The following is a 41,445-nucleotide window of genomic DNA, read 5'->3' as shown; positions in this document are numbered from 1 at the left end:
GGTCGGTGCCGTGCCGGTCCTCCATCTCGCGCAGGTCCTGGGCCTGCCGGTGCACGATCGCCTGCACCCGGCGGGCGATGTTCACGAACGCCCGCTGGGCCGACTCGCGCAGCCCCTCCTCGGCGTCGACCGCTTCCAGCACCGTCCGCAGCACGGCCTGCCGGGCGGCCTGGAACTCCGGGCCGACCACGCCGTCGTGGGACTCGTGCGCCTTCAGCACGTCCTCGGTGAACTCGCCGCGCTGGAGCCGGGAGACCGTCTCGGGCAGGGTGACCTCGGCCAGCCGGACCGTCTCGGTCTGCTGCCGGGCGAGCCGGTACCGCAGCTCGGTCTCCTGCCGGGCGTGCTGCTCCCGCAGGGTCGCCAACGCACGCCCTCGGCGCGCCGCCTCGGTGGCCACCATGCCCACCGCCGCGGTACCCACCACCCCGCACCAGACGACTCCCGCACGGGCGCCGGTGGAGGTCAGCGACACGGCGACGACCGCGGCGGCCACCGTCACGACCGTGGGCAGGAGCCACACGAGAACGGGCGCGGAGCGCCGACCTCCGAGTGACGATCCAGCACGAAGCATCAGCATCCTCAAACGATCGAAAGAGTAGGGACGGGCTCTCGCGCCGCCGCCCGGGTCGGTGTGTGGCCCCACCTTTTCGCTGCCCCGGGCTCGCGGTGCCCCCGTCCCGGCCCGGTTCGCCCATGAGAGGGATCCCGTCGAAAAACCGCCACCCACTACGGAGAGTTCGTGCTAAGGCGGGATCCGTGACCGGACTCCCGCAGTCCACCGCCCTGGAACGCCGCTCCCCCTGGGTCGTGTCCATTTCCACCACGACTGTTGTCGATCGGTGGTATGTGAACGCAGCTGGAGCCAAGGGAACAGCAGCACCAACAGCGGGCGCAGCGGAAGCGAATCTTTCGGTCCGCAGAATTTTCCTGCAAAGGACACGCTTACGAGATCCGACAGTTCGTTCGAGATTTCCGACGGAATCGGAGTCGTCTCTTCCGTGAAAAGGCAGAGAATATATCGCATCCGCCGCCCGCGTACGCCGGGGCACCCTTGCGCATTCAGCGATCCGCACTCTGCCGCCGGCAGCTGAAGATTTTCATATCCCCAGGTCAACCACCCTCTCCGATGATTGGCCGAGGCCGGGAAACGGCGTCCTCGCGCGATCTTGCACGGCGCCACGGCCGACGGCGTACGGTCGGCCTCCGGCTCGCGCACCAGCACCCCTGCGCAAGCCGGGGAGTGGAACCGATGGGCCGGGTGAAAACTTGCGCCGTTGCGGAAAATTCACCGTGGACCCACTATCGGATGGTCGTACGGGATGCAGGATTTCGCCCCCCGAAAATGGGGCTCGAAATCTCCGTGACACCCGGGGGAGTTCGGCTTCTTTTCACCGTCCCACCTGCGTAATTCCCGCTACGAGGAGGGTTTCCGTTGGACAACCGGTACGAGGCGTACGCCTACGCCGACCCGATCTTCTACGACTCGCCCCGACGTTGGGGAGCGCAGGAGGAGTTCGCCGCCGTCACCCGGCCGCTGCCCGACGGCTGGGAGCGCGGGGACCTGGAGATGTGGGCCGTCGTGCGCCCCTCCGGCGTCCGGATACCCGACCAGGGCTGGAAGATCCACGTCTCCTCGTGCACCGAGACGGCAGAGGAGGTGCTGGAGACCGTCCACTCCTTCTGTCTGGACGAACGCGTGACCTTCAAGTTCCTGCGCGGGCTGCCCATCCTCCAGGTGCAGAACTCCAAGTACGCTCCGCGCGGCTCCAGCGGCAAGTTCTGCACGCTGTACCCGGTGGACGACTCGGAGCTCGAGCGATGTCTCGACGGTCTCGGCGCCCTGTTGGCCGGCCGCAAGGGCCCGTACATCCTCAGCGACCTGCGGTGGAAGGACGGACCGCTCTACCTCAGGTACGGCGGGTTCGCCGAACGCCACTGCCGCAACGCGGCGGGCGACCGGGTGCTCGCCCTCGTGGGACCGGACGGCCGCCTCGTCCCCGACGTCCGCGGAGCGGGTTTCTCCGTCCCCTCCTGGGCCCCCGTCCCGGCCTGCATCGCCCCGGCCGTGGCCGAACGTGCGGCCCAGCAGGACACCGGCCTGCCCTACACGGTCGAGCGCGTCCTGCACTTCTCCAACGCCGGCGGCGTCTACCTGGCCCGCGACGGGGCGGAGCGGCCGCCCGTGGTGCTGAAGGAGGCGCGCCCGTTCGCCGGCCTCGACCAGCGCGGCGTCGATGCGGTGACCCGGCTGCACAACGAGCACGCCATCCTCGCCCGGCTGGCCGGAGCCCCCGGGGTCCCCGCCGAGCACGGACTGCTCAAAGCCTGGGAGCACGAGTTCCTGGTCCAGGAGTACGTGGCCGGGCAGTCCCTCAGCGAATGGCTGACGGCCCGTTACCCGCTGATCCACCCCGGCACCGACGAGGACGCCGTCACGGAGTACACCCGCGAGGCCCTCGCGATCGTGAACCAGGCGGAACGCGCCCTGGCGGAGATCCACGCCCGCGGTGTCGTCTTCGGAGACCTCCACCCGCGGAACATCATCATCCGGCCGGACGGTGAGCTCTGCTTCATCGACTTCGAACTCGCCAGCACCGTCGACGACTTCCTGCGGCCGGCACTGGGAGCGGCGGGGTTCACCGCCCCGCGCGGCTACACCGGGACGGACATCGACCGGTACGGGCTGGCGGCGGTCCGGCTCTGGCTCTTCTATCCCCTGGTCCAGCTCACCGCCCTGGACCCGGGCAAGGCCGGCCAGCTCGCGGACGCCGTCGAGCACCGCTTCCCGGTGCCCCCCGGCTACACCGACGACATCCGCCGCTACCTCGGCTCCGCGCCGGGCGACGGCCGCACGCCCCGTCCCGAACTGGACCGGGGCCGCGCCGAGACCCGCGCACTGCTGACGGCGCCGGTCGCCGACTGGCCCGCCATCAGGGACTCGCTGGCCGCCGGTATCGCGGCGATGGCCACCCCCGGGCGCACCGACCGGCTGTTCCCCGGCGACGTGGCCCAGTTCACGCTGGGCGGGCTCGGACTGGCGCACGGCGCGGCCGGCGTGCTCTACGCCCTGCACGCGGTCGGGGCCACCGTCGACCCCGGACACGTCCGCTGGCTGGCGGACGCCGTCCGGGTCCGCAGTCTGCTGCCCGGCCTCTACCACGGCGGTCACGGCGTGGCCTACGTCCTGGACCTGCTGGGCGAGCACGAACAGGCGCTGGATCTGCTGCGCCGCCTCACCGAAGCCGGGGCCGGGGCCGGAGACGGCGAGCCGGCACCGGGACTCGTCGGCGGCGGCCCCGGGATCGCGCTCACCCTGCTGCACTTCGCACTCGCCACCGGCGATGACCGGCTGCTGGCGGAGGCGCTCGGTGTGGCCAGGTCCGCAGCCGGGAGCTGGGAGAAGGCCGGGTCCGGTGACCCCACGCGCCGGGCCGGGCTGCTGGCCGGGGCCTCGGGTGCCGCACTCGCCCTCGTCCGGCTCCATGAGCACACCGGCGACCACACCCTGCTCGACCAGGCCGAAACCCTGCTGGAGCTGGACCTCGAACGGTGCGTCAGCATGACCGACGGGACGCTCCAGGTGGTCGACGGCCGCCGGGCCCTGCCCTACATCGAGACCGGCAGCGCCGGGATCGGCCTCGTACTCGAGGCGCTGCTCGCCCACCGGCCGGACTCCGCCCTGGCGGATCGGCGGGCACCGATCCAGTGGGCGGCCGAACCGGAATTCGTCATCCAGCCCGGCCTGTTCAACGGACGGGCGGGACTGCTCGGCTACCTCGCGCTCACCACCGAGCGAAACGCCGAAGCCGAGTTGACGGACCGTCAGCGATCCCTGCTGGCCCTGCACCAGATCCCCTACCAGGGGCATCTCGCCTTCCCCGGCGACCAGCTGCTGCGCCTGTCCGCGGACCTCGCGACCGGCTCGGCCGGAGTGCTGCTGGCCCTGGGCACCGCCTTGGCGGGCACCCCGTTCCTCCCGTTCACCGGGCCTCTGGGCTGACGGGCCGTCGGTCCGTCAGCCCCGCGTGCGACCCGCACGCCCACAGACCCCCGGCCGTCCGGCCGGGTCGTGCACAGCAGAGTGAAGGAGAAAATCATGGCGATCCTCGACCTCCAGACCATGGAGCTGCCCCAGACCGAGGCGGCCCCGATCGACGACACCCTCGCCAGCACCAGCTCGCTGAGCGTCCTGAACTGCGGCACCAGCACGGTCAGCACGCTCCTCTGCCTCTGAGCCGCACGCCGCCCGCCAGGGCGATCCGTACGGTGCCACCGGCCGGGTGATCCAGGGACGCCCGGCTCACCCGGCCGGTAACCGGGCCGCAGCGGTTCACCGCTGCGGCCCGGCCCGTCTCCGTGTGCGGACCGCCCGCACCGGCCCCAGCAGAGAGGTAGTCAGGTGGCAGCCCAGCCCACCAACGCCGCCGAACCAGCGCCGCCAGCGGTCCGACTGCGCCGCGAACTCGCCGTCCAGCCCGCCCGGTTGGCCGGCGCCCTGCTGCTCGCCGTGATCGCCACCGCGGCCGGACTCGCCCTCCCGCTGCTCGTCCAGAAGATCATCGGAGACTTCGCCACCCACCGCTCCCTCGCTCCCGGACTGCTGATGATGGGTGCGGCCGCCCTCGGCGGGGCACTGGCCCAGGCCATCGCCGGTTTCCAGCTCGCACAGATCGGCGAGCGGATGACCTACCGCCTCCGGACCGCCCTGATGGCGCACGCACTGCGGCTGCCCCTTCCCGTGGTACGGGCCCAGGGCATCGGCGACCTCACCGCCCGGGTCACCTCCGACGCCCAACTGCTGCGCCAGGTGGTCGAAGTGGCGACCCAGCTGCCGCTGGCCGCGCTCAGCGTCGCCGCGACCCTGGCCGTGATGGCGTGGATCGACTGGGTGCTCACGGTGGTCACCGTGGCCGCCCTCGCTGTCCTGACCGTCCTGGTGCTGCTGATCCTGCGCCGGATGCGAGCCAACGTCACCGGGCAGCAGGACGCCGTGGGACAGATCGCGCAGCGCTTCACGGCCAACCTGGAGGCCCTCACCACCATCAAGGCGTACCAGGCCGAACCGATGGCCGACCGGAGCCTGGCCCAGGACGCCGAGCAACTGCTCGCGGTCTCGCTGACCGGAGCCAGGCTGGGCGCCCTGGTCCCCGCCGTACTGACCCTCGGCAACCAGTTCGCGATGATCGCGGTGATCCTCACCGGCGGCGCCAGGCTGGCGGCCGGCGAGCTCCAGGTGGCGGCGTTCGCCGCGTTCCTGCTCTACCTGCTCCAGACCGTCCCCTCCGTGAACACGCTCGCCACCGGCCTCGGACGGCTCCAGGCCGGGCTGGCCGCCAGGGACCGGTGCAACGCACTGCTCGCGCTGCCGCCCGAGGCAGACCTGGACGACGCCGACCGGCCCACCCCCACGCCGGCCCCCGACGCCCCGGCGGTGGTCTTCCGCTCGGTGTCCTACACCCACGCGGGGTCGGACCAACCCGCCCTGCGCGCCGTCTCCTTCAGCGTTCCGCGTACGGGGCTGACCGCCGTGGTGGGCCCGTCGGGCGCCGGAAAGAGCACGGCCATCTCGCTGGTCGGCCGCTTCGTCCGCCCCTCCGCCGGCTCGGTCAGCGTCCTGGGCCACGATGTCCGGAGCTGGCCGCTCGACGCACTGCGCTCCCAAATGGCCTACGTGGACCAGGCGTTCACCCTGGTCGAGGCCAGCGCCCGGGAGAACCTCCAGCTCGGCCGGGCGCACGCGGCCGACGACCGCGAACTGGCCGAAGCCCTGGCCGCCGTCGGCCTGACCGAGGACATCGCCCGGCTCCCCCAGGGCCTCGACACCGTCCTGGGCCGCGAGTCGGACCTCTCCGGCGGCCAGCGCCAGCGGATGGCCCTGGCCCGGGCGCTGCTCACCGATGCCGACCTCGTCCTGCTCGACGAGCCCACCAGCCAGCTGGACGGCATCAACGAACTGCGGCTCCGCGAGATCGTGGAGCGTCTCGCCTGTCACCGGGCCGTCGTGGTGATCGCCCACCGGCTCTCCACGGTCCAGCACGCCGACCACGTGATCATGATGAACCGCGGCACCATCGTCGACGCCGCGGACCACCCCACCCTGCTCACCCGCTGCGTTCCGTACCGCGAACTCGTGGCCAGCCAAGCCGGTTCGGCCCGCCTCGGGGCCGGCACCGAAATATGAGCCGCCGAGCTCAGCCGGCCCCCTGCGGCGGCAGCGCCGCCACGACCGGGTGGTCCCGTCCGATCGGGCCGAGCTTCGAGCTGCTGCCGGGAGTGCCGAGGTCGGCGAAGAACTCGGCGTTCACGGTGGTGAAGTGCTGCCATTCTTCCGGGGTGTCGTCCTCGAAGTAGATCGCTTCGACCGGGCACACCGGCTCGCAGGCGCCGCACTCGGTGCACTCGTCGGGGTGGATGTAGAGCACCCGCTCCCCCTCGTAGATGCAGTCGACTGGGCACTCCTCGATGCATGCCTTGTCCTTGACGTCCACACAGGGCATGGCGATCACAAACGTCATCGAACTGCCGTCCTCTCCGGTCCTGTTGCCGTTCCGACGCAGCCGACCGTATGACCTCAAGTAATCTTGAGGTCAACAAGGGGGAACTGCATGACGAGCTACCGTTCCGACGACGATGTCCGGGCCGCCCCGGACGACTGGCTGAGCATCGGCGAGGTGAGCGCGCGGACCGGAGCAGCCGTCTCCGCGCTGCGGTTCTACGAGGAACTCGGCCTGATCGCGTCCGAACGCGACGACCGCAACCAACGCCGCTACCCACGGCACATGCTGCGCCGCGTCGCACTGGTCTCGGTGGCAAAACGGATCGGCATCCCGTTGCAGGACCTCCGGGAGGCGTTCGCCGACGTTCCGCTCGACCGGCCGCCGAGTCACCAGGAGTGGCAGCGCGCCTCGCGTGGCTGGAAGCGTCGGCTGGAGGAGCGCCGGCAGACCATCGAGCGGCTCGAAGCCGAGCTCACCGGGTGCATCGGCTGCGGATGTCTCTCGATGAAGGCCTGCGCACTCCTGAACCCGGGTGACGCACTGGCTGGGGACGGTGTCGGGGCCCGACGGCTGTGAGAGACGGACCGCCGCCCGTCCGATGTGAGTACCGGTACTCAAGCCACCGGCGGCTGCGGTCCACCAGGATGGTGCCACCGCCTCGCCGGAGGCGACGAAGGGAACCATCCATGCTCAGCCGGATCGCCAGCACGCTGGTCCCCGTCCTCGGCCGACTGTCCGTCACTTCCGAGGTGGCAGGCCCGGTCGCTCCGGGCAGCATCGTGGTGGCCAACCACAGCTCGCTCGCCGACCCGGGGGTGGTGCTCGCCGCACTGCGCAGGCTGGGCACCGAGCCGGTGGTGATGGCGGCCGCCGGTCTGTGGCGGGTGCCCGGGCTCGGCGGGGTGCTGCGGGCCGGCGGGCACATTCCGGTCCACCGCGGTACGGCCCGGGCGGCCGAGGCCCTCGACGTGGCCGCCGCGGCGCTCGCGGCAGGCCGCGTCGTGCTGATCTACGGCGAGGGCGGCCTGCCCAAGCGCCGGGACTCCCGGGACACCGAGCCACGTGCCTTCCGGACCGGCCTCGCCCGGCTCGCGGCGGCGAGCGGCGCCCCGGTGGTACCGCTCGGCCAGTGCGGTGCCCGCCGCCTCAGCTCGGGCAGCACCACCAAGCAACTCGCAGGCTTCGCCACCGCCCCGCTCCGCCGACCCGCTCTGCATGTGCACCTCGGTGCCCCGATCCACCTGTCGGGCGACACCTCCGAGGCCACGGCCGCCGCCCACCGTGCGGTCACCTCGGCCTGGCGTGCCGCTGAACGACACCTGCCCTGACCTCGGTTACTGCTCCTGCGCTTTTCGGCGTGCGCCTTCATTTCGGAGGACGGACCATGAAGCCGACGAGCGGAGTAACTGTGAGCAACGAGGATCCCACCGCCGGCCCGGGCGATCTGGTAGTGCTGAGCAACGTCAACAAGCACTTCGGCGAGCTCCATGTCCTCCGGGACATCGAGTTGACCATCGCCCGCGGCGAGGTCGTCGTGGTGATCGGGCCTTCGGGGGGCGGGAAGTCCACCCTGTGCCGGGCCATCAACCGCCTGGAGACCATCGACTCCGGTGAGATCGTCATCGACGGCAGGCCGCTGCCCGCCGAAGGCCGTGAACTGGCCGCGCTGCGGGCCGATGTGGGCATGGTCTTCCAGTCCTTCAACCTCTTCGCGCACAAGACCGTGCTGCAGAACGTGACGCTCGGTCAGGTCAAGGTCCGCAAGAAGAACAAGAAGGAAGCCGACGAGCGGGCCCGCCACCTGCTCGACCGGGTCGGTGTCGCCTCCCAGGCGGACAAGTACCCCGCGCAGCTCTCCGGGGGACAGCAGCAGCGCGTCGCGATCGCCAGGGCGCTGGCCATGGACCCGAAGATCATGCTCTTCGACGAGCCGACCTCGGCGCTCGACCCCGAGATGATCAACGAGGTGCTCGAGGTGATGCAGCAGCTCGCCCGGGACGGAATGACCATGGTCGTCGTCACCCACGAGATGGGGTTCGCCCGTTCGGCTGCCAACCGCGTGGTGTTCATGGCGGATGGCCGGATCGTTGAGGAGACGACGCCCGATCAGTTCTTCAGCAATCCGCGCAGCGAGCGCGCCAAGGACTTCCTTTCGAAGATCCTTCACCACTGACCGGACCCCACCGCAGTAGGGATGAACACCATGAAGCTTCGCAAGACCACCGGCGCGACCGCCGCTGCGCTCGTACTGGCCCTGACCGCCGCCGGCTGCAGCTCCGACGGTGGCGGCGACAAGAGCGGCGAGAAGATCACCGTCGGTATCAAGTACGACCAGCCGGGCATCGGACTGAAGACCCCGGACGGCAAGTACACGGGGTTCGACGTCGACGTGGCCACCTACGTCGCCAAGCAGCTCGGCCACGATCCGGGCGACATCGTCTGGAAGGAAGCCAAGAGCGCCGACCGCGAGACGCTGCTCCAGCGCGGCGACGTCCAGTTCATCGCCGCCTCGTACTCGATCACCCCCGCGCGCTCGGAGAAGGTCGACTTCGCCGGACCGTACCTGCTGGCGCACCAGGACGTCCTGATCCGGGCGGACGACGACTCCATCAAGACGCCCGCGGACCTGAACAACAAGAAGCTCTGCTCGGTCACCGGCTCCACCTCGGCGCAGAACGTCAAGACGAAGATCGCGCCGAACGCCCAACTCCAGCAGTACGGCGGCTACTCGGAGTGCCTGACCGGCCTGGAGAACAAGGTCATCGACGCCCTGACCACCGATGACGTGATCCTCGCCGGCTATGCCTCGCAGCCCGAGTTCAAGGGCAAGTTCAAGCTCGGCGGCTTCAAGATGAGCAACGAGAACTACGGCATCGGTGTCCAGAAGGGCAGCGAACTCAAGGCGAAGATCAACACCGCCCTGGAGAAGATGGTCAGCGACGGCTCGTGGGACGCGGCCGTCAAGAAGAACTTCGGCTCGGCCAACTACCAGCCCGAGGCCGCCCCGAAGATCGGCGTCGTCGTCAGCTGAACCGGACGGCCCACGGCCCGCCGKGGGCCGTCACTGCTGCGGAAGGGCCGGGAGACCGTGTTCGACTTTCTTGAGGGTTACGACCTGCTCGGGGCGTTCTGGGTGACGGTGCAGCTCACCTTCTACTCCGCCATCGGCGCCCTGCTCTGGGGGACCGCCCTGGCGGCCATGCGCGTCAGCCCCGTGCCGCTGATGCGCGGCTTCGGTACCTCCTATGTCAACGTGGTCCGGAACATCCCGCTCACGGTGATCATCGTCTTCACCTCGCTGGGCCTGTTCCAGACGCTCGGCGTCACCCTCGGCGCCGACAACTTCACGACGATCAACTTCCGGCTCGCCGTACTCGGTCTGATCGTCTACACCGCGGCGTTCGTCTGCGAGGCGCTGCGGTCCGGCATCAACACGGTGCCTCTCGGTCAGACCGAGGCGGCGCGAGCCATCGGCCTGAGCTTCCCTCAGGTGCTGAGGCTGATCGTCCTTCCGCAGGCCTTCCGCTCCGTGGTGGGTCCGCTGGCGAACGTGCTGATCGCGCTGACCAAGAACACGACCGTGGCGGCCGCGATCGGTGTCGCCGAAGCGGCGTCCCTGATGCGGGAGATGATCGAGAACGAGGCTCAGCTCATCCTCATCTCCGCCATCTTCGCGTTCGGTTTCATCTGCCTCACCCTGCCGACCGGGCTTTTCCTCGGCTGGGTGAGCAAGAAGGTGTCGGTGAGGCGGTGAAGTCCGTGTCCACCCTGTACGACGTCCCCGGGCCCCGGGCCAAACGGCGCAACGTACTGCTCACGGTGCTGTTCCTGGTCGCCCTCGCCGCCGTGATCTGGTGGGTGGTGCAGAGCCTCTCCGACAAGAACCAGCTCGAATGGGTCAAGTGGCGGCCCTTCTTCACCAACTCCGGGGCCTGGGAGACGTACCTGCTGCCGGGGCTCAAGAACACGCTGATCGCCGCCGCGCTCTCGATGGTCATCGCCCTGCCGGCCGGCGCGCTGTTCGGCATCGCCCGGCTCTCCGAGCACCACTGGGTACGGGGTGCGGCCGGGACCGTGGTGGAGTTCTTCCGCGCCATCCCGGTGCTGATCCTGATGCTCTTCGCGAACGCGGCGTACGCCGAGTTCACCGACGTCAGCCCCGACAGCCGGCCGCTCTACGCCGTGGTCACCGGCCTGGTCCTGTACAACGCCTCCGTGCTCGCCGAGATCGTCCGGGCCGGCATCCTGTCCCTCCCCCGGGGTCAGAGCGACGCGGCCAAGGCGATCGGCATGCGCAAGAACCAGGTCATGCGCCACGTACTGCTGCCGCAGTCGGTCACCGCGATGCTGCCGGCGATCGTCAGCCAGCTGGTGGTCATCGTGAAGGACACCGCGCTGGGCGGCGCGCTGCTCGGCTTCTCCGAACTGCTGGCGTCGGTCCGCCCGATGAGCGCGAACTACGGCGCGAACACCATCGCCAGCTTCAGCATCGTTGCGGTGATCTTCGTCGTGGTGAACTTCTCGCTCACCTCCTTCGCGAGCTGGCTGGAAGGCCGGCTGCGGCGCGGCAAGAAGTCCACCGGCGCGGTGGTCCGGGCGGACGCGGTCGCGGAGCTGGCCACGCCGGGCGAGCACGTGGGCCGCGACGACCTCGGCGGACCGGGGAGCGCCTCCGGCAAGTGAGCGCGGTCCGCACGCCGCTGGTGCACCGTCAGCTCGCACCATCCGTCCCGGCTTGTTCGATGACCCGGTCGAGGTCGTCCTGCCAGGCCAGCTCGGCGTCGAGCTGCAACACCCGACGGCGGAACATCGCCGCGTCGAGCGGCCCGATCGCCCCGGCGCCGTACAGGGCCTCCCCCTCCGCCGCGATGCCGTCGCGGATCCCGCGGATCGCCTCGCGGCGGCGCTCGAGCAGGCCCAGCAGGGTCGGCAGATCGTCGGTCCGGGTGAAGAGCAGCGCGACACCGAACGGGTCGGTGCCGTGGTGGACCTCGGTGACGGCCTCCTCGCGCAGGGCGCGCAGCTCCGCCTCGCCCCGGGCGGTGATCCCGTAGACGGTTCTGGCCGGCCGGCGCCCCACCTGCTCGGTACGGACGGCCTCGACCTGACCGTTCTCGTCCATCGTCCGGAGCTCGCGGTAGAGGGCGCCGACGCTGACGCCGCCCCAGCTGCTGACGCTCGTCACCTCGGCGATGCGGCGGATTTCGTGGCCGTGCATCGGGCCACCGTTCTGCAGTGTCCCGAGGGCCATCAGGCGAGTGAGATTCACGAGATCAGTATCGTGAGAGTAATATCGTGGGTCAAGTTCACCGGACGGCAGCGGAGGAGCGGCAGTGAGCCACCCGGATCACGTCCCCGGCGGGGATGTCATCGAGATCGTCGGCGCCAGGACGCACAACCTCAAGGACGTCAGCGTCACCTTTCCGAAGAACAGGATCGTCGCCTTCACCGGCGTGAGCGGCAGCGGCAAGACCTCGCTGGCCATCGACACCGTCCACGCGGAGGCCCAACTGCGGTACCTGAACGGCATCTCACCGTTCTTCCGGCAGTTCATCTCCCCCAAGGACCGGCCCCAGGTGGACCGGATCAGCGGGCTCGGCGTCACCCTCGCGGTCGACCAGCGCCGGCTCAACCGCAGCCCCCGCTCCACCCTCGGCAGCATCAGCGGGCTCAACGACTACCTCGGGCTGCTGTTCGCCCGGCTGCCCGCGCTCGGGCCGCTCGCCGTCGACCACCCCGAGCTGCGCAACCTCACCAGCGCCTACTTCGACCGGTACAGCATGGAGGGCCGCTGCAAGCAGTGCGCGGGCATGGGCCACACCGACAGCGCCGAGCCGGACCGGATCATCACCAGCCCCGGCCTCCCGCTGTTCGGCGGCGCGGGCGAGTGGTTCCGGCGCACCAACTCCGGCGAACACCTGGCGCTCCCGGCGCTTGCCGCGCTGCACGGCGCCGACCTCGACCTGCCCTGGCGCGAACTCCCCGAGTCCTTCCGCTCCGCCGTCCTGCACGGGACGGACGGCGAACCGGTCAGCTTCAGGATCACCAGTCACCACCGGAAGTCCGGCACCGGGACCGTGACCGAGCGCAGCGTCCCGCTGATCGGCGCCGTCCGCGAGGTCGCCCGGCTCCACCAGGCCGCCGGCACCGACGCCGCGCGCGAGACGTACGCCCGCTTCATGGCCCGGGTGGCGTGCCCCGGCTGCCACGGCACCGGGTTCGGCGAGACCGCGCGCACCCTCGAACTCGGCGGCCTCAGCTACCCGGAGGTGATCGGGCTGCCGGTGGAGCAGCTGCGCACCTGGGTGGACGGCATCGACGCCACCCTCACCCCGATGCAGCGTCAGGTCGCCGTCAACGTGCTGCCGGACCTCGCCCGCCGGGTCCGGCTGATGGTCGAGCTCGGCCTCGGCCACCTCACGGTGACCCGGACGGCGCCGTCGCTGTCCGGCGGGGAGCTCCAACGGGCCCGGGTCACCGCACAGTTGAACCTGGACCTGAGCGGTGTGATCTTCGTCCTGGACGAGCCGGGCGCCGGCCTGCACCCCGCCGACAAACACCCGTTGCGCGAGATCCTGACCGGTCTGCGGGACGCCGGGAACACCGTGCTGCTGGTCGAGCACGACCCCGAACTCATCGCCCTCGCCGACTGGGTGGTGGATCTCGGCCCCGGCGGCGGCCGCCGGGGCGGCACGCTGGTCGCCTCGGTCCCGACCGCCGAGCTGAGCAGCCACCCGCACTCGGTCACCGGTGCCTACCTGGCCGGGCGCGGCCCCCGGGTGCACCGTCCGAAGCGGTTCGATCCGAGCGCGGCCGCGCGTCTGAGCCTGCTCGGCGTCGACGTGCACAACGTCCGACTCGACCGGGTGGACATCCCGTTGAACACCCTGACCTGCCTCACCGGCGTGAGCGGCAGCGGCAAGAGCAGCCTGCTGCACCAGGCGCTCGGCACCGGCCTGGGCGCCGTACTGCGCGGCGAGCGGCCGACCGCGCTGGCGGGCGTCGAGGGCGTCGGCGGCCTCGACTGGGTGACCGTCGTCGACCAGGACCCGATCGGCCGCACCCCCCGCTCCAATCCCGCCACGTACACCAAAGCCTTCGACGTCATCCGTAAGCTCTTCGCGGTCACCCTGCGCGCCAGGGCGCTCGGCCTGGGCGCCGGCGCGTTCTCCTTCAACTCCCCCGGCGGCCGCTGCGAGACCTGCGCCGGTTACGGCCGGCGGCAGGTGGACCTGCACTTCATGCCCGACCTGTGGGTGGAGTGCGACGTCTGCGAGGGCCGGCGGTTCACCCCCGAGGTGCTGGGCGTGACCTACCGGGGCAAGGCGGTGGACCAGATCCTCGCGATGACCGTGGACGAGGCCGCCGACCTCCTCACCGAACCGGCCGGCCTGGCGAGCACGCTGCGCGCGATCCAGCGGGCCGGTCTCGGCTACCTCCAACTCGGCCAGAGCGGGACCGAGTTGTCCGGCGGCGAGGCGCAGCGGCTGAAGCTGGCCAACGCGATCCTGCTCGGCACCGGCGGGCGCGGCCGCGGCCTGGTCCTGCTGGACGAACCGGTCACCGGGCTGCACCCCTCGGACGTCCAGCGGATGGTGGACGCCTTCGACACGCTGCTGGCGAGCGGCAACTCGGTCGTCATCGCCGAGCACGACCTGCACGTCGCCGCCTGTGCCGACTGGATCATCGACCTGGGCCCGGGCGCCGGGCACCGCGGCGGCCGGGTGGTCAACCAGGGCACACCGGCGGAGATCGCCGCCGGGCCGGGGGTGACCGGCGAGTACCTGCGCCGGGTACTCCCGGCCTGACCGGAACGCAGCCGGAGCCCCGGACCACTGCTCGGTCCGGGGCTCCAGGCGTTCGGCGGGTGGTTACTCGACGACGAGCTCGACCTCGATGTTGCCGCGGGTGGCCCTGGAGTAGGGGCAGACCTCGTGGGCCTGCTTGACCAGCAGCAGGCCGGACTCGCCCTCGAGGGCGTCGGGCAGCTCGACCCGGATGACCACGGCCAGGCCGAAGCCGGCACCGTCCTTGCCGATCGAGACCTCGGCGGTGACCGAGACCTCGCTGGTGTCCACCCGGGCCTGCCGGCCCACCAGGCCGAGCGCGCTGGCGAAGCAGGCCGCGTACCCGGCGGCGAAGAGCTGCTCGGGGTTGGTGCCCTGACCGTTGCCGCCGAGCGCGGGCGGCATCGCCAGCGCGAGGTCCAGCTGACCGTCGGAGCTGACGGTGCGGCCCTCGCGGCCGTTGGCGGTGGCGACAGCGGTGTACAGCGCGTCCATGGTGACCGTCCCTTTCGTAGCTCGGCGGCCGGTGTCCGGCTCGCCCTCTGCGAAGAATCATTGCACACAACTCAGTTGTGCACAACTAGACTGCCCACGGCTATTCTGGAGACATGACCGAGCTCACCGAGGTGCCCGACGCCGAGCTGCTGCGCCTGGACCGCCAGATCTGCTTCACCGTGCAGGCCGCCTCCCGGGCCTTCAACGGCGTGTACCGGACGCTGCTCAAGGACCTCGGGCTGACCTACCCGCAGTACCTGGTGATGCTGGTGCTCTGGGAGCACGGCGACCTGCCGGTGAAGCAGATCGGCGAGTACCTGCGCCTGGACTCCGGCACCCTCTCTCCGCTGCTCAAGCGCCTGGAGGCGACCGGCTACGTGCAGCGCACCCGCAGCGCCGAGGACGAACGGTCCGTCACCATCCGCCTCACCGACACCGGGGCGGGCCTGCGCGACCAGGCGCTCTGCGTACCGCGCGGCATCATCGAGGCCAGCGACCTCTCCGCCGCCGAAGCCACCACCCTGCGCGCGCTCCTGGTCCGGGTCACCGGCTCGCTGGACGCCGCGGCGAACACGCCGGGGGCGGCTGCGGCCGCGGAATAAGCGCCACCTAGGCTGACCCTCGAAGCAAAACGGACGAACCGGACCCGCAGCACGGCCCGGCCCGACCGGAACTGACGAGGGAAAGCAGGACCCGCCGATGGGCGACGGCATGACCGGGATGCACCACCACGGCGGGACGGCGCCGCTCGGCCCGTTCACCGCCGACTCCGCCCTGACCTGGTCGCCCGACTGGCCGTTCCTGATCGGCTGCCTGGTCGCCCTCGGGCTGTACGGCGCCGGCGTGGTCCGGCTGGTCCGGCGCGGTGACCGCTGGCCGGTCGGCCGCAGCATCGCCTGGCTGCTCGGCCTCGGCACCGTCCTGCTGGTGACCTGCACCGGGCTGAACGACTACGGCATGGTGCTGTTCAGCGCGCACATGATCCAGCACATGGTGCTCTCCATGCTCTCCCCCATCCTGCTGCTGCTCGGCGCCCCGATCACGCTCGCCCTGCGCGCGCTGCGCCCGGCCCGCAAGGGCAGCGGCAAGGGCCCGCGCGAGCTGCTGGTGGCATTGCTGCACAGCCGGTACGTCCGGGTGATCTCGCACCCGGCCTTCACCATCCCGCTGTTCATCGCGAGCCTGTACGCGCTCTACTTCTCCCCGCTGTTCGACTTCCTGATGGGCTACCGGGTCGGGCACATCGGGATGATGCTGCACTTCCTCGCGGTCGGCCTGCTGTTCTTCTGGCCGATCATGGGCGTCGACCCGGGCCCGCACCGGCCCGGCTTCGTGATGCGGATCATCGAGCTGTTCATGGGGATGCCGTTCCACGCCTTCTTCGGCGTGGCGGTGATGATGGCGACCAGCCCCCTGGTGACCACGTTCAAGACCCCGATGGCCCCGCCCGGCACCGACCTGATCACCGATCAGAAGCTCGCGGGCGGCATCACCTGGGCGTTCGGCGAGATCCCGACCGCGATCGTGCTGATCGCGCTCACCCTCCAGTGGGCCAAGTCGGAGGAGCGCCAGGCCCGCCGCCGCGACCGCGCCGCCGACCGCGACGGCGACGCCGAGCTGGTCGCCTACAACGCCTACCTGGCCTCGCTCGACCGGCGCGGCGCCAAGGTGGCCGACGCCGGCTGACCCACCACCACTCACGGAGCCCCCGCCTCGGCGGGGGCTCCGTGCTTTCCTCCGACGCTCCGTCAGACCCGCCGGGCCAGCCCGGCCACCAGGATGTCCAGGCCGAACTCGAACCGCTCGTCGCCGACGTCCCGGGTCAGCTCCCCGGCCAGCGAGACCACCAGCGGGTAGCGGTCGGCGGGCACCGCCCCGAAGAACGCCCGAATCCGCTCACCGTAGGCGGACGCGTCCTCGGCCGACACCTGCCACCGGCTGCTCTCCTCGAAGGCGGTGGCGGTGACCAGCAGCGAGAGCGCGTCCACGCCGTACGAGGCGGTCCGGTCGTCCAGCCCGCCGGCCTTGAGCAGGCCGAGCACCGCCTCGGCGCTGTCCAGCGCGTGCGGGGTGACGGGCACGTTGGCCGCCATCGCGGCCCGGGCCAGGTCGCCGTGGCTGATCAGCACCTTGCGGGCGCGGCGCATGTGGTCCTTCACCTGCTCCTGCCAGCGCGCCGGGTCCGGCGTCTCGATGGTGATCTCCGAGTAGACCAGGTCGAGGACCTGTTCCAGCAGCTCGTCCTTGTTGCTGACGTGCGCATAGAGGCTGGCCGCCCCCGTTCCGAGCTCCTGGGCGACCCGGCGCATCGAGAGCGCGTCCAGGCCCTCGGTCTCGATGATCGTCAGCGCGGTCGCCACGATCCGCTCACGGCTGAGCGGCTGCCGCCTGGGCGCGGGCTTCTCCCGGCCGGGCCAGGTCTCGGGCCAGCTGGACATGCGGAACCTCCGGAGTAGGCGACCGTCGAATCCTACCTTGACACGAACGCCGTTCCAGTCGTAGAACAGTGTTCGTCACAACAAACACTGTTCGTCCAAGCGAACGTCGTTCCATCGAGGGGATCCGCCATGACCGCCGTGCTCGACGCACCGACCGAACGACCACTCCACCGCTATCGCTGGGCCGCCCTCGGCGTGATCCTGCTGGTCGAGGCGATGGACCTGCTGGACGCCACCATCACCGGCGTCGCCTCCCCCGCGATCCTGCGCGACCTGGGCGGCAGCGAGTCCCAGATCCAGTGGATCGCCGCCGCCTACACGCTGGCCTTCGCCATGCTGATGGTCACCGGCGCCCGGCTCGGCGACATCTTCGGCCGCAAGCGGCTGTTCCTGCTCGGCGTCGCCGGGTTCACCCTCGCCTCGGCCGCCTGCGCTGCCGCGACCGACCCGGGCCTGCTGATCGGGGCCCGCGCCGTCCAGGGCGGCTTCGCCGCCCTGCTGATCCCGCAGGGCCTCGGCCTGATCCGGCTGATGTTCCCGCCCCAGGAGATCGGCGCGGCCTTCGGCCTGTTCGGTCCGGTGCTCGGCCTCTCCTCGGTGCTCGGCCCGACCCTGGGCGGCTTCCTGGTGGACGCCGACTGGCTCGGCGCCGGCTGGCGGACGGTGTTCCTGGTCAACCTCCCGCTCGGCCTGCTGGCCGTGCTCGGCGCCACCCGGCTGCTGCCCGCCAACCGGCTGACCCGGGCGGACGGCGCCGTCCGGCTCGACCTGCCCGGCATGCTGCTGGTCGGTCTCGCCGCACTGCTGCTGGTCTTCCCGCTGGTCCAGGGCCGCGAGCTGGGCTGGCCGCTCTGGACGTACCTGAGCATGGCCGCCGCACTGCCCGTCCTGCTGGTCTTCGCCCGCTACCAGCAGCGGCTGAAGCGCCGCGGCGGCTCCCCGCTGGTCGAGCCCTCCCTGTTCGCCCGCCGCGCCTTCACCGGGGCGCTGGCCACCGGCGTGGTGTTCTTCGGCGCGGTCGCGGGCCTGATGCTGGTCTTCACCCTCTACCTCCAGCTCGGCCTCGGCTGGACCCCGTTGCACGCCGGTCTGACGATGATCCCGCTCTCACTCGGCCTGGTGGCCGGCGCGATCCTCTCCGGCGCGGTGCTCGGCCCCCGGTACGGCCGCCGGGTACTGCACCTCGGCCTCGCGGTCGCGGTCCTCGGCGCACTCACCCTGTGGGCCACCCTCGAGTACGGCGGCGCCGAACTGACCAGCCTTCAGCTGATCCCCGCACTGGTCCTCTCCGGTCTCGGGCTCGGCCTGATCATGGCGCCGTTCTTCGACATCGCCCTGGCCGGCGTCGAGGAGCACGAAGTGGGCTCCGCCTCCGGCGTCCTGAACGCCGTCCAGCAACTCGGCGGCTCGGTCGGCGTCGCCGTCCTCGGCACCGCCTTCTTCGGCTGGGCCACCTCCGACGGCTTCCGCCCGGCAGCCGGCTGGACCCTCGGCCTGACCGCCACCGGCCTGCTGCTCGCCGCCGGCCTGGCCTTCCTGCTGCCCGAGCGGGCCCGCCCGCAGGAGGACGGCGAGTCCTGACCCTGGGTCAGCCGATGCCCTGGCGGTCCGGGGCCAGGGCGAAGGTGCGGTTCGCCGGGTCCGGTACGTTCTCGGCCACCGCCCGTTCCAGCAGCGCCCGTTGGGCCAGCAGGGGCGGGCGGCGGTCTTCCGGGGTGATCCGCAGCAGGTCGTCCAGGGCGGCGGCCAGCCGCCGGGAGACCTGTGGCTGGCCGCCGCCGCAGATCCGGATCTCGGTGAAGGCCAGGTCGATGGTGCACTGCCAGTCCGGGATCGGCTGGACCAGCCGGATCTTCCCCTCCCGGTCGCGGTAGCGCAGCTCGCCGAAGGGGTAGCCGGCCAGCATCGCCAGCAGCTGGTGGATCCGGTCGATCGCCTGCACCGCCGTGGTCGGATCGTTCACCGCCGGAGAGAGCGCCCGGATCGCGATGTCCACCAGCTGCCGGAACCCGAAGCTCAGATCCTGGTGCATGGTGCGGTCCACCCCGATGTTCAGGGCAGAGGTGATCCGGTGCGGACGGGGCGGGGTGCCGCCGGCCACCACCACGGTCGGGGTGCCCGGGGCGATGAAGTCGCCCATCCGGGGCACCAGGTGGAACACCGCGTCGTGCCGCCGGGCGACCCGGACCAGCCGGGCCAGGTTGACGTCCCGCAGCACGCCCGAGTTGCCCGCGTGCAGCAGCGTCACACTGCCCTCCGGTGGCACCATCCGGGGGCCGGTCTCGGGCGCCATCCAGCGGTACGTAGTGAGCACCCCCACCGACTCCCGGGTCACCCGGTCGATCACGTGCGGCACCCGCAGCAGCCGCTGGGTGGACTGCACGTACAGCACGAACAGCGTGAGACTGAGCAGCACCAGCAGCACCGCCACCGCGGTGGACACCAGCGGGACGGAGGTGACCTTGGTCGGGTCGGTGGTGTCGTCGTAGCCGAGCTGCACCAGCAGCGTGAACAGGAAGGTGGCCAGGCAGACCGAGAAGGTGGCCTTGGTGATCCGGCTGCGCACGTACAGTCTCAGCACCCGGGGGCTCATCTGACTGGCCGCCATCTGCAGGGCCACCAGCGAGATCGAGAAGACCACACCGATGAAGGTCAGCATCGCCGAGCTGACCGTGGAGACCACGGCCTTCGCCCCGCTGCTGAACGCCAGCAGGTCGGACGCGTCGCCGGTCTCGGCGATCTGCTCGTACACCACCTCGGCGTCCAGCCAGGTGGTGGCCCCGGCCATCAGCACCGCGAGCAGGCAGGTCAGCAGCGGGGCGAACCAGAACGAGTCCCGCAGGTGCTCGCGCAGTGGAGAGAGCGGTCGGTGGCGCAGTCGCTTCGGCCTCGGCTGCTGACGGTCGGTCATCTCGCCAGCCTAGGCAGACCGCTGCACCCGGTCGGCGCGCCGTACGGCCGACCGGGTGAGTCGGTGCGTCAGAAGCTGATCGTCCGGCCCTCGGCGGCGGCCTGGCGGGCGGTGTACGAGACACCGTGCACCTTCAGCCCGGCCGGGTCGAGCAGGGTGATCACGCCGCCGTGGTTGCCGAGCTCGAAGCCGTGGCGGCCGTTCACGGTGAGCAGGGCGCCGGGGGCCAGCCGGGTGGCCGGGATCGGCAGCCGGTGCTTGGCCTGGTCGGCGAGCTGCCAGCCGGTCAGGTCGACCGGGGCGGCGGAGGCATTGAGCAGGGTGACGGTCTCCCGCTCCGGGGCCGGGCCGGCCGGGTTGACCAGGGCCGCGACGATCCGTACCGCCTGGTCGTGCGGCTCGGTCGGACGGCCCGGCGTGCTCGGCAGAGTGTGGCCGGTGACATCGTCGGTGTGCCAGCTCTGCGACTGGAAGGCCAGGAACACCGCGACCCAGCGGTTGTCGGCGGGCAGGTGGATGATCAGCCCGCCGTCCTGGTGGACGCCGTCGTCCTTGCTGAACCGCCCGCTGTTGCCCTGGTTCATGTGGATGTCGTGGACACCGTTGCCCGGCAGGAAGCCGAACACCTTGTCCGGGACCTTCGCCTCGGGGCCGAAGCGCTCGCCGATCAGGTAGACCGCCGCCGCCGGGTCGCTGATCGCGCGCTGCACGTAGTGGTCCAGCAGGTCGGCCAGGTCGTTGTCCACGCCCGGCAGTTCGGGCGGCAGGGTGCGCAGCGCGGCGGGGTCGAACAGGTTGCCCCGGATGAAGTCGAGGGCGGCCGTATCGGGCTTGGACGCCAGCTTGGTCCACCCGCTGCCGGCTGCGGGCAGCAGGCCGGTGAGCGGGTGCCGGAAGTCGTCGACCACCACGTACAGCAGCTCCGAAGGCGCCTGCTGCGACTGGACGTTGACGGCGGCCCGGTAGTCGGGTTGGGGGGGGTGGCGCGGGCGCCTCCCCGGCGCCGGTCCACGGCGGTGGCGGCGAGCACGCCGTAGTTCTTCAGGGGCATCGGTGGGGTCCTTCGGCCGGGGGCCACGGCGGGCCGACTGCGGTGGTCCCCACCGTTATCCCGCACCTGCCGGGGCGGGTGCGGGACAATCGCCGGATGTTCACCCAGCGGGAATCGTCCACTGCTGGGCCTTGCTGCCGGGCGTGCAGGTGGTCATGGTGGCCTTCTGGCCCGAGCCGTGGTCGGTCAGGCAGTTCGTGCTGCTGTAGTCCTTCAGGTAGAAGGCGCCCGAACCGGTGTTGACCACCGTCCAGTTGGTCAGAAAGCTCCAGTCCGGATTCAGTTCGGCCACCCCGCTCCCCTGGTTCTGCACCAGGACCGGCTTGCTCAGGTTGCAGGGGTTCACGGTGTACCAACCGCCCGAGCCGATCGTGAAGATCCAGCCGAACTCGGTCCGCCCGCCCGTCACGGCCGCCGTGCCCGCGACCGGCGCGCCGGCCAGGCCGAGCTTCATCCCGCTGCCCACACCCGTGATGTAGCCCCAGCCCTTGCCGCCGCACTCCGCCGGGACGCTGGGCGCGGGCGGCGGCGGGGTGGTGGTGGCCGGGACGGTCCGGGGCGGCGCCGGGGTACTGCCGCCTCCCCCGCCGCCGGGCGTACCGCCACCGCTCACCGCGGCACCGCCGTTGTTGTTGCCGGTGCCACTGCCCGACCCCGTACCCGTACCCGTGCCGCCCGCGTTGCCGCCGCCGGTGTTGGGGACGGTGCCGCCCGGCTGGTTCGCGGTGCCCTGCCCGGCGTTCGGGTCGGCCGCCGGCGCGCTGGCCGCAGCGGACGGTGTCTCGACCGCCGCCGACGAGGCCGGAGGCGAACCGGCCGGGGACGTACCGGAGTTCGTGCCGCCGGTCACCGAGCTGGACGGGCTCGATCCTGACCCCTTGGCCTGGCTGCGCAGCGCGCCCTGGTCGATCAGTACGGCGGTGCCGGCACCGGCCGTGATGACGATCGGAATGATCAGGGGTATCAGGATCCGGGAGCGCCGCCGCCGGGGCTCGGCCTGGGTACGGGGCTCGTCCCCGACTGCGGCCACCACCGTGACGGGTGTGGCCAGCAGCGCAGGCGGCAGGCCGAACGCGGTGGCGGGCACCGTCGCCGGTCCGCTGGTCCCGGCGATCGCGGCCCGGGCGGCGGCCGCCATCGTGGCGGCGTCCGGGTGGCGGTGCTCCGGCTGCTTGGCGAGTGCGGTCGCGACGAACTGACGGACCGCCGGGGAGAAGTTCGGCGGCAGCCCCGGCGCGGGCTCCCGGACGTGCTTGAGCACGATCTCCAGCACCGACTCACCGCCGAACGGCACCTGGCCGGTGAGCAGTTCGTAGCAGACCACGCCGATCGAGTACAGGTCGGAGAGCGGCGTGGTGACCGCACCCTCGGCCTGCTCGGGGGCCATGTACAGCGCCGTTCCCAGCACCGCGTGCGAAGCCGTGATCTTCGTACTGGTGGCAGCCGTGGCGATACCGAAGTCGGTCACCACCACCCGGTCGTCGGCGCGGACCATCAGGTTGGACGGCTTGATGTCCCGGTGCACGATGTCCCGCTGGTGCGCGGCGTGCAGCGCGTCCAGCGCACCGGCGAGCAGCCCGAGCGTGCGCTCGGCGGACATCGGACCGTCCTCCGCCAGCACCTCGTTCAGCGGGCGGCCGTCGATCAACTCCATGACGATGTAGGCGACCTGGCCGCCGGGGCCGTCCGCGCTCTCGCCGTAGTCGTGCACGTCGACGATGCCCGGGTGGCTGAGCGCGGCCAGCAGCCGGGCCTCGCGCCGGAACCGCTCGGCGAACTGCTCGTCCTCCAGCAGCGCCGCGTGCAGCACCTTGACCGCGACCTGCCGCTCCAGCACCCCGTCATCGGCGCGCCAGACGTCACCCATGCCGCCGCCACCGATGCGCTCGGTCAGCGTGTAACGACCACCGAGAACGGTCCCCCGACCCCACATGCCCTGACTCCCTTGTCATGCCCGGCCCCAACGGGCCGTCAGCCGGGCACAGTCTGCCAGAGCGCTCCGAGAGGTCCAGACCCCGGGCCCGGCCGTTACCGCCCTGGTGCAAGCTCCGTACGTACCGGAAGCCTTGACGCCCCGTCGGCCGGCTCAGGAGATGCGCCACTCCTGGGACTTGTTGCCGGGCGTACAGGTTTCCATGGTGACCCGACTGCCGGCGCCGTTGTCGGTCAGGCACCTGTTGTCGGCGTAGTTCTTGAGCTGGACGGCCCCTGCGGTACTGGCGGCCGGCGTCCGCCAGGAGTCCATGTAGCTGATGCCGGTCGCGAGTTGGACCTTGTTGGAGCTCGCCGACTGCTCGAGCACGGGCTTGCTGCCGTTGCACGGGTGGATGTCGACGGTGGTCTTGTTGCTGGAGGGCGTCCGCAGCCAGCCGTAGGCGGTGTACCCGCCCATCACCACGGCGCCTCCCGCCGTCGGACCGTCCGCCGCCAGGCCGAGCCGGAGGCCGCTGCCCACCCCGGTGATGTAGCTCCAGCCGGTGCCGCCACAGCCCGCCGGAGCAGTGTCGGCCGGCACCGAGGGGGCGGGCGAGGCCGTACTGCGGGTCGGGGCGGGCTGGTTGGGCGGTGGAGCGGTGACCGTGGTGGTGCCCCCGGGGACGACGACCTGCCCCCCGGGGCTCGCTGCGGTGCCGCCGGGCTGGCTCCCGCCGCCCTGCGCCGGGTCGGGGTCGGACCCGACCGGCGTGCTGGCACCGGGCTCCGGAGTCTGCCCGGCCGACGGCGGGACCGCGGCCGAACCGGACGGTGGGGCGGCGGGGTTCAGCGGGTCGGACCGGGAGAGCGACGGGGTCGGGCCGACGGATCTGGTGTCGGCCTGCTGGGGGTGCCAGTCGACCAGCAGCGCGGTACCGGCCCCCGTGGTGATGATGATCGGGATGATCACGGGCACCAGGGTACGGCGCCAGTTCCGGCGCGGCTCGCGTTCGGCCACGACGGTCTTCGGCTCGTCGGTACCGGCCGCGACGGTCGGCTCCGGCACCGGCACCACGACCGGGGTGGTGGCGGGCAGCGTGGCCGGCCCGCCCTTGAGCGCGGCTCTGGCGGCGGCGGCCATCGCGGCGGCGTCCGGGTAGCGGTCCTCGGGCCGTTTGGCGAGAGCGGTCGCGATGAAGTCGCGGACCACCTGCGGAAAGAGGCCGGGCAACTGCGGCGCCGGTTCCCGGATGTGCTTGATCACGATCTCGAGCACCGTCTCACCGGTGAACGGCACCTGCCCGGTGAGCAGTTCGTAGCAGACGACCCCCACCGAGTAGAGGTCGGACAGCGGAGTGGTCGCGCCGCCCTCCGCCTGCTCGGGCGCCATGTACAGCGCCGTCCCCAGCACCGCGTGCGAGGCGGTGATCTTCGTGCTCGCGGTCGAGCGCGCGATCCCGAAGTCGGTCACCGTCACGCGGTCGCCACTCCGCAGCATCAGATTGGAGGGCTTGAGATCACGGTGCACGATGTCCCGCCGGTGCGCGGCATCCAGCGCGTCCAGCGTCTGGGCCACCAGCGCGAGCGCCCGCGAGGGCGGCATCGCCCCTTCCTCCGCCAGGATCTCGTGCAGCGGCTGCCCGTCGATCAACTCCATCACGATGTACGCGCGTTGCTCGTCGGAACCCGGCTCGCCCTCGCCGTAGTCGTACACGTCGACGATCCCGGGGTGGCTGAGTGCGGCCAGCAGCCGGGCCTCCCGCCGGAACCGCTCGGCGAACAACTCGTCCTCCAGCAGCGCCGGGTGCAGCACCTTCACGGCCACCTGCCGCTCCAGCACGCTGTCGGCGGCCCGCCAGACGTCGCCCATCCCGCCGCCGCCGATCCGCTCGGTCAGCGTGTAACGCCCACCGAGAACGGTCCCCCGACCCCACATGCCCCAGGCCCCCTTGTCATGCCCGACCCCAGCGGGTCACCAGCCGGGCACAGTCTGCCAGAGCCCCCCGTCGACTCCGTTCACCGCACCCGAACCGTTGCAAGGCCCGTACGAATCAACAGCTCTGACGCTCCAACAGCTTCCGCAGCACCAGCGCGTCGGGCGCCAGCGCGGTCAGCAACGCGGCCCCCTCCCCCGGCAACGCCAGCAACGCGGCGTCCGCAGTTGCGGAGGGCGCCGCCGGAGCAGGCAGGCCGACGGTGAGCAGTTGGCCGACCGCGCGGTGCCCGCCCAGGCAGGCCGGGCCGTCCCAGCCGGGGGCGCCGGGGCCGAGGTCGGTCTGCTGGTCGAGGATCACCCGGCCCGCCTGACGGACGGTCAGCCGGGAGGTCAACCGTCCAGGACCAGTACCCCGGGTCCAGTCGTGCAGCCTCCCGAGCACCTGCTCCTCGCGGTAGCGCAGCCGGGCCCCGGCGGCCAGGTCGATCCTGGTGGTGAGCACCAGGTGGCTCCCGGCGGCGGCGATCACCGGCTCCGGCGACCAGTCCAGCAGGGCTCCCGCACCGACCGTCAACCGCTGTTCGTAGTACGCGACTTCGGGCCCGGACCCCGGCAGGCTGATGGTGGCCGCCGCACTGGTCAGCCGCAGCTCGGCGCCGGGGCGGACCTCGGCGTGCACGGCGAGCTGGTCGCCGCCCAGCGGGGCGGCCATCGAGCCGATCAGCACCACGTGCGCGCCGGTTCCGGCGCCCAGCGTGCGGCGCAGCGCGAACGGTCCGCCGCCCGCCAGCACCGGAAGGGCCGTACCGCCCCGCCCGTCCGGCTCGGCGGTGACCCGGGCGGCCGCGGCCACGGTGGCGGTCAACGCACCTGCCAGTCCGCCAGCCGCTCGCGGACCCAGGCAACCACGGGGGCGATGCCGTTGGGCGTGGAGAGAGCCGTGAAGACGGTGGGCAGCGCACCCCGCTGGGCCTTGGCGTCCCGGGCCATCACCCCCAGGTCGGCGCCGACCAGCGGGGCCAGGTCGGTCTTGTTGATCACCAGCAGATCGGAACTGGAGACGCCGGGGCCGCCCTTGCGCGGGATCTTGTCGCCGCCGGAGACGTCGATGACGAAGATCTGGTGGTCCACCAGGCCCCGGCTGAAGGTGGCGGTCAGGTTGTCGCCGCCGGACTCGACCAGGATCAGGTCGAGCGGGCCGACGGCGGCCTCCAACTCCTCGACGGCCTCCAGGTTGGCGGAGATGTCGTCCCGGATCGCGGTGTGCGGGCAGCAGCCGGTCTCCACGGCGGTGATCCGCTCGGGCGGCAGGACGGCGTTCCGGAGCAGGAACTCGGCGTCCTCGGTGGTGTAGATGTCGTTGGTGACAACCGCGAGCGAGAGCTCCTCGCGGAGCACCCGGCACAGCGCGGCGACGGTGGCGGTCTTCCCGGAGCCGACCGGCCCGCCGAGCCCGATCCGCAGCGCGCGCGGCTGCGGCGCGGTGTGGGTGTGCTGGACGGAGACGTCGTAGGGGTCGACGTGGTCACGATGCAAAGAGTCGTACCTTCCAGGAGCTGTGCTGCTCGGCGTAGATGTCGAGCAGCGGTGCGGAGGCGGCGGGCAGCTCGCCGGAGCGGGCGGCGTCCACCGCCCGGGCCGTGACGGCGTCCAGCGCCGGTGCGAGCCGGGCCAGTTGGGCGGTGACCTGGTACGGGTCCAGGCCGAGCAGCCGGACGCAGGCGGTGGCCGGACCGTTGACGCTCTCGTACGCGGCGACGGCCGCCGCGTCGGCCGGGGTGAGCCCGGCGGCGTGGGCGGTGGCGCCGAGCACCACCGGCTGGTGGGCGCCACCCGGATGACGGGCCTTCAGTTCGTCCAGCAGTGGGTGCGGCCAGGTGGCCCGGGCGGCCCGGAGCAGTTGGCGGCCGAGCCGGCGGCTGGCCGCCCGCTGGGCCGGGGACGGGGTGCGCGCCTCGGCGGCCTCGTCCACGGCGTCCAGCGCTTCGGGGTTCAGTGCGGCGGCCGCCGCGAGGGCGGCGGTGGTCAGGCCGGTGGTGTGCAGGCGGCCGGTGAGGAAGGCGGCCATCGACACGTGGTCGTGCACCCGGCCGGACCGGACCGCCGCCTCGGCCCCGCCGGAGTGCGCGTGGCCTCCGGCGGGGAACCGGCCGTCGGCGAGCAGGAGCAGAGTCGCCGACATGGTCAGAACAGGAAGTACCGCTGGGCCAGCGGCAGTTCGGCAGCAGGGGCGGGGGTGACGGTCTCGCCGTCGATGGTGACGGTGAAGGTGTCCGGATCGACCCGGACGTCCGGCCGGGCGGTGTTGTTGACCAGGTGGTCCTTGGTGACGCCCCGGGTGTTGCCGATCGCGGTGAACGGCTTGGCCAGGCCCAGCCGTTCGGGCAGGCCGTGCTCGATCGCCGCCGGGGCGGTGAAGTTGAGCGAGTTGGCGGCGGGGGCCCGGCCCCGGGCGCCGAACATCGGCCGGGGCAGCACGGGTTGGGGAGTCGGGATGGAGGCGTTGGCGTCGCCCATCTGGGCCCAGGCGATCTGACCGCCCTTCACCACCAGGTCGGGCTTGACCCCGAAGAAGGCCGGGCTCCAGAGCACCAGGTCGGCCAGCTTGCCGGGCTCCACCGAACCGATCTCGTGGTCCATGCCCTGGGCGATCGCGGGGTTGATGGTGTACTTGGCCACGTACCGCCGGGCCCGCTGGTTGTCGGCCCGGCCGTCGCCGGGCAGCGCACCCCGGCGGGCCTTCATCACGTGCGCGGTCTGCCAGGTGCGCATCACCACCTCGCCGATCCGGCCCATCGCCTGGGAGTCGGAGCTGATGATGGAGATCGCGCCGAGGTCGTGCAGGACGTCCTCCGCCGCGATGGTGGCGGGCCGGATCCGCGACTCGGCGAACGCCAGGTCCTCGGGCACGTGCGGGCTCAGGTGGTGACAGACCATCAGCATGTCGAGGTGCTCGTCCACCGTGTTCACGGTGTGCGGCCGGGTCGGATTGGTGGAGCTGGGCAGCACGTTGAGCTCGGAGACCACCGTGATGATGTCCGGCGCGTGCCCGCCGCCGGCACCCTCGGTGTGGTACGCGTGGATGCCCCGCCCGGCGATCGCGGCCAGCGTGTCGGCGACGAACCCGGCCTCGTTCAGGGTGTCGGTGTGCAGCGCCAGTTGGGCGCCGGACTCCTCGCAGACCCGCAGGCAGGCGTCGATCGCGGCGGGGGTGGCACCCCAGTCCTCGTGGATCTTGAAGCCGAGCGCCCCGGCCCGCAACTGGTCGTGCATCGAAGCGGTGTTGACGGTGTTGCCCTTGCCGAGCAGCCCGAGGTTGAGCGGCACGCCGTCCATCGCCTCGAACATCCGGGCCAGGTGCCACGCACCCGGGGTGATGGTGGTCGCCTTGGTCCCCTCGGCCGGTCCGGTGCCGCCGCCGACAATGGTGGTGATGCCCGAGGAGAGCGCCTCGTCGGCGAGTTGAGGGCAGATCAGGTGCACGTGCGCGTCGATCGCGCCCGCCGTGAGGATCTTCCCGTTGCCCGCGATCACCTCGGTCTCCGGGCCGATCACCAGCCGGGGGTGCACCCCGTCCATGGTCTCCGGGTTGCCCGCCTTGCCGAGCGCGGTGATCCGACCGTCCCGGATACCCACGTCGGCCTTGACCACACCCCAGTGGTCCAGCACCACCACACCCGTGATCACGGTGTCCGGTGCGCCCTCGGCCCGGCTGGTCCTGGCCTGGCCCATCGACTCCCGGATCACCTTGCCGCCGCCGAACACCGCCTCGTCCCCGCCGGCGCTCCGGTCCTCCTCGACCTCGATCAGCAGGTTGGTGTCGGCCAGTCTGATCCGGTCCCCGACCGTCGGGCCGTACAGCGCGGCGTACCGCTGCCTGCTCAACCGCAGTGCGTACTCAGGCATCCAGCCCACCCCCGGTCGCGCCGCGCAGCCCGTACACCTCTCGGCGGCCGCCGATCGGCACCAGCTCCACCTCGACCGGGATGCCCGGCTCGAACCGCACGGCCGTCCCGGCCGGGATGTTCAGGCGCAGCCCGTGCGCCGCCGAACGGTCGAACTCCAGGCCGGGGTTGGCCTCGGCGAAGTGGTAGTGCGAGCCGACCTGGACCGGGCGGTCCGCGCCGTTCACGGCGGTCAGCGTGGTGACCGGGAGTCCGGCGTTGAGGCCGATCTCGCCGTCTCCGTAAAGGACTTCACCCGGCGTCACTGGATCGGCCCGTGCACGGTGACCAGCTTGGTGCCGTCCGGGAAGGTCGCCTCCACCTGGACGTCGGGGATCATCTCGGCGATGCCCTCCATCACGTCCTTGCGGCCGAGCACCTCCCGTCCCGAGGTCATCAGCTCGGCGACGGTCCGGCCGTCCCTTGCGCCCTCCAGCACGTGCGAGGAGATCAGGGCGATCGCCTCGGGGTGGTTGAGCAGCAGGCCGCGGGCCCGCCGGGAGCGGGCCACGTCGGCGGCGACGTGGATGAGCAGGCGTTCCTGCTCGTGGGGGGTGAGCCTCATGGCGCGCACCTCGGGGGAGTTCGGGTGGTGCGGGCACAGCACTGTGCCACGGGTGGGGTTTTCGGCACGGGGTCGCGGTCCGTCCGGCACACCGTAGCGGACCGGCCGGGCACGAAGCGGGTGCCGGTCCGCAGCCTTCCGGGCCATTTTTGACGACTGTTTTCCGGGTGGTTTCCGCAGGGTTTCGGATCATCCCGAAACGGTGGATTCCGACCACTCGTACCAGGCCCTCCGGGCGTGGCCTGTTTCGGCACTGTCCGTCGGAGCTTTCCGTAAGGTTCGGCGCACGGCCACCGCACAGCGGCCCCCTTGCTCCTACCGTACGGACGGTATGCACGCCGCGCCGACCCGGGAGACGACATGACGGACCATCACAGCCCTGCGAGCACCGACGCCTCGCGCCGCTGGTTCCTGCGCACCAGCGGCGCGCTCGGCCTCGGGGCCGCCGCGCTGAGCACCGCCGGTGTCGGCGAGGCCCTGGCGGCCGACTCCGGCTCTGGCTCCGACTCCGGCGAGGGCGCCACTGCCGAGCGCCGCCCCGCCGGCACCCGTCCGCCGGTGCGCACCGGCACCGGCCTGGACCGGCTGCCGCACCCGCTGGTGGTCGGCCACCGGGGCGCCAGCGGCTACCGCCCGGAGCACACCCTCGGCTCGTACCAGCACGCGCTGGACCTCGGCGCCGACGTGATCGAGCAGGACCTGGTGCCGACCAAGGACGGCCACCTGGTGGTCCGGCACGAGAACGAGATCGGCGGCACCACCGACGTCGCCGACCACACCGAGTTCGCCGCCCGGAAGACCACCAAGACCATCGACGGCAAGTCGGTCACCGGCTGGTTCACCGAGGACTTCACGCTGGCCGAGCTGCGCACCCTGCGCGCCAAGGAGCGGCTGCCGCTGCAGCGCCAGCACAACATGCTGTACGACGGCCGCTGGGCGGTGCCGACCTTCCGCGAGGTCGTCGAGTTCGCCCAGCAGCGGGCCCGGGCCGCCGGCCGCGAGGTCTGGCTCTACGTCGAGACCAAGCACCCCAGCTACTTCCGCTCGATCGGCCTGCCGCTGGAGGAGCGCCTGGCCACCGAGCTCCGCCGGGCCGGTCTCGCCGGGCGCAACGGCCGGGCCATCCTGCAGTCCTTCGAGCCGAGCAGCCTCCAGCGCCTGGCCAAGCTGGTCGACAACCCCCGGATCCAGCTGCTCAGCGACCGGGGCACCCAGCCGTACGACTTCGTGCTCGCGGGCGACAAGCGCACCGTCGCCGACCTGGTCACCCCGGACGGCCTGCGCTGGATCGCGGGCTACGCCCACGGCCTCGGCCCCACCACCAACCTGATCGCCCCGGTCGACCCGGCCACCGGCAAGCTGCTCCCGGTCACCACGCTGGTCGCCGACGCCCACGCCAAGGGCCTCCTGCTGCACCCCTACACGCTGCGCAACGAGAACGCCTTCCTCCCCGTCGACTTCCGCCGCGGCACCGACCCGAACGCCTACGGCGACTCGATCGCCTGGGCCCGCTTCCTGATGGAGCAGGGCGTCGACGGCTTCTTCACCGACCAGGCCGACACCAGCGTCCTGGCCCGCGCCGACTTCTGGTCCGCCCACCACGCGGACTGACCGGCACCGCGGCGGCCCGCCCCGGGKAAAGACCCCGACGGCGGGCCGCACCGGTAACCATGAGCTGACGATGTAGCAGTTCCTTCACCCACGGCTCAGGCTGCGGTTTCCTTTGGTGCGTAGCGCAGCAGGACCACGTCACCCACCGTCCGGGCGTCGAGCAGCTTCATGCGGCGGGTGCTGCCGCCGGGGTACTCAGCGGGGTGAACGAAGCGCGGCGCGCCGGCTTCTCCGACCAGGAGCGGCGCGACGGCGAGGTGCACCTCGTCGGCCAGCCCCTGGGACAGGAACTGGGTGTGGATCTGGCCGCCGCCCTCGACCATGAGGCGCTGGACGCCACGGGTGGCCAGGTCATCGAGCATCAGCCCGAAGTCCACGGTGTCGCCGGTGCTGACGACGTCAGCCAGGCCGTCCAGGGTGTCGCGCAGCTTCAGCGCACCGGAGTCGGTCGTGTAGACGACCTTCTTGTCCCCGAAGTGCCAGAACTTGAGGTCGCGGTCCAGGTCGCCGCTCGCCGTGATTGTCACCTTGAGCGGGTACTCGGGCTTGCCGGCCGCGACGCGGGCGGCTCGGCGCTTGTCGCTGTTGACCAACAGCCGCGGGTTGTCGTTGCGGATGGTGTTGCCGCCGATGAGGATGGCATCCGACTCCGCGCGGACCTGGTCGACCCGGTCGAAGTCCTCGGCGTTCGACAGCAACAGGCGCTGCGGCGAGGTGTCGTCGATGTAGCCGTCGACGGAGGTGGCAACGCTCAGCAGGACGAAGGGGCGGTCGGCCATCGCGGGGTCCGTTCTCTCTGGAATGGGGCGGCGAGCTTCCACCTGTGATCACACTTCATGGAGCACGACGTTGTCGAGTGCCTGCCGGAACTGGGCTACCTCGGTCACCGTATGCCACTGCTGCAACTGAGCGTCGAGCGAGGCCAGTTCGCCGAAGATGCGAGCTGATCCGGTGGTGGCCGCAATTGACAGTGCTTCAGCTCCGGTAGTGGCGGCCTGCTCTGGCCCGGCCACGTAGAGCTGGGCAACGGCGGCGCGCGCCAGGTAGACGCCCCGGTCGCGGCGGTACGAGGCCGGCAGTGCTCGTATGGCCCGCTCGAAGCCGGTGACGGCTGCTTGGTGGTGGCCGAGGACCGACAGCGAGCGAGCCTGTTGGGCTTCCACGTAGGCCGCGTCGAGCCAATGGCCCCGGCGAACCTCACTGTCGCTGGGCCTGCTCACAAGGTCGAGCGCTTGGTCGTAGGAGCGTTGGCAGGCGAGGGCGTCACCGAGCATGGCGTGACCGTGCGCACCGTAGACCGCGCCCATGGCGCTGAGACGACTACCGGGCGCGGCCATCCGCTGGGCCGATTCCGCCAGGTCCACCGCGTCCAGTGAGTCCTTCATGTCACCGGCAAGCTGGGCCTTCCGCGCCGTGGTGTAGACAGCCAAATCCTGGTCGCCGGCGGCGTTCGACCAGTCAATGGCGCGGTCAGCCCAGTACTGCGCCGCACGGTGGTCGCCGCTGTCCTGGAACAGCCAGCTGCAGAACTCGGCGTACTCGGCCTGGACTTGCATCAGGTCCTGCCGGTCACGGCCGGCGGCTTCGCGGCGAAGCTGCTGAACAAGCCGGATGTGCTCCTGGGTGCTGGCGACGACCGACCGCGGCCCGAGCACGTTGTCGCACTCGACCAATGACCGGCGCAGCTGCCGCAGGTTCTCCACCGGGTGGAGGTCCGGCGAGAGTGTGGGCGGCTCCGGCTGGGCTGTTGGGGCGGCAAAGGCCGACAGCAGGCTCGCGCCGGTCGCGGCCGTGGCGGTGCGCAGCAAGGCGCGGCGCGGCATCGTCACGAAAATGATCCTCCCGTCCGAGGTGCGGCAGCCGACTCTGACCTCACCGTTCATGAGCACCATGGACGAGCCGACCGCCGAAGGTTCCTGCGCCAAATCGCCGAAGTCGGGCTGTCCGGTGCCGGCATCCCCAAGGCCCGGCGCTGCCGTCAGGGGATTCGGGACTTCCGCCCGTGGCTGTGGCACCGACCGATTAGCAGCCGGTGGCTGGTCTGAGCCGGCGAAGAGTGCTCTCAGCTCGGTTGTGCTGATCTTCAGCAACCGGGCCAGCTTCACCCACATCCACGGTTGCGGCTCACCCGTGCCACCTTCCCACCGCACCACCGTCGAGCGGTGCACGCCCAGAGCGTCAGCCAGGGTCTCCTGGGTGTGTCCAGCATCCTTTCGCCGCTGAGCGAGCCGTTCCCGCTTGACCGCCATCGGCTCCGCCAACTCGTGTGCCCTGACAACGCGCCAGGTCACGCCCAGGTATGCGTCAGGGATGCAACTTCGATGCGTCAATTCTGCTCTGGTCCCGTCTGGTTGGAGGCGGTTCTGTAGAGACCTGCCGAACGCAAGTTGGTCCGGCAGCGAATCTGACCGCAGTTGGGTCCGGTCGGCTGATGCCCGCTTGCAGGCGCGCGGCCACGGACTCACGCCTGTGAAAGGTCTGCCATGCCCGCGATCCACCGCCCCGAGCCCGTGGACGGCTGTGCGGTGCTCCCAGCTCGAGAGGTCTTCCACGTGGTGGCCGGCGACTCTGCCGTGCGCGACGCTCGGGAACGGATCGTCACGGTTGCTGCCGGGTGGGGCGTGCCGCTGGGCCGGGGTGCGCTGGGCGACGTGAAGCTCTGCGCCTCCGAGATCATCACCAATGCGCTAACTCATGCCGGCGGAGAGTGCTGGGTCACGACGGAGTGGACCGGCCAGTACCTGCGGGTCGCCGTCACCGATCGCTCGCTGCGGCTGCCCGTGGTGTCCACAGAGTGCCTGGACAGCAGGAACGGCCGTGGGCTGGCTCTCGTGGCGGCCTTCGCCCACTCGTGGGGCTGGGAGCCGAAACAGCTCGGCAAGGTCGTGCACTTCCTCGTCGCAGCCGACAGCACGCTGACCGGCGACCGGCGGTTGGCCACACTCAGTCGGGCCTTTTGCACCCACGTACAGGCAGACGAGTCGCGGGCCGCCCTGGCTGCGGCTTCGAGTCTTCCCGTCCGGAACCCCGGCGGGAGCGTTCAACAGAAGGGAATGACCATGGCGCACAGCAGCACCCCGGCGGCTCCAGCCGCCAAGGGCGGTCTCCTGGTCGCGGCACGGAAGATCGCCGCTGCCCGGGCCCGTACCGAGCAGCCGTCCGACGTCAGCAGCGGCCGCTCCGACGGCAACGACTAAGTAAGGACGCCCACGGTGCTTGATGCCGCTTCGTGGGCGGCGCGTCTGGGCGGGGACTCGTTCCTCGCCCAGACGTTCAACCGCTCCTACACCGTCATCCCGGGTGAGGCCACCGACGTGGCCGGCCTCCTGTCCTGGGACGACCTCAACGCCATCCTCGCCACCCAGCGCCTGGAACCGCCGCGGCTGCGGCTGTCGATGGACGGCGAGATGGTGCCCCTGCACCAATACGCACTGCCGGTGACCACGCGCCGGTCCGTCACCTGGCACCGCATCCAACCCGCCGAGCTGCACGCCCGGTTGGCCGAGGGCGCGTCGCTCGTCCTGGACTCGATCGAGAAGATCCACCCGCCGGTCGGTGCCGCCGCTGAAGGCCTGGAGCGCTTTCTCGGAACCTTGGTGCAGGTCAACGCCTACGCCTCGTGGACCGAGCGGGAGGGCTTCGGCACCCACTGGGACGACCACGACGTGGTGGTGGTCCAGATGTACGGAGCGAAGCGGTGGCGGCTGTATGGCCCCACTCGAACCGCCCCGACGTTCCGCGACGTGGAGTCCCCCGATACTCCGGAGGGCGACCCTGTCGCCGACATCGTGCTGACGGCCGGCGACGTGCTCTACCTGCCGCGCGGTTGGTGGCATGCCGTCACCGCTGACCAAGGGTCAGAATCGCTGCACCTCACCTTCGGCCTGGTTGCCCACACGGGTGCCGACCTCCTGACCTGGGTGGTGGACCAGCTCCGATCCCGCCTCCCACTACGATTGGATGTTCCTCGGTTCGCCTCGCCGCGCGAGCAGAACACGTACGTCGATGACCTGCGCGCGGAGATCCTGACGGAACTGGCCGACCCCGACCTCGTCGCTCGGTGGGCCGAGTCGGTGGACACAACCCACTACGGCCGGGCCGTTACCTCCCTGCCGTACATCGAAGGCGTACCGGCCAAGGCAGAACTGGCTGTGCGGCTAACCACGCCCAGGGCCAGACTGACGGAGAACGATCCACCGGGCACCGTGACCCTCGCGGCGGCGGGGACCGCGTGGGACTTCGCTGATCAGGCCGCGCCGTTGCTCCGAGTCCTGCTGACCGGAGAGCCGACAACGCTGGGGGCGTTGGCCGAGATCGCCGACCTTGAGGTAAAGGACGTGGCCACGCTGGTCTCGGTCCTGATCGAGGGTCAGGCCGCAGCTGTCGTCAGGACGGCGTGGTGACGGCAGTGCTTGGGCTGGGGACATACCGGGTGCGCGCCGTCCGTCAGGCGGCGCGCACCGCCTTGGCCGCCGGTGCACCCTGGGTGGACACCGCTCCGAACTACGCGCACGGCTCCGCCCACCAGGAGCTCCAGCCCGTGCTGGTCACGTTCCCGGAAACCCGGTTGGCGACAAAGACCGGCTTTCACACCGCTGTTCAGGGCCGAGCTGCGGTTGCCGCCGGCGCCCTAAGCCCTGAACGCGCGGCGGTCGGACACAGCCTCGATACCTCTTTCGTCCGCTGGCAGACCGAGCGCTCCTTGAGCATCTTCGGCCATGCCGACATGGTGTTCGTCCACAATCCCGAGCGGATCAGCCATGACCCATCCGAGGTGCAGGCGAAGCTCCGGGAAGCCTTCGACGTACTGGAGGAGTTCGCCCAGGGTGGCCAGATCGGTGGGTACGGTGTCGCCACATGGTCGGGGTTGGCCGCTGGGGTGTTCACGGTGCCGGAACTGCTTGGTCTCGCTCACGAAGCCGCCGGCTCACCCAACCACCACTTCGCCGGGCTCCAGTTACCGGTCAGCCTCGTCATGGCCGACCCCATCGTCCGGGCCCTCGACGGCGGTGGGCCGCTGATTGAAGCACAGGACGCAGGGGTCATTACGTTCGCCTCCGCCCCGTTGCACGGCGGTGAACTCCCGGACTTGATGACACCGGAACTGGTGGAGTTCATCCGCCATGGTCTGTCGGCCTCGGCCGCTGCACTGTTAGCCGTCGCGTCCTGCCCTGGCCTGGACGTGGTGCTCGTGTCGGCCAGCACACCGGAACACTGGGACGATGCCGCCAAGGCCCTGACCGTCCCGCTGCCAACTGCACATCTGAGGAGCATCGTTGATGAACTCGCCGCCGGATGAGGCGACCCAGACCCGCATGGAGACCGCTCACCAGACGGCAGCCGCGCTCCTGGGCCTCAGCTGCACCGGCTCCGCTGCTTGGGGATTCCAGGGGCGGACCATCGGCCGGCGGGCCGGCGAACGATGGCTGCGGGTCAACTGCACGACCGCGGCCCATGCAAAGCGGAAGCCGGGCGAAGGCATCGTCGGTGCAGCCGCCCTCATCCCGGATGACGTCCCGCGGCCTCGACTGCATGACATCCTCGACTGGATCGAGGGCGACCACGCCTACCAAACCGAGGTCACCGACTACGTCACTCACTCGGTCATCTCTCCGGCGCGACCGGACCTCGCCCACGACCCCGACCTGCCAGATGAGTGGTGGAGCAACCTACGCCGAGCCCTGGGTCGGCTTGGCCAGGCGGACGGCGTACGGACCACCATTCGCCCTGAGTGGATTGAGCGGGCCTTCCCCCAGTTCCTCGGCATCCCGGCCCCCGCCAAGGTCGAGCGAGTCACCGGCCACGCCGACCTGCACTGGGGCAATCTGACCACCCCGCTCGCCTTGCTCGACTGGGAACGCTGGGGCCTGGTGCCCAGCGGCTACGACCCCGGCCTGCTCCACGCCAACAGTCTGCTCGTTCCCAAGGTGGCCGCTCGCATCCGGGCCGAGTTCGCTCCGGCGCTCGACACTCCCGCCGGCCGAATCGGCGAGCTGGTCGCCCTGGCCGAGATGCTCCAAGCAGTCGCCCGCGGCTGGTACCCGGAGCTGGCCTCGTTGCTGGCTAACCACGCGGCCGACCTGACGGGCATCCAACCGCCCACTTCGGCAAGCCCGGTACTCGCTCGGTAACCGGCTCATTTGCTCAGTGCAGAGCTGTGCCCGATGAGCTACCCAATGGTGCGGAGCGACTACTTGGATCGACCCCTTGCCACGCTCCGCGCCACTCATCGGCCAGGCTCAACCATTCTGTTCTGCTGCACTCGCCGCAGATAAGGTCCAGTGGCTCTCATTGCCAGTTTGCAACCCAGAAAACCCCATGCAACCTCCAAGGCATTGCTCACAGGAGACCGGGACTCCTGGGACAAAATCAGGCCCATTCGCGAAGACCTACGGCACCAAGCTCCCTAAAGCCGTCGCGAAGATCGCCGACGACCAGGAGGAACTGCTGGCCTTCTACGACTTCCCGGCCGAGCATTGGATCCACTTGCGGACCACGAATCCCATCGAGTCGACCTTCTCCACCGTCAAGCTCCGCACCAAGGTCACCCACCGCGCCGGAAGCCCGGCCGCCGCGCTCGCCACGGTGTTCAAGCTCGTCGAGTCCGCCCAGGCCCGCTGGCGCGATCTCCGGGGCTCACTTCGTCGCCCTCGTCCGCGCGGGAGCGAGGTTCGAGAACGGCGTCCTGGTCGAGCGGCGGGACCAAGCCGCATGAGCCCCTACGACGCCCCGCACCCAGTCCGCTGTGCTGCGGCACCTGGACCGCAGGGCCACCGCCCTCCGCCTCGGCCCCGCCTTCGAACCGTGGGCCGAGCGTACCTTCCCGAGTAATCGTGTGATGGTCACCGAGTAGGCCCGCGTTGCAGCGCCTCCAGCCCGTCGAGGATGGCCTGGAGGCCGATCTGGAAAGTGTTGTCGGGCGCCGCACCGTAGTCGGCGCTGCGGGTGTCCAGGCGAGCGCGCAGCCGAGGGAATTGTGCGGCGATCTCGCGAGCCCCGGCCTGGGCGTCGCCGATGGCCTGTTCGGCGTCACCGCTACCTTCGCGCCGCAGTTTGCGGGTGAGCGAGGCTGTCGCGGCTGTGCCGAGGGCGTTGCCGAGGACGAAGGTGAAAACGGCGGCCGCGGCCTGGTCGGCTGCGGGGCCGGCGAATCCAGCGGTCTCGTAGATGGCGAGGAGGTGGTCGTCGTGGCGGGCCTTGCCGGGGCCGAACATGAGGAAGGAGCCAAAGGCCTGCAGGAGCCACGGGTGACGGGTGAGCATCGCGTACAGGTCGCCGGCCATTGTGGTGGCCGCCGTGCGCCAGCCGACCCCGTCGGGGTCGGGCAGCGCGATTTCGTGCCACAGCTGGTCGCCGGCGAGGGCGATGAGGTTGTCCTTGCTGCCCACGTGCCAGTAGACCGCGGTGGCCGCCGAGCCCAGCCGTTGGCCCAGAGCACGCATGTTCAGACCCTCTAGCCCTTCGGCGTCGAGCAGGGTGATGGCGGCGGTGAGGATCTGTTCGCGGGTCAGCATGTTGCGGGGCATGGATTCACGATAGCCCGCGGCTTGCACGCCGTTCAAGAAACCCCTTGCACAGTGTTCAAGTCGTTCGCTAGCCTCCAGTTGAACACCGTGCAAGTCGCCGCGACGCTTGATGGCCGCTCGGCGCCGTGCGCGAACCACACCGATCGGGGGGAATCGAGATGTCACACGATGCACTGGCGGAGTTCGTCGAGGAGAAGGCCAAGGAGCTCGGCATTCCGGGTGCGGCGGTGGGAGTCCGGGTGGACGGACGGGAGCTGACCGTCTGCCACGGCGTGACGAGCATCGACAACCCGCTGCCCGTCGACCGGGACACGCTGTTCGTGCTGGGCTCGGTCACCAAGACCGTCACGGCGACCGCGATCATGCGCCTGGTCGAGCAGGGGCGGGTCGAGCTGGAGGCGCCGGTGCGCCGCTACGTTCCCGAACTCCGGCTCCCCGATGAGGACGCGGCCGCGCAGATCACCATCCTGAACCTGCTCAACCACACCGCCGGGCTGGACACCCGGACGGTCTTCGACAGCGGGGACGGAGACGACGCGCTGGCCCGCGAGGTGGCCAACATGGCCGAGGTGGCGCTGATCGGCCCAGTCGGCGGCCGAGCCTCCTACAGCCAGCTCGGCTACAACCTGCTCGGCCGGGTCGTCGAGAACGTCACCGGCGAGACCTACGAGGCCGCTGTCGCCTCACTCGTCCTGGAGCAGGCCGGCATGACCGACAGTTTCTTCACCGCCGGACAGGCCATCACCCGCCGGTTCGCCGTGGGCCACAACCTCAGCGAAGGGGCGCTCAAGGGCGCCCGGACTTGGAAGGACACGCGCGGCAACAACCCGGGCGGCGGCCTGGTGTCCTCGGTCTCCGACCAGTTGCACTGGGCCCGGTTCCACCTCGGCGGCGGTGACCTGGCGCGGCACATGCAGGAGCCGACGGTGGAGCTGCACGGCTCCACGCTCGGCGACGCCATCGGCCTCGGCTGGTTCCTGCGCGACGTGGAGGGCGTGCGCACGGTCGGGCACGGCGGATCGACCAACGGCCAGTTCGCCAACCTGCTGCTGGTTCCGGAGCGGGACTTCGCCGTCGTGGCGGCGTCCAACGCCGGGCCCGACAGCGGGCTGGAGTTCAACCAGGCCGTGCTCCGCTGGGCGCTCGAACACTACCTCGGCGTGGTCGAGCGGGACCCCGAGCCGCTCCCGTACGACCCGCAGCGCGCCCAGGAGATCACCGGGCACTACGAGAACGAATTCATGACGCTGATCATCGACACCGACGGTGACACGATGACGGTTGAATGCCGGATCAAGCCGGAGATCCGAGCGGCGGCCGACAGGGAACTGCCGGCGGACCTGCCGCCGGCCGGCCTCGGCCTGCTCCCCGGGAGCGGTGACGAGTACATCGTCACCGGCGGCGGCCTGATCGGCCAGCGCGGTTTCCTCACCCGCGATGCCGACGGCGCCATCATCGGGGCCGACATGGCCGGACGGTTCTTCAACCGGGTCCCGACACCCTCCACGTGACACCTGGGGAGCGGTTGCCGAAGAGCGGGGTGTCCAGGTCGGGGCGGACCTCGGGGTCGACGTTGCCGGCCGCCAGGCCGAGCAGCAGCATGTCGCCGGCCTTGATCTGCTGTCCGCCCTGGCCGAGATGCTCCAAGCCGTCGCCCGTGGCTGGTACCCGGCAATTGCCCCGCTGCTGGCAGGCCGCGCGGCCGGACTGACCGGCGTCCGGCCTCCCACTTCAGCAAGCGCGGTACTTGCGGACTGACTCTCCCGTGCTCTCCGGCTGACCCACCGTCAGCGGTGGGAGCCGGGCGCCGGGCGCCCCGGCCGCCTCCAACCAGGCAGGCGGCCGGAGCAGAGCTCAGAACTGCTGGACGAAGTACGGCTCGACGGTCATCCAGCCGTTGCCGCGGGCCCCGTTGAGACGGCCCGAGCTGGTGCGGGCGAGGGTGTACCAGGACTCCACGTAGTCCGGGTCGTCGGTCCACCACGACTCGGGCAGCGCCCCCAGGACGGCGTTCACCAGCGGGATGTAGGCGCCCTGGTCGGCGATGGTGAGCAGGACTGCGGCGACGGCCTGGGCGAGGGCGAGGTAGTTGGTGTCACCGTCGTCCTCCATCAGGACGACGTCCGCCAGGTTGTACTTGTAGCTGGACCAGTTCACCAGAATCTGGTTCGGGTAGTAGGTGGTGCCGTCGTACTGGAGGTACGGCATGGCGACCGAGTCGACCCGGACCTTGCCGTCCTGGCCGAAGCCGCTCACCAGGGCGAACATCTCGGCGGCGCCCTTGAACCAGGGCTCCTCGTCGTCGTTCACCCGGACCGAGGTGATCTTGGTGCCCCACCAGCCGTCGGCCGCCAGTGCGGTGGTGGCCCCGTCTGCCGCCGGCGTCGACGGCGCCGTCGCGGCACCGAGCCCCCGGGCTCGCAACTCCCGCTGGAGCACGTCGATTCCGGCCGTCATCGTCTTGGCCACGTCGAGGTCGACCAGGTACACCGGCCGCGTGGGCAGGGTCCCGGTGTCGAGGGCGTGTACCCGGCCCGCGGTGTCGTAGGCGCGCACGGTGCGCGCGTGCTCGTCGGTGGCGGCGGTCGCCACCAGCGGTGCGGCACCGGCGTCCAGGGCGGCCCGCATCGAGGGGTCGGCCAGCTGGACCCGCAGCAGCGGGCCCAGGTCCGAGCCGAGGCCCTTGGCGGTGGCGATGCCGTGGTCGGCCCGCGCGGTGCCCTCGGCGAGCCGCCGGGCGGCGGGGCCGGGGACCGGGGCCGGGGAC

The 41,445-nt window shown here is 71.1% G+C and carries 38 protein-coding genes and 2 pseudogenes; 20 read left to right on the top strand and 20 right to left on the bottom strand.

Annotation, left to right across the window (positions count from 1 at the left end; translation table 11 throughout):
• Positions 1-496, bottom strand: a pseudogene (locus ACXJMZ_RS29910) (ATP-binding protein); the annotation flags it as partial.
• A gap of 939 nt (positions 497-1,435) precedes the next feature.
• Here ACXJMZ_RS29910 and lanKC point away from each other — a divergent pair.
• The 3 genes from lanKC (at position 1,436) to ACXJMZ_RS29895 (ending at position 6,184) form a co-directional block, all read left to right on the top strand.
• Positions 1,436-4,003, top strand: coding sequence for a class III lanthionine synthetase LanKC (gene lanKC, locus ACXJMZ_RS29905; RefSeq protein ID WP_457033156.1), 2,568 nt, complete (start codon positions 1,436-1,438; stop codon positions 4,001-4,003).
• A gap of 96 nt (positions 4,004-4,099) precedes the next feature.
• A complete protein-coding gene (locus ACXJMZ_RS29900; RefSeq protein WP_457033155.1) occupies positions 4,100-4,237 on the top strand; it encodes a SapB/AmfS family lanthipeptide in 138 nt (45 codons plus the stop codon).
• Between the two features lie 165 nt (positions 4,238-4,402).
• On the top strand, positions 4,403-6,184 hold the full coding sequence (locus ACXJMZ_RS29895) for an ABC transporter ATP-binding protein (protein ID WP_457033154.1): 1,782 nt from the start codon (positions 4,403-4,405) through the stop codon (positions 6,182-6,184).
• Between the two features lie 10 nt (positions 6,185-6,194).
• Here the strand turns inward: ACXJMZ_RS29895 and fdxA are convergent, their stop codons facing one another.
• Positions 6,195-6,518 (bottom strand): ferredoxin, encoded by a 324-nt coding sequence (fdxA, locus tag ACXJMZ_RS29890; protein ID WP_457033153.1) that lies wholly within the window; start codon positions 6,516-6,518, stop codon positions 6,195-6,197.
• A 90-nt stretch (positions 6,519-6,608) separates the two neighbouring features.
• On the opposite strand from fdxA, the gene soxR reads away from it, so the two are divergent.
• From soxR to ACXJMZ_RS29860, 6 genes are all read left to right on the top strand, one after another.
• Positions 6,609-7,076, top strand: a complete 468-nt coding sequence (soxR, locus tag ACXJMZ_RS29885; protein WP_457033152.1) for a redox-sensitive transcriptional activator SoxR — start codon at positions 6,609-6,611, stop codon at positions 7,074-7,076.
• A 110-nt stretch (positions 7,077-7,186) separates the two neighbouring features.
• Complete coding sequence (locus tag ACXJMZ_RS29880; protein ID WP_457033151.1) at positions 7,187-7,828, top strand: lysophospholipid acyltransferase family protein; 642 nt, start codon at positions 7,187-7,189, stop codon at positions 7,826-7,828.
• Between the two features lie 56 nt (positions 7,829-7,884).
• Positions 7,885-8,673, top strand: coding sequence for an amino acid ABC transporter ATP-binding protein (locus ACXJMZ_RS29875; RefSeq protein ID WP_457033150.1), 789 nt, complete (start codon positions 7,885-7,887; stop codon positions 8,671-8,673).
• A 30-nt stretch (positions 8,674-8,703) separates the two neighbouring features.
• Positions 8,704-9,531, top strand: a complete 828-nt coding sequence (locus ACXJMZ_RS29870; RefSeq protein WP_457033149.1) for a glutamate ABC transporter substrate-binding protein — start codon at positions 8,704-8,706, stop codon at positions 9,529-9,531.
• 57 nt (positions 9,532-9,588) lie between these two features.
• A complete protein-coding gene (locus tag ACXJMZ_RS29865; RefSeq protein ID WP_457033148.1) occupies positions 9,589-10,254 on the top strand; it encodes an amino acid ABC transporter permease in 666 nt (221 codons plus the stop codon).
• Positions 10,251-11,183, top strand: coding sequence for an amino acid ABC transporter permease (locus tag ACXJMZ_RS29860; RefSeq protein WP_457033147.1), 933 nt, complete (start codon positions 10,251-10,253; stop codon positions 11,181-11,183). Before ACXJMZ_RS29865 ends, ACXJMZ_RS29860 begins: the two co-directional genes overlap by 4 nt.
• A 28-nt stretch (positions 11,184-11,211) precedes the next feature.
• On the opposite strand, the gene ACXJMZ_RS29855 is transcribed toward ACXJMZ_RS29860, so the two are convergent.
• A complete protein-coding gene (locus tag ACXJMZ_RS29855) occupies positions 11,212-11,769 on the bottom strand; it encodes a PadR family transcriptional regulator (protein ID WP_457033146.1) in 558 nt (185 codons plus the stop codon).
• A 64-nt stretch (positions 11,770-11,833) separates the two neighbouring features.
• Here ACXJMZ_RS29855 and ACXJMZ_RS29850 point away from each other — a divergent pair, with 64 nt between their 5' ends.
• A complete protein-coding gene (locus tag ACXJMZ_RS29850) occupies positions 11,834-14,308 on the top strand; it encodes an excinuclease ABC subunit UvrA (RefSeq protein ID WP_457033145.1) in 2,475 nt (824 codons plus the stop codon).
• Positions 14,309-14,371: 63 nt separating this feature from the next.
• Here the strand turns inward: ACXJMZ_RS29850 and ACXJMZ_RS29845 are convergent, their stop codons facing one another.
• Positions 14,372-14,782 (bottom strand): organic hydroperoxide resistance protein, encoded by a 411-nt coding sequence (locus ACXJMZ_RS29845; protein WP_057240980.1) that lies wholly within the window; start codon positions 14,780-14,782, stop codon positions 14,372-14,374.
• A gap of 113 nt (positions 14,783-14,895) precedes the next feature.
• On the opposite strand from ACXJMZ_RS29845, the gene ACXJMZ_RS29840 reads away from it, so the two are divergent.
• On the top strand, positions 14,896-15,384 hold the full coding sequence (locus tag ACXJMZ_RS29840; RefSeq protein ID WP_457033144.1) for a MarR family winged helix-turn-helix transcriptional regulator: 489 nt from the start codon (positions 14,896-14,898) through the stop codon (positions 15,382-15,384).
• A 97-nt stretch (positions 15,385-15,481) separates the two neighbouring features.
• The gene (locus tag ACXJMZ_RS29835) at positions 15,482-16,468 is read left to right on the top strand and encodes a cytochrome c oxidase assembly protein (protein WP_457033143.1); all 987 of its coding nucleotides are present in this window, start codon (positions 15,482-15,484) and stop codon (positions 16,466-16,468) included.
• Positions 16,469-16,530: 62 nt separating this feature from the next.
• Here ACXJMZ_RS29835 and ACXJMZ_RS29830 read toward each other — a convergent pair whose 3' ends face one another.
• The gene (locus tag ACXJMZ_RS29830; protein ID WP_457033142.1) at positions 16,531-17,220 is read right to left on the bottom strand and encodes a TetR/AcrR family transcriptional regulator; all 690 of its coding nucleotides are present in this window, start codon (positions 17,218-17,220) and stop codon (positions 16,531-16,533) included.
• A gap of 129 nt (positions 17,221-17,349) precedes the next feature.
• Between ACXJMZ_RS29830 and ACXJMZ_RS29825 the strand changes: the two genes are divergently transcribed.
• Positions 17,350-18,801, top strand: a complete 1,452-nt coding sequence (locus ACXJMZ_RS29825; protein ID WP_457033141.1) for an MFS transporter — start codon at positions 17,350-17,352, stop codon at positions 18,799-18,801.
• A 7-nt stretch (positions 18,802-18,808) separates the two neighbouring features.
• Here ACXJMZ_RS29825 and ACXJMZ_RS29820 read toward each other — a convergent pair whose 3' ends face one another.
• The 10 genes from ACXJMZ_RS29820 to ACXJMZ_RS29775 form a co-directional block, all read right to left on the bottom strand.
• Positions 18,809-20,131, bottom strand: coding sequence for a DUF2254 domain-containing protein (locus ACXJMZ_RS29820; protein WP_457033140.1), 1,323 nt, complete (start codon positions 20,129-20,131; stop codon positions 18,809-18,811).
• A 68-nt stretch (positions 20,132-20,199) separates the two neighbouring features.
• Positions 20,200-21,042 carry a DUF2278 family protein gene (locus tag ACXJMZ_RS29815; protein WP_457033139.1) on the bottom strand — a complete coding sequence of 281 codons (843 nt, stop codon included), beginning with the start codon at positions 21,040-21,042 and terminating at the stop codon, positions 20,200-20,202.
• 240 nt (positions 21,043-21,282) lie between these two features.
• Positions 21,283-23,115, bottom strand: coding sequence for a serine/threonine protein kinase (locus tag ACXJMZ_RS29810; protein ID WP_457033138.1), 1,833 nt, complete (start codon positions 23,113-23,115; stop codon positions 21,283-21,285).
• Between the two features lie 153 nt (positions 23,116-23,268).
• The gene (locus tag ACXJMZ_RS29805) at positions 23,269-25,032 is read right to left on the bottom strand and encodes a protein kinase domain-containing protein (RefSeq protein ID WP_457033137.1); all 1,764 of its coding nucleotides are present in this window, start codon (positions 25,030-25,032) and stop codon (positions 23,269-23,271) included.
• Positions 25,033-25,147: 115 nt separating this feature from the next.
• On the bottom strand, positions 25,148-25,897 hold the full coding sequence (locus ACXJMZ_RS29800; protein WP_457033136.1) for an urease accessory protein UreD: 750 nt from the start codon (positions 25,895-25,897) through the stop codon (positions 25,148-25,150).
• Entirely contained in the window at positions 25,894-26,568 is a 675-nt protein-coding gene (gene ureG / locus ACXJMZ_RS29795) for an urease accessory protein UreG (RefSeq protein ID WP_457033135.1), read from the bottom strand. The genes ACXJMZ_RS29800 and ureG overlap by 4 nt, the downstream gene beginning before the upstream one ends.
• Positions 26,558-27,214 carry an urease accessory protein UreF gene (locus tag ACXJMZ_RS29790; RefSeq protein ID WP_457033134.1) on the bottom strand — a complete coding sequence of 219 codons (657 nt, stop codon included), beginning with the start codon at positions 27,212-27,214 and terminating at the stop codon, positions 26,558-26,560. Before ACXJMZ_RS29790 ends, ureG begins: the two co-directional genes overlap by 11 nt.
• A 2-nt stretch (positions 27,215-27,216) precedes the next feature.
• Positions 27,217-28,938: an urease subunit alpha gene (locus tag ACXJMZ_RS29785; protein WP_457033133.1), complete on the bottom strand. Its 1,722-nt coding sequence runs from the start codon at positions 28,936-28,938 to the stop codon at positions 27,217-27,219.
• A complete protein-coding gene (locus ACXJMZ_RS29780) occupies positions 28,931-29,242 on the bottom strand; it encodes an urease subunit beta (RefSeq protein WP_457033132.1) in 312 nt (103 codons plus the stop codon). The genes ACXJMZ_RS29785 and ACXJMZ_RS29780 overlap by 8 nt, the downstream gene beginning before the upstream one ends.
• Positions 29,239-29,541 (bottom strand): urease subunit gamma, encoded by a 303-nt coding sequence (locus ACXJMZ_RS29775; RefSeq protein ID WP_457033131.1) that lies wholly within the window; start codon positions 29,539-29,541, stop codon positions 29,239-29,241. Before ACXJMZ_RS29775 ends, ACXJMZ_RS29780 begins: the two co-directional genes overlap by 4 nt.
• A gap of 360 nt (positions 29,542-29,901) precedes the next feature.
• Between ACXJMZ_RS29775 and ACXJMZ_RS29770 the strand changes: the two genes are divergently transcribed.
• A complete protein-coding gene (locus ACXJMZ_RS29770; protein WP_457033130.1) occupies positions 29,902-31,152 on the top strand; it encodes a glycerophosphodiester phosphodiesterase in 1,251 nt (416 codons plus the stop codon).
• Between the two features lie 95 nt (positions 31,153-31,247).
• Here ACXJMZ_RS29770 and ACXJMZ_RS29765 read toward each other — a convergent pair whose 3' ends face one another.
• Together ACXJMZ_RS29765 and ACXJMZ_RS29760 are read right to left on the bottom strand one after the other, a co-directional pair.
• On the bottom strand, positions 31,248-31,931 hold the full coding sequence (locus tag ACXJMZ_RS29765; protein ID WP_457033129.1) for a RibD family protein: 684 nt from the start codon (positions 31,929-31,931) through the stop codon (positions 31,248-31,250).
• A gap of 48 nt (positions 31,932-31,979) precedes the next feature.
• On the bottom strand, positions 31,980-33,413 hold the full coding sequence (locus tag ACXJMZ_RS29760; protein WP_457033128.1) for a helix-turn-helix transcriptional regulator: 1,434 nt from the start codon (positions 33,411-33,413) through the stop codon (positions 31,980-31,982).
• 222 nt (positions 33,414-33,635) lie between these two features.
• Here ACXJMZ_RS29760 and ACXJMZ_RS29755 point away from each other — a divergent pair, with 222 nt between their 5' ends.
• The 5 genes and pseudogenes from ACXJMZ_RS29755 to ACXJMZ_RS29735 all read left to right on the top strand — a co-directional run.
• A complete protein-coding gene (locus tag ACXJMZ_RS29755; protein WP_457033127.1) occupies positions 33,636-34,349 on the top strand; it encodes an ATP-binding protein in 714 nt (237 codons plus the stop codon).
• A 15-nt stretch (positions 34,350-34,364) separates the two neighbouring features.
• Positions 34,365-35,555, top strand: a complete 1,191-nt coding sequence (locus tag ACXJMZ_RS29750; RefSeq protein WP_457033126.1) for a cupin domain-containing protein — start codon at positions 34,365-34,367, stop codon at positions 35,553-35,555.
• A gap of 29 nt (positions 35,556-35,584) precedes the next feature.
• On the top strand, positions 35,585-36,451 hold the full coding sequence (locus ACXJMZ_RS29745; RefSeq protein WP_457033125.1) for an aldo/keto reductase: 867 nt from the start codon (positions 35,585-35,587) through the stop codon (positions 36,449-36,451).
• The gene (locus tag ACXJMZ_RS29740) at positions 36,432-37,283 is read left to right on the top strand and encodes a hypothetical protein (RefSeq protein WP_457033124.1); all 852 of its coding nucleotides are present in this window, start codon (positions 36,432-36,434) and stop codon (positions 37,281-37,283) included. Before ACXJMZ_RS29745 ends, ACXJMZ_RS29740 begins: the two co-directional genes overlap by 20 nt.
• Before the next feature lie 247 nt (positions 37,284-37,530).
• Positions 37,531-37,867: pseudogene (locus ACXJMZ_RS29735) on the top strand (transposase); the annotation flags it as partial.
• A 127-nt stretch (positions 37,868-37,994) separates the two neighbouring features.
• Here ACXJMZ_RS29735 and ACXJMZ_RS29730 read toward each other — a convergent pair.
• Complete coding sequence (locus ACXJMZ_RS29730; RefSeq protein ID WP_457033123.1) at positions 37,995-38,678, bottom strand: TetR/AcrR family transcriptional regulator; 684 nt, start codon at positions 38,676-38,678, stop codon at positions 37,995-37,997.
• Between the two features lie 158 nt (positions 38,679-38,836).
• Between ACXJMZ_RS29730 and ACXJMZ_RS29725 the strand changes: the two genes are divergently transcribed.
• The gene (locus ACXJMZ_RS29725) at positions 38,837-40,189 is read left to right on the top strand and encodes a serine hydrolase domain-containing protein (protein WP_457033122.1); all 1,353 of its coding nucleotides are present in this window, start codon (positions 38,837-38,839) and stop codon (positions 40,187-40,189) included.
• Here the strand turns inward: ACXJMZ_RS29725 and ACXJMZ_RS29720 are convergent.
• Together ACXJMZ_RS29720 and ACXJMZ_RS29715 are read right to left on the bottom strand one after the other, a co-directional pair.
• Positions 40,161-40,325 carry a hypothetical protein gene (locus ACXJMZ_RS29720; RefSeq protein WP_457033121.1) on the bottom strand — a complete coding sequence of 55 codons (165 nt, stop codon included), beginning with the start codon at positions 40,323-40,325 and terminating at the stop codon, positions 40,161-40,163. The genes ACXJMZ_RS29725 and ACXJMZ_RS29720 overlap by 29 nt on opposite strands.
• A 207-nt stretch (positions 40,326-40,532) precedes the next feature.
• Positions 40,533-41,445 (bottom strand): DUF3103 family protein (locus tag ACXJMZ_RS29715; protein WP_457033120.1); only part of this gene is annotated, 913 nt, incomplete at its 5' end.

Source organism: Kitasatospora sp. P5_F3 (genome assembly GCF_054049135.1).
Note: the sequence above shows the minus strand (reverse complement) of the source record. Positions and strands in the feature narration are given on the sequence as shown.

Coding starts and splice junctions, on each gene's coding strand:
- ACXJMZ_RS29775 (WP_457033131.1), bottom strand. CDS start 29,541: ATGAGGCTCACCCCCCACGAGCAGGAACGCCTGCTCATCCACGTCGCC.
- ACXJMZ_RS29730 (WP_457033123.1), bottom strand. CDS start 38,678: ATGCCCCGCAACATGCTGACCCGCGAACAGATCCTCACCGCCGCCATC.
- ACXJMZ_RS29765 (WP_457033129.1), bottom strand. CDS start 31,931: ATGGCCGACCGCCCCTTCGTCCTGCTGAGCGTTGCCACCTCCGTCGAC.
- ACXJMZ_RS29810 (WP_457033138.1), bottom strand. CDS start 23,115: ATGTGGGGTCGGGGGACCGTTCTCGGTGGTCGTTACACGCTGACCGAG.
- ACXJMZ_RS29770 (WP_457033130.1), top strand. CDS start 29,902: ATGACGGACCATCACAGCCCTGCGAGCACCGACGCCTCGCGCCGCTGG.
- ACXJMZ_RS29785 (WP_457033133.1), bottom strand. CDS start 28,938: ATGCCTGAGTACGCACTGCGGTTGAGCAGGCAGCGGTACGCCGCGCTG.
- ACXJMZ_RS29880 (WP_457033151.1), top strand. CDS start 7,187: ATGCTCAGCCGGATCGCCAGCACGCTGGTCCCCGTCCTCGGCCGACTG.
- ACXJMZ_RS29835 (WP_457033143.1), top strand. CDS start 15,482: ATGGGCGACGGCATGACCGGGATGCACCACCACGGCGGGACGGCGCCG.
- ACXJMZ_RS29845 (WP_057240980.1), bottom strand. CDS start 14,782: ATGGACGCGCTGTACACCGCTGTCGCCACCGCCAACGGCCGCGAGGGC.
- ACXJMZ_RS29725 (WP_457033122.1), top strand. CDS start 38,837: ATGTCACACGATGCACTGGCGGAGTTCGTCGAGGAGAAGGCCAAGGAG.
- soxR (WP_457033152.1), top strand. CDS start 6,609: ATGACGAGCTACCGTTCCGACGACGATGTCCGGGCCGCCCCGGACGAC.
- ACXJMZ_RS29825 (WP_457033141.1), top strand. CDS start 17,350: ATGACCGCCGTGCTCGACGCACCGACCGAACGACCACTCCACCGCTAT.
- fdxA (WP_457033153.1), bottom strand. CDS start 6,518: ATGACGTTTGTGATCGCCATGCCCTGTGTGGACGTCAAGGACAAGGCA.
- ACXJMZ_RS29820 (WP_457033140.1), bottom strand. CDS start 20,131: ATGACCGACCGTCAGCAGCCGAGGCCGAAGCGACTGCGCCACCGACCG.
- ACXJMZ_RS29755 (WP_457033127.1), top strand. CDS start 33,636: ATGCCCGCGATCCACCGCCCCGAGCCCGTGGACGGCTGTGCGGTGCTC.
- ACXJMZ_RS29870 (WP_457033149.1), top strand. CDS start 8,704: ATGAAGCTTCGCAAGACCACCGGCGCGACCGCCGCTGCGCTCGTACTG.
- ACXJMZ_RS29740 (WP_457033124.1), top strand. CDS start 36,432: ATGAACTCGCCGCCGGATGAGGCGACCCAGACCCGCATGGAGACCGCT.
- ACXJMZ_RS29805 (WP_457033137.1), bottom strand. CDS start 25,032: ATGTGGGGTCGGGGGACCGTTCTCGGTGGGCGTTACACGCTGACCGAG.
- ACXJMZ_RS29790 (WP_457033134.1), bottom strand. CDS start 27,214: ATGTCGGCGACTCTGCTCCTGCTCGCCGACGGCCGGTTCCCCGCCGGA.
- ACXJMZ_RS29875 (WP_457033150.1), top strand. CDS start 7,885: ATGAAGCCGACGAGCGGAGTAACTGTGAGCAACGAGGATCCCACCGCC.
- ACXJMZ_RS29900 (WP_457033155.1), top strand. CDS start 4,100: ATGGCGATCCTCGACCTCCAGACCATGGAGCTGCCCCAGACCGAGGCG.
- ACXJMZ_RS29830 (WP_457033142.1), bottom strand. CDS start 17,220: ATGTCCAGCTGGCCCGAGACCTGGCCCGGCCGGGAGAAGCCCGCGCCC.
- ACXJMZ_RS29840 (WP_457033144.1), top strand. CDS start 14,896: ATGACCGAGCTCACCGAGGTGCCCGACGCCGAGCTGCTGCGCCTGGAC.